This window comes from Streptomyces cacaoi, from assembly GCF_006539165.1.
Classification (GTDB): Bacteria; Actinomycetota; Actinomycetes; order Streptomycetales; family Streptomycetaceae; genus Streptomyces; species Streptomyces cacaoi.
The window spans coordinates 55,815-99,628 of record NZ_BJMM01000028.1 but is presented as its reverse complement, the minus strand read 5'-3'; the positions used below and the strand labels follow the sequence as shown (position 1 = coordinate 99,628).

Below are 43,814 nucleotides of genomic sequence, written 5' to 3'. Positions count from 1 at the left end.
GGTGACCTTCGACGGTCACCGCGGCCGCCCGCCCGTGCGGGGAAGGGCTAGCTGCCCGAACCCCCCTTGTTCTTGCCGCCCTTGTTCTCGGCCTCGGACGCCTCCTTCAGCGCGTCCTCCAGCTCCTTCTGCTGCTTGCCGTACTCCTGCCAGTCGCCCTTCTCCAGGGCCTTCTGGCCGTCGTCGTAGGCCTTCTGGGCGTCCTTGAGCGCCTGCTCCACCGTGGCGTTCTCGGGCTCGCCGCCCTGGTCGCCCTCGTCCCGGTCGCCGCCCGGGCCGGTGGTGTCCTCGCCCTCGTCGGTTCTGCCCTCCGTGTCGAAGACCTTGTCGAGGGCCTGCTCCAAGGTGTCCTCGAACGCGATCTGTTCGCCGTAGGTCACCAGAACCTTGCGCATCCGCGGGTAGTTCGTCCCGGCACCGCGCACATAGACGGGCTCCGCGTACAGCAGACCGCCTTCCAGGGGGACGGTCATCAGGTTGCCGTACTCGACCTCCGAGTCCCCGCGCTTGAGCAGGTTGATCTTCTCGGCGATGTCCGGATCCGAGTTGAACTTGCTCTGCACCTGCGAGGGGCCGGACACGGTGGTGTTCGGTGGCAGTCTCAGGATTCTGATCTTGCCGTAGTCGTTGCTGCGCGCGTCCGCCTCGACCGCCATGAAGGCGCCCAGGGTCTCGCGTTTGTTCGGGTTGAACGTCGTCGTCAGCTGGAACTGCTGCGACTTCTGGTCGGGCATCTTCATGCTCAGGTAGTACGGCGGTACCGCGTTGCCCTTGTGCGTCGGGTCGTCGGGCACCTGCCAGCGCTCACTGCCGCTGTAGAACTGCGACGGCGAGGTCACGTGGTACGTCTGCAACAGATCACGCTGCACCTTGAACAGGTCCTGCGGATAGCGCAGATGATCCATCAGCTCGCTGCCGATGGCGCTCTTCGGCTTGACGGTGCCGGGGAACGCCTTCATCCACGTCTTCAGCACCGGGTCCTTCTTGTCCCACTGGTACATCTGCACATCGCCGGTGTAGGCGTCGACGGTCGCCTTGACCGAGTTGCGGATGTAGTTGACCCGGTTCTGCTGTGCCACCACGGAGCGCTGCCCGTCGGTGAGGGAGTCCGCCGTGGTGTCCCCCAGCGTCGTACGCGACGAGTAGGGGTAGCCGTTGGAGGTCGTGTAGGCGTCGACGATCCACTTGATGCGGCCGTCGACCACCGCCGGGTACGGGTCGCCGTCGATGGTCAGCCAGGGCGCCACCGCCTCGACGCGCTCCTTGGGCGTGCGGTTGTACAGAATGCGCGAGCCGTCGCCGATGGCGCCCGAGTACAGGATCTGCGGCTCGCTGAACGTCACGGCGTAGGCGGCGCGGTTGACCGGGTTGGACAGGTCGACGCCGCTCTTGCCCTTGTAGGAGTACGTCTTCTCGCCGTTGTCGTCGGCGTAGTCGAGCTCCTTCTGGGGCCCGCCGACGATCGAGTACTGCGTGGTCTTCTCGCCGTAGTAGACGCGCCCCTCGTACTTGCCCTTGTCGCCCTTGGGCGGCAGGTCCTTCTCCGTGAAGGCCGGCGCGCCGTCCTTGTCGACCTCGGTGCCCTTGGCCGCGACCATGCCGTAGCCGTGGGTGTACTTGAAGTGTTCGTTGATCCAGTTCTTCTCCGGGATCCCGTCGGTGTTGATCTCCCGGAGGCCGACGACGGTGTCCTGCTCCTTGCCGTCGTGCTTGTAGCGGTCCACGTCCAGCGTCTGCGGGAACTGGTAGTAGCCGCGTACCTGCTGCTTCTGCTGGAAGGTCGGCGAGACGACGCTCGGGTCCAGCAGACGCATGCTCGCGGTGGTGTCCGCGGCGTCCCGCAGCGTCTCGTTGCCGGCCTTGCTGGTGCCCTTGTAGTCCCGCACCTGCGAGTCGTCGATGTCGTACGCCTTACGCGTCGCATCGATGTTCTTCTTGATGTACGGGGCTTCCTTGGACTGCTCGTTCGGCGAGACCTGGAACTTCTGCACGATCGCCGGGTAGAGCCCGCCGATGAGGATGGCGGAGAGCACCATCAGACCGAAGCCGATCACGGGCAGCTGCCAGGTGCGCCGCCAGATGGTCGCGAAGAACAGCAGCGCACAGATGATGGCGATGATGAACAGGATCGTCTTCGCCGGCAGGTAGGCGTTGGCGTCGACGTACTTCAGGCCCGTCCAGTTGTCCGTGGACTTGAAGTCCCCCGATTTGACGGCCAGTCCGTAGCGGTCGAGCCAGTAGGCGACGGCCTTCAGCGCGACGAACAGCCCCAGCAGCACCGACAGATGACCGGTGGCCTGCGCGGTGGCGCGCGCCCCCGGCGTGGTGACGCGCAGCCCGCCGTAGAGGTAGTGCACGAGGGCGGCGGCGATCAGCGAGAGGATCGCCGCTGCGAATCCGAAGCTCAGCAGAAAGCGGTAGAACGGCAGATCGAAGGCGAAGAAGGAGACGTCCTTGTGGAACTGCGGGTCCTTCGTGCCGAAGGTGACGCCGTTGACCCACATCAGCCAGGTGCGCCACTGACCGGCCGCGGAGGCGCCCGAGATCAGCCCGACGAGCGCCATGATCCCCAGCAGGATCCACTTCTTGTACGGCGCGAGCCCCATGCGGTACCGGTCGAGGCTCTGTTGCTCCAGCGACATCGCGCTGAGCGGCGGACGCAGCCGGTGGGCCAGCCAGATGTTGAATCCGATGGCGGCGGCCATCAGCAGACCGAAGACGGCGAACATGCCGATCTTGGTCCACAGGGTCTTGGTGAAGACCGAGCTGTAGTCGACCGAGCGGTACCACAGCCAGTCCGTCCAGAACCCGGCGAACATGACAAACAGCATCGCCAGGACGGCCAGCACGCCCGCTGTCAGCAACAGCGTCCGGGCGCGCCGGGAAGGCCGGCCCACTCTGATCCGTGGCCCGGAGGGGCCCCCTGAGCCCCGCTCCGGCATCTGGAAAGCCAAGGTGCGCACCTCGAAGATTCGCAGTTTGTGTAGCGCTGAACCGGGCCCGCATCGTAAGGCCCACTACGGCAACTTACTCAAGCTTTACTCAGTTCCCGTTTCCGGGGTCTCAGACGGCACGATATGGACATGGACAACCTCCCCCTTGACGGCACACCTCTCGCCTCCGGTCCGCTGACCCGTGCCGTCCTCGAAATCGACGAGTACACCGCCGGGCTCGGCTGGGACCAGCCCGCACGCCTCTTCGCCCTGGTGGACACCGCGCGGCTGCGCACCCAGGAGCCGGAACTGGCGCAGCAGCTGGGCCTCGGCGAACCGGACGCCTCCGCCGGGGAACAGCCCGGCAGTTCCTCCTCCGCCGCTTCTCTCACCCCCGTCGAACAGGACGAGATCCCCGCGAGCGTCCCGCTGGACGAGTTCCTCGGCACGATCGCCTGGCCGGACAGCGTCGACGGCTGTGCCCTGACCGTGGAGCGCCTCATGCTGCCGCCGTCGGCCGAGGCGTCGGTCCCCTCGGGCCTGGACGACGCCGAGCTGTCCCGCTGGGTGGCCGAGCACCCCGAACGCAAGGAGGTGCGGATGACGGTGGCGGTGCTGCGGGACGGCGAACGGGAATCGGCGCTGCGGCTGCGTGAGAAGGACGCCACGACGGAGGTGCTGACGGGCTCCGGCCTGGTGCCGGGCCTGGCCGAGGCGCTGTCCGCGACGTTCGAGGAGTAGGGCCTGCCGCCCGGGCCCCGCCGCACACACCGGCGGGGCCGGCGGGCTCCCCGGCCCGCCGCCCGGCTCAGCCCTTGGCGGGCTTGCACTCGGTGAGCTGCTCCGGGTGGCCCTCGCGGATCTTCTTCAGCGACGTCATCGCCTCGTGCATGGTGGAGGTCTTCACCAGCGTCAGCCCGTCGGGCTTGTTCTTGGCCGCCGAGGGGCAGTTGCCGGCGGGGGTGAGGAAGTAGCGCGCGCCCTTCTCCCGGGCTGCGACGGTCTTCATCTGGATGCCGCCGATCTCGCCGACCTTGCCGTCGTCGTCGATGGTGCCGGTGCCGGCGACGAACTGGCCGCCGGTCAGCTTCTGGGGGGTGAGCTTGTCGACGATGCCCAGCGCGAACATCAGTCCGGCGCTCGGCCCGCCGACGTCGGCCAGCTTGATGTCGATCTCGAACGGGAAGGTGTGGCCGAGCGCGGGCTGGATGCCGACGACGGCGCGGCCGTCCTGCTCGTCCTCGGTCGTCCGCACCGTGACCTTCCGGCCGTCCAGCTCCGTCGGCTCCTTGCCCTTCTTCTGCGCCGCCTTGGCCTTCTTGACCGGGACGACGGTGAAGGTGACGTCCTCGCCGGGCTTGCGCTGGGTGACAACCTGCCCGACGCTCTCCGGCCGGCCGACCGGCTTGCCGTCGACGGCGGTGATCACGTCCCCGGGGCGCAGCTTGCCCTGCGCGGGCTTGCCCTTGGTGACGGCCCCGACGATCACATGCGAACCGACGGGCTTGTGCAGCTCCTTGAGCGCGGCGACCTTGGCGCTCTCCTGCGAGGCCGTGAACTCCTCGGCGTTCTCCTGGTCGACCTCCTCGGCCGACTTGTCGTCCGGGTAGAGCGTCGCGTGCGGGACGATGGCGCGCTCGCCGCGCAGCCAGCCGGACAGCGCCTCGACGAGGTTCATGCGGTACTCGGAGCCGGTGACGCGGACCGTCGTCATGTTGAGGTGGCCCGAGGTGCCGTACTGCTTCGGCTCGTTCTTCTTGCCCGGCTCGTCCTTGATGTTGAGCACGGGTTCACCGTCGTGCTTGCCCAGGGTGTTCACCGTCGGTCCGGGCGACATCTCGGCGTAGGGCACCTTGATGAGCACACCGGCGCACAGCAGCGCTATGAGCAGCAGTGTGGAGGCGAGCAGGGTCGCGGTGCGGCGAGGCATGGCACGACAGTACGGGACGGCTCGGTCAGTCGCCTGCCCGGGCCGGTCCGTCCGGGGCCGCGTGCGCGACGGCCCGTGCGGGCGCCGCCGCCGCGCGCGGGGAACGGGCGGGCCCCTCGGTTCCGGGGCCTTCCGGACCGCTGAGGGAGGGGCCGGTGCGTTCCATGGCGGCGCGGAAGCGTTCGTAGCCGGCGACCCCGACGACATCGGGGGTGGTGGTTCGGCGGCGGCCGGCCCAGCTTCCCCAGATGCTCGCGGCGACCACGGCGACGACCGGAATCAGCAACCAGGCAAGAGCCGCCATCGAGTCCTCCCGACCCCTCGATAGTGTGCCTTTGGCCGGGTGACCGGCCGATGAGCAGATTAACCGTCGGAGACACAACGGTCCGACTCGGGGCACGGTTACGCAACCGGAGTGATCACCGACCTTTTGCCCACACAGTGCCCACGAACGAGCACACCGCCGAGTTCCCGGTCCACCGCTCCGCCTGCTGGCCGAGGGCACGGCGGAACGGGCCGGGGATGAGCAGAGGCACGCGAGGGCGCTCGCGCCGACGGAGGCGCCCCCGGGAGCCGCAGGGGTTGCGGGGTGTGGCCGGCCGCCTTCCGGCGCACGGGGCGCGCGGAACGGAGCGGACGCCCGGCACGGGGCCGGGGAGCCGCGGGTCGCGGTTCCCCGCTCTTCGCGGTTCCCGCCCCTCGGCTCCCGGCCTTCAGCCCTGGGCGCCCACCCACTCCTCGGTGCCGTCGGAGAAGGTCTGGTGCTTCCAGATGGGGACCTCGTGCTTGAGGTCGTCGATGAACCGCCGGCAGGCGTCGAACGCCTCGGCGCGGTGCGGGCAGGAGACCGCCACCACCACGGCCAGATCACCGATGCGTAGGTCACCGACCCGGTGGACGGCGGCCATGGCCCGCACCGGGTGGTCGGCCGCGACCTTCTCGGCGACCCTGCGCAGCTCGGCCTGTGCCGTGGGATGTGCCGAGTACCCCAGCTGTGCGACGTCGGCGCCGCCGTCGTGGTCGCGGACGGTGCCGACGAACAGCGCGGTACCGCCGGCCGCCCGGTCGCCGACGGCGGCGAAGACCTCGTCGACGGAGAGGGGCGTCTCCCGGATCTCCGCGAGCCGGATCGGATCGGCGGCGGCCCGCTCACCGGGGTGGTCGGGGCGCTCCGCCGCGTCGTACGTCTGTGCCATGCCGGTCATGCTGCCCTACGGCCCGGGTTTCCGGAACACCTCACAGGCCGCGCCGCCTGCGGGCCCGGCGCACCAGCGCAGCTGTGCCCAGCAGCGCGACGGTGGCTCCCGCCGCACCGGCCGCCGTCGCCGCCTCCGTCCGGCCGAGCCGGCGGCCGGCGACGGTGTGCCTGCCCGCCACCTCTTCCAGCAGCGCGGCGAGCACCTCCTCGTTCGTCCAGCGCGGCCGCCACCCGGCCTCGTGCAGCCGGCTGCCGCTGACGACCCACGGGTACATCGTGTACGCCAGGTCCCCGGCCGGGGACGGCGTCAGCCCCAGCCGGTGCAGCCGGGACGCGGCGCCCAGCGCGACGCTGGAGGGCAGCTCCATGCGGCGGATGCCGGTCAGTTCCTCGACGTCCTCCTGCTCCAGCCAGCCGTCGCAGCCGACGGCCAGCTCGCCGTCGACCTTCTCCAGCGCCGCGAACTCCAGGGCGGTCACCAGGTCCTCGACATGGCAGAACTGCCAGCAGGGCCGGGAGTCGGCGACCACCAGCAGACGCGGCGACTCGAAATAGCGCGTCAGCGCGGTGTCCATACCGGCGCCGACGAGAACGGCCGGGCGCAGCACCGTCACGTTCAGGCCGGGGTGCGCGCGGGGCGCCCGGCGTGCCAGCTGTTCGATCTCCAGCAGATCCCCGACAGCGGTGGCATCAGCTGTGGCCCGCAGCTCGGCGTCCTCGGCCAGCGGCACGTCGTTGTCCTGGAGCGCGCCGTAGACCATCGCGGAGGTGCACAGCACCACCCGGTGCACGCCCGCGGCAGCTGCGGCTGTCAGCACGGTCTGGGTGCCGCGCACGTTGTAGGCGGTGCGGGCCGCCGGATCGGTCTCCAGATCGAGATCGGTGGCGAGATGGACGACGACGTCCACGGGGTCGCCGTCACCGCGCAGCCGGTCGGCCAGCGCCGGATCCCGGATGTCGAGCGTGTGCCACTGGGCCTCGCTCACGTCGCCGCGGCGCTCGTCGAGGGCGATGACGTGCTTGACGGCGTCCGAGGCCGCGAGCCGCTCGGTGAGCAGCGCGCCGACCCCCGAGGCGGCACCTGTGACGGCGACGGTAGGGGTTCGCGCTGCGCGAACGTGGGACTCGGAGGAACTCACCGGGCGTCTCCAGTGGTTGTTTCTGGTACGAGGTGCGCAGGCTCCATCCTGCCTGACAGGTGTCTAGGCTGGAGGAAGAGCCCACCAGTTCACCCCGGGACATTCGCAGCGTCCGGGAACGATTCCAGACCGTCCGACGACACAGAGCCGAGGAAACCCGTGAGTGACACCCCATTCGGATTCGGCCAGCCTCCCGAGGAACCCGAGGACGGGGACGACGGCAACAAGAACCAGGGCGGTGACCGGCCCCATCCGTTCGGTTTCGGCGGCCAGGGCTCGGGCGGCCCCGCCGACAACCCGCTGGCGGCGATGTTCGGCTCGCTGGGCGGCCAGGGCCAGCTGAACCCGGGCGACCTGGGCGCCGCCTTCCAGAAGCTGGGCCAGATGCTCTCCTACGAGGGCGGCCCGGTGAACTGGGACATGGCCAAGGACATCGCCCGCCAGACCGTCGCCGCCGGAGCGCAGGACGGCTCCAAGGACGCCTCGGTCGGCGCGCACGAGCGGGCCGAGGTGGAGGAGGCCGTCCGCCTCGCGGATCTGTGGCTGGACGGCGTCACCTCACTGCCGTCCGGATCCGGCACCGCCGTCGCCTGGAGCCGCGCCGAGTGGGTCGAGTCGACGCTGCCGGTCTGGAAGGAGCTCGTCGACCCGGTCGCCGAGCGGGTCGGCGCGGCCATGGGCAGCGTGCTGCCGGAGGAGATGCAGGCCATGGCGGGCCCGCTGCTCGGCATGATGCGCTCGATGGGCGGCGCCATGTTCGGCACCCAGATCGGCCAGGCCCTCGGTGTCCTCGCCGGTGAGGTCGTCGGCTCCACCGACATCGGCCTGCCGCTCGGCCCGGAGGGCAGGTCCGCGCTGCTGCCGCGCAACATCGAGGCGCTCGGCAAGGGCCTGGGCGTGCCGCTGGAGGAGGTCCGCCTCTACCTCGCGCTGCGGGAGGCCGCACATCAGCGGCTGTTCGCCCACGTCCCGTGGCTGCGTTCGCATCTGTTCGGCGCCGTCGAGGGCTACGCGCGCGGGATCAAGGTCGACACCGCCAAGCTGGAGGACGTCGTCGGCCAGCTCGACCCGCAGCGCCCCGAGGAGCTCCAGGAGGCGCTCCAGCAGGGCATGTTCCAGCCCGAGGACACCCCCGAGCAGAAGGCGGCGCTGGCCCGGCTGGAGACGGCGCTCGCGCTCGTCGAGGGCTGGGTGGACGCCGTGGTCCACGCCGCGGCCGAACCGCACCTGCCGTCCGCGTCGGCGCTGCGCGAGACGCTGCGGCGCAGGCGCGCCACCGGCGGTCCCGCCGAGCAGACCTTCGCGACCCTGATCGGCCTGGAGCTGCGCCCCCGGCGGCTGCGCGACGCCTCCCGGCTGTGGGCGACGCTGGCGGACGCCCGCGGCGCCGAGGGCCGCGACGGCCTGTGGGAGCACCCGGACATGCTGCCGACCGCGGCCGACCTCGACGACCCGGACGGCTTCGTGCACCGCGAGCAGCCGGACTTCTCCGAGCTGGACAAGATGCTCGGCGACGCCGCCGCGGGCGGCCCCTCCCAGAGCACGCAGGGCCCCCGCCTGGACAAGCCGTCGGACACGTCCGGCGACACCGGCCAGGACCGCACCGACGGCGACGAGGGCGAAGGGAACAAGTGACCGCTCCCGAGGAGGTACCGGCCCCCAGGGACGGCTCACCGGACGCGACGCGGCTCCACCGGGACGCCCGGCGGGTGCTGGACGACTGGCGCCCGCCGGGAGACGAACCGGAGCAGGAACGTCTGCGCACGTCCTACCTGCGGCATCTGGCCGGCCACCCGGACGGCATGTGGAAGGCGTGCTCGGCCGGCCACCTCACGGCGAGCGCCCTGGTCGTCGACCCCGCGCGGGAACGGGTCCTGCTGACGCTCCACCGCAAGCTGCGCATGTGGCTCCAGATGGGCGGCCACTGCGAGCCGCAGGACGCGACGCTGGCTGCCGCGGCGCTGCGCGAGGCCCGGGAGGAGTCCGGTGTCGAGGGGCTGACGCTCCTGACCCGGGAGCCGGTCAGGCTCGACCGCCATCAGACGCCGTGCGCCTGGCATCTGGACGTCCAGTACGCGGCACTGGCCCCGGCGGGCGCGGCGGAACGGGTCAGCGAGGAGTCGCTGGAGCTGGGCTGGTTCGCCTACGACGAGGTCTCCGAGGTCGCGGACGCGTCGGTCGTGCGCCTGGTGGAGCGCACCCGCGCGCTGCTCTCCCACCCGGCCTGACGGCGGCACCTTCCCCTGGCCACCGGAGCCGGGGCCTTACGCTGTCAGTCCTCCGGCTGCCCCGAGTCGGCCGACCGGTGCGGCAGCCGCTCGGCCGCCACCACCCCTTCGAGGAAGCCACGCGCCCGCTCCGTACGCGGATACGCCTCCAGCAGTCGCCAGAACCGCGGCCCGTGCCCCGGCACGAGCAGATGCGCCAACTCGTGCAGCAGCACGTAGTCGATCACGTACTCGGGCATGCCCTGGAGACGGTGGGAGAGCCGGATGCTTCCCTCGGCCGGGGTGCACGAGCCCCACCGGGTGTTCTGGTTGGTGACCCAGCGCACCGAGGCCGGACAAGCGTGCCCGTCGAGATACTGCTCGGACAGCTGCGCGGCCCGCTCGGCGAGATCCTCGTCCCCCAGCCGGCGCCTGCTCTCCTGCGCGGCGAGCTTCTCCAGCATGACGCGGACCCACCGGGCCTCCTCCTCGGCGGACATCCGCGCGGGGATCAGCACGATCGTGCGGTCGCCCTCGCGGTAGGCGGAGACCGTGCGGCGTCGTCGCGCACTGCGACGCACTTCGACCGCGCTTCGGCCTGTGCTGTTCAGCGGGTCGGCGGTCACGCATCGACGTTACCCGCTGCCGCCGGAGGAAGTCCCGCCCGCGGACACAGCCCACACAGCCGACGCACACGACTCAACTGGTGCAGTCGACCCGGCCGAAGCACCCGCCACCCCGGAAACAGCCGATCCGGCCGCCGCAGCGGACCCGCCGGCGGCCCGACCGTCCCCCGGCACGCCTCACTTCGATCCGCCGCCCCCGTGGGCCAAGGGCACCGGTCCCTCCCCGGCAGGCGAAAGGGAAGGCAGAAACGCCCTCCCCGACCCCGCTCCGCCAACCCGCTAATACGACTTATCCCACTCCCTGTGGACAACCCTCCGCATCCCACCGCCCCCACCCCCCAAGCTGTCCCCACCAGCCCGAACCACCCCAAGGGGACCGCATGCACCCGATGATCAAGCCCGCCCTGCGCCGCGGCTGGCGCGACCGGCAGACGCTGCAATACGGCATGGCACCCGCCCACGCGGTACTGCTCGGCCCCGTCACCGACCACACCGCCGCCCTCATGGACCTCATGGACGGCACCCGCAACATGGACCAACTCCAAGAAGAAGCCCGCCGCCTCGGACTCGGCCCCCACATCCCCCAACAACTCACCGAACGCCTCGCCACCGCCGGCCTCCTGGACGACGCCACCGCCGACCGCGAAGCATCCGCCGCCATCAGCGACCGACTGCGCCCCGACCTCGCCTCCCTCTCCGTCGTCCACCACGCACCCGGATCGGCCGTACAACGGCTCGCCACCCGCCGCTCCGCCAGAATCCAGGTACGCGGCGCCGGCCGCGTCGGCACCACCGTCGCCGCCACCCTCGCCGCAGCCGGCGTCGGACAGGTCGACGTGATCGACGGCGGAGACGTCGAACCCTGGGACACCGCACCCGGCGGACTCCCCCCGCACTCCGTCGGCTCCCGCCGCGACGCCGCCGCCCGTACCGCGGTCGGACAGTGGCGCGACGGACGCAACGGCAACCGCGCCCGCGTCGGCCTCGTCCTCATCACCCCACGGGACGGCGCCGACGCCTACGCCCCCGACCCCCGCACCGCCGAACCGTTCATGGAAACCGGAACCCCGCACCTCTACGGCGGCGTCGCCGAAGCCACCGGCATCGTCGGCCCCCTCGTCCTGCCCGGCATCACCCCCTGCGCCGACTGCCTGATGCGCGGCCGCACCGAACGGGAACCCAGCTGGCCCCTGCTCGTCGGCCAGTGGCGCACCGCCAACCGGCGCCGCACCGGCACCCCCGCCTGCGACATCGCCCTCGCCACCACAACCGCCGGCATCCTCGCCTCCTACGCCCTCAGCTACATCGACGGCGACGGCGGCTGCACCAGCGGATACCGGCTACGGCTCGCACTCCCCCACCTGCTGCCCAGCACCGAACAGTTCACGGCGCACGACGAGTGCCCCTGCGGTGCCGCTTCCGTGCACGCCGCCCGAACCGGCTCGGAGACAGCCGAGCCGCACGCCACAATGACCGGGTAGCCGCCGTTCTCGGTGCTGTGTCCGGTGGAGAGTCTGCGAGTTGGAGGGACGCATGTCTGACCTACCCCGCAAGGCGGTCGCCCGCACGGCCAAGCTGGCCGCCCTCCCGCTCGGCTTCGCGGGCCGCTCCGCCTGGGGCCTGGGCAAGCGCCTCGGCGGCTACTCCGCCGACCTCGTGGGCCACGAACTCCAGCAGCGCACCGCCGAACAGCTCTTCGAAATCCTCGGCGAACTCAAAGGCGGCGCCATGAAGTTCGGCCAGGCCCTGTCCGTCTTCGAATCCGCCCTCCCCGACGAGGTCGCCGGCCCCTACCGGGCGACACTCACCAAACTCCAGGAAGCCGCGCCCCCGATGCCCGCCGCGACAGTGCACGCCGTGCTCCGCGACGGCCTCGGTGCGGACTGGCACACCCTCTTCGACACCTTCGACGACCATCCCGCAGCCGCCGCCTCCATCGGCCAGGTGCACCGCGCCGTCTGGCACGACGGACGGACCGTCGCCGTGAAGGTCCAATACCCCGGCGCGGGAGACGCCCTCATCTCCGACCTCACCCAACTCGGCCGCTTCGCCCGCCTGCTGGGGCCGCTCATCCCCGGCATGGACATCAAACCGCTCCTGACCGAACTACGCGAACGCGTCACCGAGGAACTCGACTACGCCCTGGAGGCCGAAGCCCAGCACACCTACGCCGAGGAATTCGCCGGCGATCCCGACGTGCTCATACCCGCCGTGGTCCACCACGTCGACAACATCCTCATCACCGAATGGCTCCCCGGACGCCCCCTCTCAGAGGTGATCAGCGACGGAACACCCGCCGAACGCCACCGCGCAGGCCAACTCCTCGCCCGCTTCCTCTTCTCCGGCACCGCCCGCACCGGCCTGCTACACGCCGACCCGCACCCGGGCAACTTCCGCCTCGTCCCCGACGACGAAACAGACCCCGCCGGCTGGCAGCTGGGCGTCATGGACTTCGGCACCGTCGACCGGCTGCCCGAGGGCCTGCCACCGACCATAGGCACCGTGCTCCGCAACATGCTCGACGGAGAAGCCGACAGCGCCTACGCGCTCCTCCGCGAAGAAGACTTCATCAAGGAGAACATCGACCTCGACCCCGACGCCGTACGCGACTACCTGCTGCCGATCATCGAACCCGCCTCCGTCGACGAGTTCACCTTCAGCCGGGAATGGATGCGCACACAGGCCGGCCGCATAGCCGACCCCCGTTCACCCGCTCACCAGTTGGGCCGGCAGCTCAACCTTCCGCCGGCCTACCTGCTGATCCACCGGGTGACACTCAGCACCATCGGAGTGCTCTGCCAGCTGGGAGCAACCGTGCGGATGCGGGAAGAAATGGAGACCTGGGTCCCCGGCTTCGCCACGGGACCGGAGGAGGACGAGGACGCCTGCGCACGGAAGACCACGGTGACGACCGACAAGCGAAAAACACCCTGCCCGGACGCGGCCACCGAGCCCGCCAGGCAGGAAACCTCGGCCTGACTGGCCGATGGTAATGGGGGTGGGGACGGGTGGGGGTGGGGGGAGGCCCCCGGGGGGAAGAAGAAAAGCAAACACCGCTCCCCCACCCCCTCCCGCCCCCTCCCATCGTCTCCCCCACACGGCGAAGAGCCGGAGCAAGCGTTGCTCCGGCTCTTCTTGGGTTCACTGCATGACGGCCATGGCCAGTGCGCGCCGTGCTCGTAGGGTGGCGCGTTCGGCTCGGCGTTGGAGTCGCCGGGCGGACAGGACGTGCAGTGCCCTTCGTTGGGATTCGGCTTCGGTCAGCCTGTTCTGTATCTGCGCTCGTGCCAGGCTTTCTGGCATGAGTTGCATGTCGCGGGTCCTGTTCTGACGGACGGCGGTCGCGTCGTTGTGGGTGTGGACAGTGGTGTCGTGGGTGGGCGTCATGGTCGGGTCCTGCTTCGTGAGGTGGCGCCTTCGCGGGTCGAGCGCCGACGGCCGGTCGATCGTGCCTGCCGCCGGGCGGCGGGCTGCCGATCCGGTGCTGCGGGTTCTCATGCCGTCACCGGGTTCTTGCGGGGACGTCCACGGGGGCGCTTGCGCGGTACGACGACGCCCTGGACGAACAGTTCGCCGCCCCAGACGCCCCAGGGCTCCCGGCGGTCCTTGGCTCCGGCGAGGCAGGCTTCGCGCAGGGGGCAGGTCTGGCAGAGCGATTTGGCGTATTCGACGTCTGCCGGGGATTCGGCGAAGAAGACCTCGGGGTCGTAGGAGCGGCAGGGTACGTCGACGCCGAGACGCTCGATGGCGTCGTCGAGTTCGGTGAGGGTGAGCTGCGGGGCGGTCAAGGAGTCCTCCGTGGTGGGATCAGGCGGCAGTGAAGGCGCGGTGCGCGACGTGTGCGGCTGCGTCTCGGTGTGCACTGTCGGTTCTTCCTTGTCTGTCGGTATCTGTTGTCTTGTCGGTCCGGCTGGTGGCCGGTCGGGGCAAACAGAAGGGCCGCGGATCCCGGTGTGGGTTCCGCGGCCCTGGAAGGTGCCGACCTGATCTCGCCGATCAGGCTGGATCTCTCCAGGGTTTGAGCCCACGGAAGGCCCACATCGTGTAGCGCTGCGTCTTCTGGCGTCCCTCGCCGGCACCGTCGGCCGCGGCGGTGAAGGCAAAGGCGGGTGCCTGTGCCTGTGCAGCTGCTACCTCGGGTGCCTTGGTCGGTCGCTCGTTGCCGCCGAGAACGACGCCGGACAGACCGGTGCCGTGGAGGGGGGAGGCGAGCAGGCAGGCGGGAACGACCGAGCGATCGGTCATTTTGATCGTGGTGTTGATCGTGCTCATGGGGCTCGCCTCCTCTCGGCGTCTCGGGGACCGGGATGAACCGGTCCGTATGTTCAGGTCTCAGTACAGCATGGAACGGGCGGAGCCAAAAGGGCCGCCCCCTTCCATGCCCGGAAGGCTATGGGGCTCTCGACAGCGGGCGCAAACTATTTTTCGCGGCTTTGTGTCACAGCTTCTGTGACAGGGGTGTTGGCCGTTGGCCACCGCGACGACGCGCGTGCGCAGGGTCACCGGGCTAGGAAGCGGCGGGGTCCTCTTCCGCCGGCTCGGGGAGCTCCTTCCCGGCGCACAACGCCAGGACATCCGCCCCGAATTGTTGGAGTTTGCGTGCTCGCACGCCGGCGATGCGGGAGAGTTCGGCCTCGTCGCCGGGGACGTTCTCCGCGATGGCGAGAAGTGTCCGGTCGGTGAACACACAGTAGTCGGGCTGTCCGAGGAGGGCGGCCTGTTGCGCTCGCCACTCGTGCAGCCGCTCGTAGAGCGCCTCGTCCAGTTGGGAGGGGCAGTCCTCGCAGCGCATGAGCTTGATCTCGCCCGGGTCGGTGAGGGAGCGCCCGCAGACGCGGCAGCGGGCGGGGGCGCGGCGCACCGGGGTGCGGGCCTGGGGGACGCCGCGCGCCGGGCGGCCTCCGGTCACGCTGCCCGTGCCTCCGTGCGCCTGGGGCGCTGCGCCGGTGGAGCCGGGGCGCAGTCCCTGGAGGAAGCGGCTCGGCCGGCGGCTGCCGCGGCCGCCCGGGGAGCGGGCGAGGGCCCAGGAGAGGTGCAGATGCCGGCGGGCGCGGGTGATGCCGACGTACAGGAGGCGGCGTTCCTCCTCCAGTTGTTCGTCGGTCTTGGCGTAGGTGATGGGCAGCATGCCGTCGGTGAGGCCGGTCAGGAAGACGGCGTCCCATTCCAGGCCCTTGGCGGCGTGGAGGGAGGCGAGGGTGACGCCTTCGACGGGTGGGGCGTGCTGGGCCTTGGCGCGTTCGTCGAGTTCGGCGACGAGGTCGGCGAGGGTGGCCCGGGGGTGTGCGGAGGCGTAGTCGCCGGCGAGGCGGACGAGTGCGGCCAGGGATTCCCAGCGGTCGCGGGCGACGCCGGCGCCGGGGGGCGGCTCGGGGGTCCAGCCCTTGGTGGTGAGGACGGCGCGTACCTGGGAGGGGAGGTCGACGGCGTCGTCGAGGAGGGCGTCGTTGGCGCCGGCGCGGGCGGCTCCGCGCAGGGCGACGCCGGCTTCCTTGACCTCGGGGCGTTCGAAGAAGCGCTCGGCGCCGCGGAGCCGGCAGGGGATTCCGGCGTCGGCGAGGGCTTGTTCGTAGAGCTCGGACTGGGCGTTGACGCGGTAGAGGACGGCGATCTGGGCGGCGGGGACGCCGGAGGCGAGCAGGGCGCGGATGCGTCGGACGAGTCCTTCGGCTTCGGCGGGTTCGTCGGCGTATTCGGTGAAGACGGGGTCGGGGCCGGTGTCGCGTTGGGAGACGAGTTCGAGGCGGTGTTCGGCGGCGCGGCCGCGGGCGTGGCCGAGCAGGGAGTTGGCGAGGTGGACGACTTGGGGGGTGGAGCGGTAGTCGCGGACGAGTTTGACGACGGTGGCGTCGGGGTGGCGGGTGCGGAAGTCGAGGAGGTGGTCGGGGGTGGCGCCGGTGAAGGAGTAGATGGTCTGGCTGGCGTCGCCGACGACGCAGAGGCTGTCGCGGTCGCCGACCCACAGTTCGAGGAGGCGTTGCTGGAGGGGGCTGACGTCCTGGTATTCGTCGACGACGAAGTGCTGGTACTGGGTGCGGACGGTTTCGGCGATGTCGGGGCGGTCCTGGAGGACGCCGACGGTGAGGAGGAGGACGTCCTCGAAGTCGATCACCGAGCGTTCGCGTTTGAGTTGTTCGTAGAGGGTGTAGAGGCGGGCGATCTCGGCGGGGTCGCGGGGGGCTTCGCGGGCGGCGGCGGCGATGGCTGCCGGGTAGTCGTCGGGGACGGTGCGGGTGACCTTGGCCCATTCGATCTCGGCTGTGGCGTCGCGCAGTTCGCCGCGGTCGAGCCGGAGGCGGCAGCGTGCGGCGGCTTCGGCGACGAAGGGGGCCTTGGATTCGAGGAGCGGGGGGAGTTCGCCGCCGATGGCGCGGGGCCAGAAGAACTGGAGTTGGCGGAGTGCGGCGGAGTGGAAGGTGCGGGCCTGGACGCCGGTGGCTCCGAGCTGGCGCAGGCGGCCGCGCATTTCGCCGGCGGCGCGCTGGGTGAAGGTGACGGCCAGGACGCTGGCCGGCTGGAGGATGCCGGCCCGGACTCCGTAGGCGATGCGGTGGGTGATGGCGCGGGTTTTGCCTGTTCCCGCGCCGGCGAGGACGCACACCGGTCCGTGCAGGGCCGTGGCCACCTCGCGCTGCTCGGGGTCGAGACCTTCGAGCACGGCGTCGGGGGTGTCGGGGACCTGTGGGAAGAGGGTGGAGTCCGTTGCTGGTGTCACCCCGCCATGCTGCCAGGTCCGGTGGGCGGGCCGAGCGGGTCGTCCACAGCCGTGAGGGGTTTGTCGTACGAATACGGGTGGGGTGTGGATGGTGGTGTGGGGCCGGGAATGGTGGGGGCCGGCCGCGCGTTGAGGGGGTGCACCGATCGAGACGAAGGAGCGCTGAACCGATGGCCGGCACTGTGACGATGTACAGCACCACGTGGTGTGGCTACTGCCGACGGCTCAAGGGCCAGATGGAGCGGGAGGGCATCGCGTACACCGAGGTCAACATCGAGCACGACCCGGAGTCGGCGGCGTTCGTCGAGAAGGCGAACGACGGCAACCAGACGGTGCCGACCGTGCTGTTCCCGGACGGGTCGACGTTGACGAACCCTTCGCTGGCGCAGGTCAAGGAGAAGATCGGCGCCTGAGTGGTGCCGCGGCGCGGCCCGGGGCGGGGTGTCGCAGCGGTGGCTGCGGCGCCCCGCCTTTTTCTGTGCGGGTCCGGGTGCGGGCGCTGCCGGGCCCCGGTCAGGGGGTGTGGCGGGGCCGTGGCAGGGGGGCGCCGTACCAGCGTTCGACGAGGCGGGCGGCGATGGAGATGCCGGCGGGTGGCAGCACCTCGCCGGCCTCTATGGCGGCGCGCAGGTCCTCGCGGGAGAACCAGCGGGCCTCTTCGATCTCGTCGCCGTCGACCTGGATGTCCGGGGAGGTGGCGCGGGCCATGAAGCCGAGCATGAGGCTGGAGGGGAAGGGCCAGGGCTGGCTGGCGACGTATTCGACGGAGCCGACGCGTACGCCGGACTCCTCCCCGACCTCGCGGACGACGGCGGCCTCGATGCTCTCGCCGGGCTCGACGAAGCCGGCGAGGGTGGAGAAGCGGCCTTCGGGCCAGTGCACCTGGCGGCCGAGCAGGGCGCGGTCCTGGTCGTCGGTGACGAGCATGATCACGGCGGGGTCGGTGCGCGGGTAGTGCTCGGCGCCGCAGGCGGGGCAGCGGCGGACGTGGCCGGCGGCGGCGATGACGGTGCGTTCGCCGCAGCGGGAGCAGAAGCGGTGGGTGCGCTGCCAGTTCTCCAGGCCGATGGCGTGCACCATCAGTTCGCTGTCGCGTTCGGAGAGCAGGACGCCTGCTTCGCGGAGTCCGGCGGGCCGTGCGATGTCGTCGAGGCGGCCGGGGAGGGTGTCCTTCTGGAGGGCGAAGTAGCGCACGCCGTCCTCGTCGATGCCCAGGAAGTAGCGGTGGGCCTCGGTGAAGGGCGCGTCGAAGGACGGCATGGTGACGAGTTCGGTGGTGCCGTCCTCCTTGTCCTCGATGAGGGCCTGGCCGCCGGAGACCACGAAGACGCGGGTGGTGGGGTGGCTCCAGGCGGCGGCGAGCCAGGCCTCGTCCATGCGGTGGTGGGAGGCGCGGTCGATGCCTCCGGTGGAGGTGAGGGCGAGGGTCCGGCCGGATGCGGCGGCGCCGGTGCGCTCCGGCTGGGGGGTGCCGGGGCGCTGCGCCGCCGATGAGGGACGGTGGTCGGGTGTCACTGGGGCTTCCTACTCCTCCTGCTGTCGGAGTTCTCCCGGCCGTGCCGGGTGGGGGTGGCGGGTGCGGGGGCCGCTGGGGCCGTCAGGCCGTGCGCGGGTGCCAGTGTGCGGCGAGGTCGTCCCACAGGTAGGCGCTGGTTTCGACGCCTTTGAGGAGGAGGTCGAGTTCGACCTTCTCGTTGGGGGCGTGCCAGCCGTCGGAGGGGACGGAGATGCCGAGGAAGAGCACGGGCACGTCGAGGACGTCCTGGAGGTCGGCGGCGGGTCCTGAGCCGCCTTCGCGGGTGTAGCGGACGGGCTGTCCGAAGGCGCGGCCCATGGCGCGGGTGAGGGACCGGAGTGCGGGGTGGCCGAGCGGGGTGAGGCAGGGGCGGGTGGCGCCCCAGAAGGTGATCTCGTGGCGGATGCCGGCGGGGAGCCGTTCGGCGACCCAGTCGCGCAGGCTGTGCTGGATCTTTTCGGCGTCCTGTCCGGCGACGAGCCGGAAGGAGAGCTTGAGCTGGGCTTTGGCCGGGACGATGGTCTTGCCGCCGGGGCCCTGGTAGCCGCCGCTGATGCCGTTGATCTCGGCGGTGGGGCGGGCCCAGAGGCGTTCGAGCGTGGTGTGGCCGCTCTCGCCGAGGGTGGCGTGGGAGTGGGCGGTGTGCAGCCAGTCGGCTTCGTCGAAGGGGAGTTCGGCGAAGAGGGCGCGTTCCTCGTCGGTGAGTTCGACGATGCCGTCGTAGAAGCCGGGCAGGGTGACGCGGCGGTCGTCGTCGTGGAGGGCGGCGGCGAGGCGGGCGGCTTCGGTGGCGGGGTTGGGCACGGCGCCGCCGAAGGAGCCGGAGTGGATGTCCTGGTCGGGCCCGTACAGGTCGATCTGGCAGTCGGTGAGGCCGCGCATGCCGGTGCAGACGGTGGGGGTGTCCGGGGCCCACATGCCGGTGTCGGAGACGATCACGGCGTCGCAGCCGAGCCGGGAGGCGCGCTGGGCGAGGAGGGCGGGGAAGTGCGGTGAGCCGGACTCCTCCTCGCCTTCGATGAGCAGCTTGAGGTTGACGGCGGGCGCGGTGCGGCCGGTGGCGGCCAGGTGGGCGCGGACGCCGAGGGTGTGGAAGAAGACCTGGCCCTTGTCGTCGGCGGCGCCGCGGGCGTGGAGGCGTCCGTCGCGTTCGACGGGTTCGAAGGGGTCGGTGTGCCAGCCGTCGGCGAGGGTGGCGGGCTGGACGTCGTGGTGCCCGTAGACGAGGACGGTGGGCGCGTCCGGGTCGCCGGAGGGCCATTCGGCGAAGACGGCGGGGGCGCCGGCGGTCTCCCAGATCTCGGCGACGGGGAAGCCGGTCTCGCGCAGCGTGTCGGCGAGCCAGCGGGCGCTGCGGTGGACGTCCTCGGCGTGGCCGGGGTCGGCGGAGACGGAGGGGATGCGCAGCCAGTCGCACAGGTCGGACAGGAAAGCGGAACGCTGGGCTTCGATGTATGTCCGGACGGCGTTGTCCGGTGCGGCGGGAGTGGTGCGCATACCTTGAGCCTATCGGGCGATAGCACCGTTCCTCGAAGCCGAGGCCCGCTGGGTGGTCACCGGGGGCGGTGGTGCGGTCACGCGTGGCGAGGGGTGGTGCCGGGCGGCGCGGGGCGCGGGTCGGCGGCGCCGGAGGGCCGGACGGGGCTGCCGGGTCCGCCTCAGGCGTCGGGGTCGAGGAGGCGTTCGAGTTCGGCGCGGCCCGGGAGGGCTTCCGGGCGCTCCACCTCGCCGCTGCGGATGTGGACGAAGGCCGCGCCGACCGCGTCGGGCGGCGTGCCGGTCTGCTCCGCCCAGGCCAGCCGGTAGACGGCGAGCTGGAGGGGGTCGGTCTCGCGGGTGCGGCCCGTCTTCCAGTCGACGATGTCGAATGTCACACCGCCGTCGGCGTCCACGTCCCGGTAGACGGCGTCGATCCGGCCGCGGACGATGCGGCCGGCGAGGTGCAGCTGGAAGGGGGCCTCCACGCGGTAGGGGGTGCGGTGGGCGTACGGGGTGCGTTCGAAGGCGGCCTTGAGGGCGGCGAGGTCCCGCTCGTCCTCGATCCGGGGCGGTTCGCTGCCGTCGGGGCCCTCGCCGTCCAGGCCGGGCAGCTCGTCCGGGCCGAGCATCGGCAGGGTGAGTTCCTCGAAGCGGGATTCGATCCAGGCGTGGAAGCGGGTGCCGCGGCGGGCGGCGGCCGGCCGCGGCGGGCGCGGCATGGGCCGGGCGAGCTCCCGTGCGAAGCCCTCCGGGTCGGCGGCCAGGCGCAGCAGCTGGGTCGCGCTGAGCGAGCGCGGCAGCCGGACGTCGCGGACGGCAGCGCGGGAGCGACGCAGTTCGCCGGTGAGGGCGTCCAGGTCCCGGTCCCAGGCGGCGACGGTGCGGGCCTCCTCGGGGGTGAGGGGGTCCGCGGGCGCGGGGATCCCGGCGGGGGCCGGGGCGTCACCGGCGGGGGCCGGGCCCCTCCCGGCGGGTGATGCGCCCGGCTGGGGCGGGGCGTCGGTGTCGGTGTCCGTGTCCGTGTCCGTGTCGGTAGCGGAATCGGTGTCGGTGCTGGTGCCGATGTCGGCGTCGCCAACGGCATTCGGGTCAGCACCGGCGACGGCACCGGCACCGGCGGTGGCACGTGCGTTCGCACTCGTGTCAGCGTCGGCCGCCGCCGCGTCGGCGTCGGCGTCGGCCCGCTCGTCCTTCTCGGCGGGCGTGCCCGGCTCAAGTGCCGACTTCCGCCAGGACTCCGGCCCCGGTCCGGTCTCCTGGTCCGGCCCCGGCGCCGGTTCGGGCTCCAGGTTCGGCCCGGGCTCCGGATCCGGCTCGGGCTCCGGCGGCACCTCTTCCTCGGCGGGTGGCTCCGACTCCAGCTCAGGCCACAGCTCAGATTCAGGCCACAGCTCCGGCCCGGACTCCGGCTCCAGCTCGGGCCCCGGCACGGACTCCGACCCGGGCCACAACTCAGACTCCGGCCCGGACCCCGCCCCAGGCCCCAGCTCAGGCCACAACTCAGGCTCGGAGTCAGGCTCCGGCTCCGGCTCCGGCGGCTCGTCCCCCCGGCCGGGCACCCCCATGTGCGGAACACGGGGAACGGCGGATGCGGTGTGGGGAACGGCGGATGCCGTGCGGGGTCCGTCGGGAGTGTGGCCGGTGAGGTGGTCGAGGTGGGTGAGGACCTGGCGGGCGGCGGTGCGGCGGAGGGCGAGGGCGTCCGGGTCGAGGGGCAGGGGCCAGGTGGTGTGTGCGGTGGGGGCGTCCAGGGCGGGGTTGGTTGCGCCGTCCTCGGGCGGATCGGCCCAGCATTCGACCTCACCGTGTGCGGGGTCGGCCTCGCAGTGGGCGCGCAGGGCTTCCAGGAACGCGGAGGGGCCGCGGGGCCGTTTCTGGGCGGGGCCCCACCAGTGGCCGGAGCCGAGCAGGAGGCTGCGGGGCCGGGTGAAGGTGACGTAGCCGAGGCGGAGTTCCTCGGTGGCCTGGTGTTCGCGCAGGGCCTTCTCGTGTGCCTTGAGTCCCTTGGCGGTCCACTCGGGCGCCGCGGGGAGGGTGTCGGCGTCGCCGCGCAGCGCGTACGGAAGGACCTTCGGGCGGGTGAGCCAGGTCTCGCGGGCCTGTTCGCTGGGGAACTGCTTGGCGACCAGGCCGGGGACGGCGACGACGTCCCACTCCAGCCCCTTGGCCTTGTGCGCGGTCATGATCTTGATGGTGTCCTCGCCGCCGGGCAGTGAGCTGTCGAGGCCCTTCTCGTACTGGGCGGCGGTGCGCAGGAAGCCGAGGAAGGCCAGGAGGGTGGCCTCGCCGTCGAGGGAGGCGAAGCCGGCGGCGATGTCCAGGAACCGGTCGAGGGTCTCGCGGCGGCGGGCGGCGACGGCGTGCGGGGAGGCGGCCAGTTCGACCTCCAGCCCGGTGGTGGCCAGGACGCGGTGCAGGACGTCCATGAGGGGGTCGCCCAGTGAGCGGCGCAGGTCGCGGAGTTCGGCGGCGAGGCGGGCGAAGCGGACCCGGGCCTCGGCGGAGAAGGGGAGGCCGTCCTCGGGTCCGTCGGGGTCGAGGAAGGTGTCGAGCGCGTCGGCGAGGGAGCGCTGTTCGGCGGGGTCGGTGCCTTCGACGGCGGCGGCGAGCCGCGCGTCGGCGTCGTCGTCGCCGCCGGGACGGGCGCGGCCGGCCAGGCGGGCGGCGCGGCGGCCGAGGAGGGCGAGGTCGCGGTGGCCGATGCGCCAGCGGGGGCCGGTCAGGAGCCGGACGAGGGCGGCGTTGGCCGTGGGGTCCTGGAGGACTTCGCAGGTGGCGACGAGGTCGGCGATCTCGGGGAGGTGCAGCAGCCCGGACAGGCCGACGACCTCGACGGGCAGTTCGCGTTCCACGAGGGCCTGCTGGAGGTGGGCGAAGCCTCCGCCGGAGCGGCACAGCACGGCGATCTCGCCGGGCGGGGTGCCGGTGTGCACGAGGTGGGCGAGGCTGTCGGCGAGCCAGCGGGTCTCCTCGTCGCGGGTGGGCAGCAGGGCGACGCGGACGCGTCCGTCGGTTTCGGCGCCGGGCGCGGGGCGCAGTGCTTCGACGCCCGCGTGCCGTTCGCGCAGGGGCCGGGCCAGGTCGTTGGCGAGGGCGAGCAGCCGGCCGCCGCTGCGCCGGTTCTCGCTGAGGGAGCGGCGGCGGGCGGGGCTGCCGTCGCGGTGCGGGAAGTGGCGGGGGAAGTCGTCGAGGTTGGCGACGGAGGCGCCGCGCCAGCCGTAGATGGCCTGGCAGGGGTCGCCGACGGCGGTGACGGCGTGGCCGGTGCCGCCGCCGAACAGCCCGGCGAGCAGTACCCGCTGGGCCACGGAGGTGTCCTGGTACTCGTCGAGGAGGACGACGGTGTGCTGGGCGCGCAGGCTGCGGCCGACCTCCGGTATGTGGGCGAGGCGGGCGGCGAGGGCGATCTGGTCGCCGAAGTCGATGCGTTCGTGGGCGCGTTTGCGGGCGCGGTACCGCTCGACGAGTCCGAGGAGTTCGGCGCGGGCCCGGGCGGCGCGGGGCACCTGGCGGAGGGTGTCGTTGGTGAGCGGGGCGTCCTGGAGTTCGGCGAGGAGCGCGGCGGTGTGGGCGCGCAGCGCGTCGGGCTCGACGAGGTGTTCGGACAGTTCGGCGTCGAGGGCGAGCAGGTCCTCGACGAGGGCGCTGACGGAGCTGGTGAGCGCCTCGTAGGGGCCTTCGGCGGAGCGCAGGACGCCGGCGGCGAGCTGGTAGCGGGTGGCGTCGGCGAGGAGCTGGGTGGTGGGTTCGATGCCGAGCCGCAGCCCGTGCTCGGTCAGCAGGCGGCCGGCGAAGGCGTGGTAGGTGGAGATGCGGGGTTCGCCGGGGGCGTCGTCGGGGTCGGCCGGGTCGGGGTCGGTGACGCCGGCGCGGACGAGGGCCTTGCGGACGCGTTCGGCGAGTTCACCGGCGGCCTTGTTGGTGAAGGTGAGGCCGAGGACCTGGTCGGGGGCGACCTGGCCGGTGCCGACGAGCCAGACGACGCGGGCCGCCATGACCGTCGTCTTGCCGGAGCCCGCGCCGGCGACGATCACCTGGGGTTCGGGCGGTGCGGTGATGCACGCCGTCTGCTCCGGGGTGAAGGGGATGCCGAGCAGCTCGTTGAGCTGTTCGGGGTCGGTGAGGTGGGCGGGCACTCGTCCGACGGTATCGCCCGCGGCCGACAGCCCGGCCGGGGTCCCGGATGGGCGCCCGCGCGCGGAAGACCGCCCGGGGCGGCGGCGCGGCCCGGGTCATTCGACGATGTGCCGGCCCTCGGGGCGGGCGGAGCAGGCCGAGCGGAAGGCGCAGTGCGTGCAGTGCCTGCCGGGTGCGGGCGTGAACCGCTCGTCGAGGACCCGGCCGGCGGCGGTGGCCAGCAGGGCACCCACCCAGTCGCCGTCACCGCCGTCACCGCCGTCACCGCCGTCACCGCCGGCGTCGCCGGCGTGGCCTGCGTCGCCTGCGCCCCCGTCGGCCCCGCCCGCGCCGGTGCCTGCGCCGTCGCTGCCGCCGCTGCCACTGCCGTCGCTGCCACTGCCACTGCTGTCTTTGCCGCCGCTGTCGCCGTCGCCGTCCGGGCCGGGCGGCGGGTCCTGGCGCTGGACGACGGGCAGCGTCTCGCCGCCGTCCCGGCGGGACGCGCCGAGCCGCAGGTGTACGAGTTCGGCCCCGCCGGGCTGCGGGCGTTCCCCGTCGAACAGCGGGTCGGCGGCGCCCTCCCGGACGGCCAGCTGGTAGACGGCGAGCTGCGGATGGTGGGCGACCTCGGCGCCGGTGGGGCGGGTACGCCCGGTCTTGAAGTCGACGACGTAGGCGCGGCCCTGCGCGTCCCGCTCGACGCGGTCCATGCTGCCGCGGATACGGATGGTGTGGCCGCCGGCCTCCAGCGTCACGTCGAAGGGGTGTTCGCTGCCGACGGGTTCCCGGCCGGTGCCGCGCTCGCTCACATGCCAGCGCAGAAAGCGTTCCAGCGCGGCGCGGGCGTTCTCCTTCTCCTGCCGGGACTTGAACGGGGCGTCGAAGGCGAGCCCGTCCCAGACCGTCTCCAGCCGCTCCAGCAGGACGGACAGATCGGCGGGGGTCCGGCCGGAGGCGACCTCGTCGGCCAGCACGTGCACCACGTTCCCGAAGCCCTGCGCGGCCGTCGCCGGCTCGTCGGCCTTGACCTCGCGGCCGAGGAACCACTGGAGCGCACACACGTTGGTGAGCTGGTCGAGGGCGCTGCCGGACAGGGCGACCGGCTCCCCCGCGTCCCGCAGCGGCACCTCGCTGCGGGTCGGCTCGTGCAGGCCCCACCACCGGGCGGGGTGCGCGGCCGGCACCAGCGGGACGCCCTCGTCGTCGCGCTCGGCGGCCAGACGTGCGAGCCGCCGGGCCGCGGCGTCCCGCAGGGCCGGTGAGGCGTCCGGGTCGACGGTGGTGGCGCGCAGCTCGGCGACCAGCGCGGGCACCGACAGCGGGCGCCGTGGCCTGCTGCTGATGTGCTGCGGTTCGACGCCGAGTTCCGACAGGAAGCGCGAGGGCTGGTCGCCGTCCTCCGCCGGGGCGCGGACCGCGGTCACCACGAGCCGCTCGGCGGCGCGGGTGACCGCGACGTAGAAGAGCCTGCGCTCCTCGGCGAGCAGGGCGCCCGGGCTGAGCGGCTCGGCGATGCCGTCGCGGCCGATCCGGTCGGCCTCCAGCAGGGAACCGCGGCGGCGCAGGTCGGGCCATACGCCTTCCTGGACGCCGGAGACGACGACGAGCCGCCACTGGAGGCCCTTGGCGCGGTGCGCCGTCATCAGCCGCACGGCGTCGGGGCGTACGGCGCGTGCCGCGAGGGTGTCGGCGGCGATGTCCTGCGCCTGGAGCTCCTCCAGGAAGTTGAGGACTCCCCGGCCGCCGGTGCGTTCCTCGGCGCGGGCGGCGGCGGCGAACAGGCTGCACACGGCGTCGAGATCACGGTCGGCGTTCCGGCCGGCGGGGCCGCCGCGGCGGGCGGCCCGCTCCAGCCGCTGCGGCCAGGGCGTGCCGTCCCACAGCGCCCACAGGGCCTCCTCGGCGGTGCCGCCGTCCGCCAGGAGTTCCCGGGTCTTGCGCAGGAGCAGGCCCAGCCGTTGCGCGCCGTGCAGGGAGCCGGCGCCGGGGGTTCCCGGCTTGGGGGTGTGCGCGACGAGCCGTTCGGGCTCTGCGAGCGCCTCGGCGATCAGCTCGTCGGAGGGGCGGGGCACGGCCGCACCGGCGGCGCGTTCCTCCTCGCGCAGGGAGCGGCCCAGCCGGCGCAGATCGCTGGTGTCCATACCGCCGAGGGGCGAGGTGAGCAGGGACAGCGCCCGCTCGGTGTCCAGCACCGCCCCGGACCGCGTCCCACCACCTGCGGCCCCGGCGTCGGCCGGACCGCCGTCCACCGGGCTGCCGTCCGGGGTGCCGCCGTCCGCGAAGCCATCGGCTGCCGAGCCGCCGCCCACCGGGTCGCCGCCGCGGTCGTCGGGGCCACCGCGGTCGTCGGGGCCACCGCGGCCGCCGGGGGCGCCGCCCAGGGCGCCCTCCGCGGCGATGCGCAGCGCGGTCAGCAGGGGGGCGACGGCCGGCTCGTGCCGCAGCGGGACGTCGTCGCCGTCCACGTCGACGGGGACGCCCGCCGAGGTCAGGGCCCGCCGCACCACCGGCAGGGAGCGGCCGCCGGCCCGGACGAGTACGGCCATCTCCTGCCAGGGCACGCCGTCCTCCAGGTGGGCGCGGCGCAGCACATCGGCGATGTTGTCCAGCTCGGCGCCCGCCGTGGGGAAGGTGCGGACCTCGACGGTGCCGCCGTCGCGCTGCGGTACCGGCGCGCGGTGTGCGCGCACGGCGTCGGAGGGCAGCCGGCCCAGCGGCATCCGGGCGGTGAGTTCGCGGGTGGCGGCCAGCAGACGGGCGCCGCTGCGCCGGGCCGTGCGCAGCACCCGTACCGGCGCGGGGGCGCCCGAGCGGGTGCGGAAGGCGTCGGGGAAGCCGAGGATGCCGTTCACGTCGGCGCCGCGGAAGGCGTAGACGGACTGGTCGGGGTCGCCGAAGGCGACGAGGGTGCGCGCCCCGCCGCGGGCCAGGGTGTGCAGCAGGCGCACCTGGGCGGGGTCGGTGTCCTGGTACTCGTCGATGTAGACGGCGTCGTAGGCGTCGTCCAGCCAGGCGCCGACGTCGTCGCTCTCGGCGAGGAGGACGGCGCGGTGCACCAGCTCGGCGTAGTCGAGGACGCCCTGTGCGTCGAGGACGTCGAGGTATTCGGCGAGGAACTGGGCGGCGGCGGCCCAGTCGGGGCGTCCGGCGCGCCGGGCGAAGTCGCCGAGCGCGCCGGGGCCCAGGCCCAGTTCGCGGCTGCGGGCCAGCACGGCGCGTACCTCGTCGGCGAAGCCGCGGGTGGTGAGGCACTGGCGCAGTTCGTCGGGCCAGCGCACCCCGGCGCGCCCGTGCGCGGCCAGAGCGAGCTGTCCTTCGAGCAGTTCCCGGATGTGCAGGTCCTGCTCGGGCCCGGTCAGCAGCCGCACGGGCTCGGTGTACAGGCCGCGGTCCTGGTGGGCGCGGACGAGGGCGTAGCACCAGGAGTGCACGGTCGTCACCTGCGGGGCGGCGGGCGGAGCGGTGCCGTGGGGCGGGCGGGCGAGCCGGGCGGCCGTGCGGTCGCGCAGGTCGACGGCGGCCTTGCGGCTGAAGGTGAGGACGAGAACGCGTTCGGGCGGGACGCCTTCGTGCAGGCGCGCGACGACGGATTCGACGAGCGTGGTCGTCTTGCCGGTGCCCGGTCCGGCCAGGACGAGCAGCGGGCCGCCCGTGTGGTCAACCACAGCCCGCTGCGCTGCGTCACAGGCAGGGACATCGACCGGTCCTTCGGCGGCACGCACCAGCCGGTAGGCGCCGGGCTCGCGGGGCCGCTGTCGCGCTTCGGCAAAGAGGGAGGAACTCACGTGCATCGCCTAGGGGGAAGGTCTGTGCGGGGTGGTGCAGACGCTACGCCGGTGGTTCCCCGTGCCGCAGCGCGCCTGGGCTGTACTCCGTACGGGCTGCGGGGTGCATGGGGCCGTGCGGCATGGCGGAAGCTGGGAGGTGTGAGCAGCCGCCGCGCGGTTTCACCCGCCCGTCCCGTCCCACCGCGCCCGGCGCATGTCGAGACGCGGGGTGTGCCCGGAGCGGGCGGAGTGGCCGGGCTCACGCAGCGGGGTGCCCTCGGCGTGGTAGTGCGCGAGGGCCTGCTGTTCCTGCCCGGCCAGCAGCACGCCGTCGGCCCGGACGACGCGCCACCAGGGGACGGCGCCGCCGTACAGCGCCATGGCGCGGCCGACCTGCCGGGGGCCGCCCTCCTCCAGCCACTCGGCGACGTCCCCGTACGTCATCACCCGGCCGGGCGGAATGAGGTCGGCGACGTCCAGTACGCGCTCGGCGAAATCGGGCAGCTCGGGAACGCCCTCGACGCCCGGCGAGGGGGCGTCCTCGCCGGGCGGTGTCGCAGGGCTGGGGTGACCACGCATGCCGCACATGGTGCCGCACGGGGCCGACAGGCAGGGCGAGTTGTCCGCGCCGGCGGCTGTCCGGGCTCCCCGCCGGGGGCGTGCCGGACGGTCCGCGCTGTGATCTTCCCGGTATCCGGGGAATGCCCCCTCGTGCCCACGGGCGCCGCCGTCTCGTGCCACCATCTTCCGGGCGGTGACGCGTGATACGGGATCAGGACGAGACGACAGCAGGACAGCGGCAGGGTGACGAGCAGCCGAACACGGGCTCCCCTGCCGCCGGCGGTCCTGCCCCGAAGGGCGGGAAGGACCCGCGGAGCGGACGGGACGAGCGGACGCTCGCGCCGGGGGATCCGCTGGAGACCGTGGCCGGGGCCGACCGCATCGAGATCGAGAGCGACGAGCCGCTGCTGTCGGCGCGGGTGCACCGCCCCTCGGATCTGCTGCGGCTGGTGCTGGGCGTGCTCGGCATCGCCCTGGTGCTGATCATCGCGAACTATGCGCACGGCACCACGGCGGGGCTCCAGGAGGACATCAACAAGGGCACGTCCGAGGCGCCGGATCTGCTGATCAGCCTGACGGGGCTGGCCTCCAGCATCGCGGTCCTGCTGGTCCCGGTGGCCTTCGCGATCGAACGGCTGATCAAACGGGACGGGCTGCGCATCGCGGACGGGGTGCTGGCCGCGGTACTCGCGCACGGCGCCTCGCTCGCGGTGGACCTGTGGGTGGCGCAGGCGGCGCCGGACTCCATCCGCAGCGCGCTGACCAAGTCGCTCCCGCCGGACGGCGCGTCCACGCCCGTGCACAGCTATCTGGCGCCGGTCATCGCCTATATGACGGCGGTCGGCATGGCCCGCAGGCCCCGCTGGCGGGTGGTGCTGTGGTGCGTGCTGCTGCTGAACGCGTTCGCGGTGCTGGTGCCCGGCTACACCACGGCGTTCTCCATCGTCATCACGATCCTCATCGGCTGGACGATCGCCTACGGCACGCTGTACGCCGTCGGCACGCCCAATGTGCGGCCCACCGGGCAGACGCTGCTGGCGGGGCTGCGCCGGGTCGGTTTCAAGCCGGTCAGCGCGCTGCGGATGCAGGATCCGGGCGAGGCGGACCGGCGCGACCACAACGACCGGGGCCGGCGCTACCGCGTCACCCTGGAGGACGGCCCGTCGCTCGATGTGACGGTCGTGGACCGCGAGCAGCAGGCGCAGGGCTTCTTCTACCGCGTGTGGCGGCGTCTCGCGCTGCGCGGCATCACCCAGCGGCGCAGCCTCCAGTCGCTGCGGCAGGCGCTGGAGCAGGAGGCGCTGCTGGCGTATGCGGCGATCTCGGCGGGCGCCAACGCGCCGCGGCTGATCGCCACCTCGGAGCTGGGCCCGGACGCGGTGATGCTCGTCTACGAGCACATCGGGGGCCGCAATCTGGACGCGCTGCCCGACGACGCGATCACCGATGAGCTGATGCGTACGACGTGGCGGCAGGTCAAGGCGCTCCAGTCGCGCCGTATCGCGCACCGGAGGCTGGTCGGGGACGCGCTGCTGGTGGATCCGACGGGCGCGGTGTATCTGACGGATCTGCGCGGCGGCGAGATCGCGGCCGGTGATCTGGTGCTGCGGATGGATGTCGCGCAGCTGCTGACGACGCTGGGGCTGCGGGTGGGCGCCGAGCGGGCCGTGGCCTCCGGTGTGGAGGTGCTGGGCCCGGACGCGATCGCGGACAGTCTGCCGCTGCTCCAGCCGATCGCGCTCAGCCGCAGTACGCGCACGACGCTGCGGCGGCTCGCCAAGGAGCGCGCGCAGCGGGAGCGGGAGGCCGTCATCGAGGCGTCCCGCGCCAACAAGGAGGCGAAGGAGACCAAGGAGGCGCGGGCCGCCCGGGAGGCGAAGGAGCTCCAGGGGGAGGGTTCGCGGGCGCACCGCAAGTCGCTGCGGGCGCAGAAGAGCGCCGAGAAGAAGGCCATAGACGAGGCGCTGGAGGAGGCCCGCGAGGAGGACCTGCTGGCGCAGATCCGTCAGCAGGTGCTGCTGATCCGGCCGCAGGCGCCGATAGAGCCCGCCCGGCTGGAGCGGATCCGGCCGCGCACCCTGGTCAGTTTCATCGCGGGCACGCTGGCGGCGTACTTCCTGCTGACACAGCTGAGCCAGGTTCCGCTGGACCGGGTGACGGGCGCGGACTGGAAGTGGGTCGGCGGCGCCGTCCTGTTCTCCGGGCTCACCTATGTGTGCGCCTCGATGCAGCTGCTGGGTTTCGTCCCGGAGAAGGTGCCGTTCGTGCGGACGGTGCAGGCGCAGGTGGCGGGCTCGTTCGTGAAGCTGGTGGCGCCGGCCGCGGTCGGCGGGGTCGCGCTCAACGCCCGTTTTCTCCAGCGGGCGGGGGTGCGGCCGGGGCACGCGGTGGCGAGCGTCGGCGCCTCGCAGCTGTTCGGGCTCGGCAGCCACATCACGCTGCTGCTGCTGTTCGGCTACATCACCGGCACCGAGCACACGCCGACGCTGTCGCCGTCCCGCGCGGTGATCGCGGGTCTGCTGACGGCGGCCGTGCTGGTGCTGATCGTGACGGCGGTGCCGGCGCTGCGCCGCTTCGTCTCCGAGCGGGTGCGTTCGCTGTTCGCGGGGGTGGTGCCGCGGATGCTGGACGTCGTGCAGCGGCCGCAGAAGCTGCTGACGGGCGTGCTGGGGATGCTGCTGCTGACGCTGGCGTTCGTGATGTGTCTGGACTCGTGCATCCGTGCGTTCGGGCACGAGACGAGCTACGCGAATCTCGCCGTCGTCTTCCTCACAGCCAACGCGCTCGGTTCGGCGGCGCCCACACCGGGCGGGCTGGGCGCGGTGGAGGCGGCGCTGATCGCCGCGCTGATCGCCTTCGGTGTGCCGAAGGAGGTCGCCACTCCGGCGGTGCTGCTGTTCCGGCTGATGACGCTGTGGCTGCCGGTGCTGCCCGGCTGGCTGACCTTCACCCAACTCACCCGCAAGGGCGCGCTGTAGCCCGCGGGCGGCTCTAGCAGCACCTGCCGGGCGGGCGGCGGCGGACACGCGCCGTGCGGGCCGGTCGCCACCCGTACGCATCACACAGCGCGCCGCGGTGCTCGGCCGAACGCACGATGAACGTCCCAGCCCCGCTCGGGAGGACGTCCCATGCGCAGTGCCCGATCCGCCCGGTGTTCCCCCTCGTCCGCCGGTCCGGCCCGTGCCGGTTCCGCCCGGCCGGCCCGGATAGGCACGGCGCTCGCCGCGGTGCTGGCGCTGGCGGCGGGCGCCGGCTGCGGTGACGGGGGCGGCGACGGCGGGCAGGGCGCCCGGCCGCACGGCGGGGAGTCGTCGACGCCGGTGTCGTCGTCGAGGAGCACGGACGGCGCGTCCTCGGCGGGCCCGTCGGCGTCCTCGGCCTCGGCATCCCCGGCGTCCCGTACGGGCTCCCCGCCGCCCGCGCCGTCGCTGCCCGCCTCGCTGACCCGGCAGCGGCCCGACTGGTCGCCGTGTCCCGCGCCGAACGCCGCGCAGGGCTCGGACACCGACGCTCCCTCGCCGCTGCCGGGCGGCACCCGCTGGGAGTGCGCCAAGATCAAGGTGCCGCTCGACTACAGCAAGCCGAAGGGCCGGACGATCGGTATCGAGACGATCCGCGCCAAGAAGCGCAAGGGGGGCGCGAAGCGCATCGGTTCGCTGCTGTTCAACTTCGGCGGCCCGGGCGGCTCCGGCGTCGGTTCGCTGCCGTCCTTCGCCAAGGACTACGAGAAGCTGCGGTCGCGCTACGACCTGGTCAGTTTCGATCCGCGGGGCGTCGGCCGCAGCGAGGGCGTGCGGTGTCTGAGCGGCAAGCAGATGGACGCCTACTTCGCCGCGGACGGCACGCCGGACACCTCGGCCGAGGAGAAGCGGCTCTTCGCCCGCCAGGAGGCGTTCGCGAAGGGCTGCCAGAAGCGGTCGGGCGATCTGCTGCCGCATCTGACGACGGAGAACACGGCGCGGGACATGGATCTGATGCGCCAGGTGCTGGGCGACCGGAAACTGCACTACTTCGGCATCTCCTACGGCACCGAACTGGGCGGCGTCTACGCACATCTGTATCCGCAGAAGGTCGGCCGGGCCGTGTTCGACGCCGTCGTCGACCCGACCGCTTCGCCGGAGCGGGGCTCGCTCAGCCAGACCAGCGGGTTCCAGCTGGCGCTGGACAACTTCCTCAAGACCTGCACGGCGCAGAGCAACTGCCCGGTCGGTGAGGACCCGGCCGAGGGCAGGCGCCGCATCACGGATCTGCTCACGGACCTCGACGCCGAGCCGATGCCGACGGACAGCGGGCGCAAGCTCACCGAGTCGCTCGCCGAGGGCGGTATCTCGCAGGCCCTGTACTCCAAGGAGACGTGGCAGCTGCTCGCCCAGGGCCTGGACGAGGCGCTGACCGACGGCAACGGCAGCACGCTGCTGCTGCTCGCCGACGCCCTCAACGGCCGCAACCAGGACGGCAGCTACAGCACGCTCCAGTCCGCGCTCACGGCCATCAGCTGTGCGGACACCCGGCAGCACTTCACCGCGCGGGACATCAAGTCGATGCTTCCGGACTTCACGCACGCCTCACCGGTGTTCGGCCCGATGTCGGCCTGGGGCCTGGTGCAGTGCCACGGCTGGCCCGTGCAGGGCTCCGGCAGCTCGACGGACGTCCGCGCCACCGGCTCGGCGCCGATCCTGCTGGTGGGCACGACCGGCGACCCGGCCACCCCGTACGGCGGCACCCGGCGGATGAAGGAGCGGCTCGGCGAGGGCGTCGGGGTGGAGCTGACCCACCGCGGCGAGGGGCACGGCGCCTACGACAGCCGCAACAAGTGCGTGCGCTCCAAGGTCGACGGCTATCTGCTGCGCGGCCACGTCCCCCGGGACGGCACGTCCTGCACCTGACCGGCACCCGGCGCACGCGGGCGGGCGGCACCGCGGACGCACGGGGTGCGCGCACGCGCCGGGCCCGTACGCACACGCGTGCGTACGGGCCCGTGTCACCCCGCGGGGCGGGAACTCAGTAGACCGGCTTGTCCGGTTCGATCTGGTTGACCCAGCCGATGACGCCGCCGCCGACGTGCACCGCGTCGGAGAAGCCGGCGTTCTTCAGCACGGCCAGCACCTCGGCGGAGCGCGCGCCCGTCTTGCAGTGCAGGACGATCTTCTTGTCCTGCGGGAGGCTCTGGAGGGCGTCGCCCATCAGGAACTCGTTCTTGGGGATCAGCCGGGCGCCGGGAATCGAGACGATCTCGTACTCGTTCTGCTCGCGCACGTCGATGATGTCGACGTTCTCGCCGTCGTCCAGCCATTCCTTCAGCTGCTTGGGCGTGATCGTCGAACCGGCCGCGGCCTCCTGGGCCTCGTCGGAGACGACGCCGCAGAACGCCTCGTAGTCGATCAGTTCGGTGACCGTCGCGTTGGGGCCGCACACCGCGCAGTCGGGGTCCTTGCGGACCTTGACCTGGCGGTAGGTCATCTCCAGCGCGTCGTAGATCATCAGGCGGCCGACGAGCGGGTCGCCGATGCCGGCGAGCAGCTTGATGGCCTCGTTGACCTGGATCGAGCCGACGGAGGCGCACAGCACACCGAGGACGCCGCCCTCGGCGCAGCTGGGCACCATGCCGGGCGGCGGGGGCTCCGGGTACAGGCAGCGGTAGCAGGGGCCGTGCTCGCTCCAGAAGACGGACGCCTGGCCGTCGAAGCGGTAGATGGAGCCCCACACGTAGGGCTTGCCCAGCAGCACGCACGCGTCGTTGACCAGGTAGCGGGTGGCGAAGTTGTCCGTGCCGTCCAGGATGAGGTCGTAGTCCGCGAAGATGTCCATCACGTTCGAGGAGTCCAGGCGGCCCTCGTGGATGTTGACGGTGGTGTGCGGGTTGATCCCGAGCACCGTCTCCTTCGCCGACTCGGACTTGGGACGCCCGATGTCGGCCTGGCTGTGGATGACCTGCCGCTGGAGGTTCGACTCGTCGACCTCGTCGAACTCCACGATGCCGAGCGTCCCGACACCGGCGGCCGCGAGATACATCAGCGCCGGCGAGCCGAGACCGCCCGCGCCCACACACAGCACCTTTGCGTTCTTCAGCCGCTTCTGCCCCGCCATCCCGACATCCGGGATGATCAGGTGGCGCGAGTACCTGCGGACCTCGTCGACGGTGAGCTCGTCGGCTGGCTCGACCAGGGGTGGCAGTGACACGGGGACTCCGTTGGTCGGTGGGACGTACCGGACGACCGCCCCGCGCGAGGGCGGTATTCCTCTCGTAACACTGCCACGGCCTATCTCATTCCGAGACACCTGGTCCGAGGCGCGAGACGATCTCGTCCCAGTACCCGGGAAGCGTCTCCCAGGGGTCCTGACCCGGGCTCTCCCTGCGGTCGGTGAAGCACACGGTGCCGGCGCCCTGCCAGCGGGCGACGCGCAGCGCCTCTTCCAGGTGGGTGCGCGGCAGCGCGTGCACCTGGTGGCAGAAGCGCCCGGCCGGCAGGTCGGCCGTCCACGGCTCGGCCTGCGACCAGCGGTAGTCGGCCCAGCTGCCGGCGAAGGTGACCAGCTGCGCCGGGCACTCGGCGAAGCCCGGGTGCGGATGCCGCGTGTGCGCGAGCACCAGCTGGCCGCCCCCGGTGAGCGCGTGCAGCGTGGCCGTCACCCGGTGCGCGTGCGGCAGACTCCCGGGCCCCGAGGGGCAGTTGGCGAGGTAGAAGCCGTCCACCCGGTACCAGTCGAGATACCGGCGCGCCTCACCCACCAGCTCGCCGAATGTCCGCACACCGTCCCGCATGTCGAGACGGCCGAGCAGGGTGACGCCCGCGCCGCGCAGCGCGGTGGCGGCGGGCGCGCAGTACGGGTCCGGCCGCGCGCCCGGCCCGCCCGCCACGTTCAGCACCGTCCAGTGCAGCGGGGACGGCGGCCCGCAGCCGTCCCCCACCGGGCCGGTGCGGGCCAGCGCCGCCCACTCGCGCGGCGCCAGCAGGGGGTGCGCGCAGTCGGGGACGCCCAGCCCGAGGCGCTCCCCCACTCCGGGCGCGGCGCCGTCCGTGCGGACGGCGCCCCCCGTCGTCACAGGCGGCATGCTGCCTCCATCCAGATGTCGGCGAGCGACTCCTCCATGCCGATCCGCGGCCGCCAGCCCAGCCGGTCCCGCGCGGTGCGCACATCGGCCTGCTGCCAGGCGCCGCAGCCGTCCGGGTACGGGGCGGCGGGCGGCTGGCCGGGAGCGGCGTGACCGGTCTGGCCGCCCTGCCCCGGTCCGCCGTGCACGGCGTGCACGGAACCGCCCGGGTGACCGGGGTGACCGGGGTGACCGGGGTGCCCGTGGTGTCCGGCGAGGCCGTGCGCGCCCTGCGCCTGGGCCGGGATGCCGGGGCCCGCGCCGGGGCCGCCGCCCGGCGCCTCCCCCGGGCCGCCCGCCTCGTGCACGGCGCCCGCGTACCCGGCGGCCCGGGCCAGCAGGGAGGCCACCTCGCGCAGCCGCACCGCCCGCCCCGTGCCGATGTTGACGACGCCCTGCGCCGCCGACAGCGAGGCGGCGTGCACGGCGCGCGCCACGTCCCGTACATCCACGAAGTCCCGCTGCACGCCCAGGCCGCCCAGCTTCAGTTCGTGCTCGCCCTGCTGCATCGTGCGCCGCATCGCCTCGGCGAGCCGCCCCACGGGCGAACCGGCGGGCGTGCCGGGCCCGATGGGCGAGAACACGCGCAGCACGACGGCGTCCAGACCGGAGGCGAGCACCAGCTCCGTCGCGGCCAGCTTGCTCACCCCGTAGGGGCCGCCGGGCCGCGGCACGGCGTCCTCCCCGGTGGACGAACCGGCGGGCGAGGGCCCGTACTCGGCGGCGCAGCCCACATGCACCAGCCGGGCGCCGCAGCCGCTGCGCCGCAGCGACTCGCACACCGTCGCGGTGGACACCACGTTGTGCCGGATCAGGTCCCGGCCGCCGCCCCGGGTCGCGCCGGCGCAGTTGATGACGACGCCCGGGTGGACGGCGTCCAGGAACCGGGTGAGCGCGCCGGGGCTGCCCGTCGACAGATCGAAGCGCACATCGGCGTCGTCGCCGCGGCCGAGGGCGGTCAGCTGTACGGCGGGATCGGCCAGCAGCCGGTCGGCGACGAAACGGCCCAGGTAACCGGTGGCGCCCAGCAGCAGCACTCTCATCGCTCGCCCTCCCCGCTGCTCAGCGGCGTGTGGTGCGGGGAGGGTGCGGGCCACAGCGGTGGCTCTCCCGACTGCGGGAAGATCATGCGACGTGCTCCTTGTCGGTATCGCGCGGGCGGCTCGGGGTGCTCGTGGAACGCCGGTTCGGCCCCGGCCCGCGCACAAACGGTGGACGGACGGCGGGCCGCGCCTATGTCGGCGCCGCCGCCCGGTGGTGCGCCCAGACCCCGGTCAGCGCCCCGGCGGCGTACGCCAGCAGCGCGAGAGCGGCGCCGGTACAGGCGAGGAGCCCGACGGCGCCGGCCCCCAGGGCCGTCACCGTCCACTCCACGGGCCGGGCCACGACGGACAGTCCGGGCAGCCGGGCCGCCAGGACGCTCAGCAGTGCCACCGCCTCGGCGGCGCAGGCGGCGCCGAGACCCGCCGGGACGACGGCCCCGCGCCCGTGCGCGGTCAGCAGGGTGGCGGCGAAGAACAGCAGGCACAGCGCGGCGGTCGCCCAGAGCCGGACGGGCCCGGGCTCGCCCTGGCCCCCTGCGACGGCGTGCGCGAGGGGCGCGCGGTCCAGCGCCCACGCCGCGGCACGCTGGAGGAGCGGCACACAGCCGGCGAACACCAGCACGGCCACGGCCAGCACGGGGCGCACCCCGGCCGCGAACTCCGCCAGGCTGCGGCTGCGCACCAGTCTGCGCCGGGCGACGCGGGCGAACCCCCCGGCGCACCACACGGCGGGCGCGACCGCCAGGGCGAGGCTCAGCACCGTGTGCGCCGGTACGCCCGGCGGGACGCTGCCGGGGATGTCGGGCCCGCCGCCGAGCAGTTCCCGCAGCAGCCAGTCGCCGAAGAGCGCGTATGCGATCAGCCAGCAGGCCCACACGGCGAGGGACGCCGGGACCCGCGCCGTGTGTGCGCCGGCGCTGACCACCCCGGCGGGCCGGGTGAACAGCACGGCGCGCACCGCCCGCACCGCGCCGGCGGGCACCAGGACCGCGCCGGCCGCCGCCACCGCGCCGAGCACCAGCGGCGGCCTCCCCGCCAGCGCCGACAGGGCGGCGAGCACGGCCGCGCACAGCGCACCGGGCAGCAGCGGAAGCAGCAGCACCGCGGCGGCGCCGGGCCCGCCCGGGCCGCCCTCGGTGACGGCGTGCGGCGCGTCGCCGGGCCGGCCGGGACCGGTGCGTCCGGTGTGCCCGGCATGCCCGCCGTGTTCGGTGCGTCCGGTGCGTCCGGCGCGTCCGGCGTTCTCGGTGCGTCCGGCCTCCGTCAGGGCGGTGCCGGCCGCACCGGGGTGCGGGGCGCGGGCGTACAGCTCCTCGGCGAGCGAGAAGACGTCGCGGTGCCGGAACCGGGCAGCGGTGCGGTCGGTGACGCCGTGCGCCTCCAGCCCCGCGGCGATCTCCAGCGGGTGCACGGCCCGTTCGCACAGTTCGCGGTGGGCCCGCAGCAGCCCGCGTACCGGATCGGCGGGCCGGCCGGGCCGGGGCTGTGCGCTCACCCTGCCTTCGCCTCCTTCCCGGCGCCGGCGCGCGGACCGGCGGAACCCGGGCCCGGCCCGTCCGGCCGTGCCCAGCCGGGGCGGCGCGGCGGTCCGGCGGAGGCGCGCGCCGGGGCGGCCGTCCGCACACCGCCGCCCGGACGGCCCGGAGCGCGGGACTCCGCGGACCGGACGAGGGGCGAGCCCGGCTCCGGGGCCCGGCGCGGGCGGGCGGCGGCCAGCTCCCGGTAGATGCCGCGGAACGTCTCGGTGTTCTGCCGCACGCTGAACAGCTCCAGCGCACGCGCGCGGGCCGCCGCGCCCAGCCGGGCCGCGCGCGCCGGGTCGGCCAGCAGCGCGGCGCAGGCGTCGGCGAGAGCACGGGGATTGCGCGGCGGGACGACGAGCCCGGTGCCGCCGACGACCTCGCACACCGCGCCGACGTCGGTGGAGACCGTCGCACGGGCGCACAGCATCGCCTCGACCAGACAGCCGGGAAACCCCTCGGCCGCGCTGGAGAGCACCACCACGTCCCCGGCCGCGTACGCGTGCGCACGCGCGTCCGGCAGCGGTCCGCGCACCTCCTCGAAGACGACCGGCGACCGGCGGCCCGCGCGGCCGGGGAACAGCCGTGCGGCCAGCGCCCGGCACCGCTCCCCGTACTCCCCCGCGTCGTCCGGGGTGCCGCAGCGGGCCGCACCGGGCGCCGGCGGCAGCTCGACGAGGCGCAGCACCGCGTCCGGCAGCGCCTCCCGGACGAGGGAGAACGCCTGCAACAACCCGGTGAGGTCCTTGCCGGGCGCCGGCCTGCCGACCCACACCAGGGTGGGCGGCCCGGCGTCCGCGGCCCGGCGTGGCACGGCCCGCCCGCCGGCCTGCTCCCCGACGGCGTCGAACGGCGCGGGGTCGATCCCCGGGTGCACGGTGCGCAGTTGGGCCGGGCGCGCGCCGCAGCGCTCCTGCCATCGCCGTGCGTGCGCGGTGCCGGGGGTGACGACCTGCGCCTGCGCGTAGGTCTCCCGCACCAGCAGGGCCTGGAAGGAGGCGAGCAGTGCGCGGACGGGAGCGCCCACGGCGCCGGGCGCCAGCGCGGCGGCGCCCGCGGGTCCCGCCGCGTCCCCCGTGCTCCCCGCACCGGCCGCGCTGCGCAGATAGTGCTCGCGCAGCCGTACCCCGTGCTCCGCGTACTCGGTGATCAGCAGCGGGACGCCGAACGCACGGCGGGCCACCAGGGCGGGCAGCGCGGCCGGCCCGGCGCCCACGGCGTGGCACAGGTCGGCGGCGGCGAGGCCCGGGTCCGTGCCGCGTGTGCCGTACCAGTCGAGGGAGAGCGGACGCAGCGCGCGCTCCAGCCGTTCGGTGACGGCGAGCAGATCGAGGGCGCCGGCGGCGTGCGCGGCGCGCAGCGCACCGGGCGCGCGGCAGGCGGACTCCAGGAGGCGCACGGCCGTCTCCGAGCGCAGCTCCGGGGCCAGTCCGCCGCGTTCGGCCGCGAGGTCGGCGAGCCCGTACAGCCCGGCGGCGAAACGGTCCGTCAGCCTCTCACCGCCCTCGCTCGTCCCGTCGCCGGTGCCGTTCCCGGCGGCGCAGACCGCCTCGGCGAGCGCCGCGAAGTACTCCCGGAACCGGGCGCGTTCGCGCCGCCCGTAGCCGGGGGTGCGGCGGGCGGAGGTCTGCGCGGGCGGCGGGCCGAACAGCGGCGCGGTGCGCACCCGCCGGACGGTGGGTGGCAGCGGCTGCCAGCGGGCCCGGTCCTCCTGCCGTGCGCTGCGGCTGAGCGCGTAGACCTCGAACTCGTGCCCGGGCAGGCCGCGCAGCAGACGGTCGCACCACAGCGCCGATGCACCTCGTGCGCTGGGGTAGCCACCCTCCGTGAGCAGTGCGACGCGCATGTGCGTACCCCGATCGCTCTCGTGGTGTGCCGCGTCGGCCGGAAGGGCTCAGCGGCGGGACGCGAAAGACGCTATGCGTGCGCCCCGCTCGCGTGATGGACGGTTGTCCGCCGCGCCACCGGAAGGGGTGAAGACCCGTGACCTTCCGGGAGTTCACGCGTTGTCGGGCGCCCGGAGCAGGAAATGTGCGCCCCCACAGGCCCCGGAACGCCCGCGGCGCCGGGAACGGTGGCCGGAACACCGACCGGAACAGTGACGGGAATCCGAACAATGACGGGAATCGACGACAGGCGATGAAGGGCGGTGCCGGGCGCTGAAGGGTACTGAGGGCGCTGGAGGGCGATGCCGGAAGCACCGGGCGGTGCCGGGGACACGGACGCCCCCGGCACCGCGGGGCGACAGCGGCAGCCGGGGGCGTGCCCGGGACGGAAGGGGTGGGCCGGTGCGTCGGGCCCGCGGCCTCAACCCTTCGGATACGGCCAGGCGTTGGGCCGACAGGTGGACCTGCCCGTCGTCAGGTACTTGGTCTGCTGCATCATCACGGGCGCGAGCTTGCCGTCGCCGGGGCAGCCCACATGGCCGTGCCCGAGCCGGTGGCCCACCTCGTGGTTGATGAGCATCTGCCGGTAGGCGTGCATCTGCCCGGAGCCGTAGGTCTGCGCGCCGCGCGCCCACCGATAGGCGTTGATCATGACGCGCTCGGTGGCGGCCGAGTCGCAGGAGACCTTCTCCTCGCTGGTGTCCAGGCCGGACTTGGCACACCACACATCCGTGGTGTGCGGGCTCGCCAGGGTGATGACGAAGTCGGGCTTGCCGGAGGAGACGCGCTCGAAGCCGCGCTCCCCGCCGTGCGCCCAACTGCGCTTGTCGTTCAGCGTCTTGTGCACGGCCTGCGCGAACAGCCCGCCGTCCAGCGACAGTCCCTTCTCGACGTCGACCCGGTAGCGCAGCGTGCGCGCCGCGTCCCGCGGCCCCGCCTCGTGCCCCGGTACGGCCGTGAACCGGCCCGTGCCCCGGGAGTCGGCCGACAGCGGGTACTGCCGCGCCATCTTCGCGTTGTACGACTGCGGGGCCGTGGGCTTCTCCGGCACCTTGCCGTCGCCCGCGTCCGCGCCCCGGCCGGCGACCTGCCGGCTCTCCGTACCGGCACCGGCCTGGTCACCGGCGGAGCCGTCCTCGCCCCCCGCGACCTGCCCGGCGACGACCACGGCGAGCGCCGTGGTGACCGCGGCGGCGGCCAGCCCCGTGTAGGTGCGGCCCCGGTTCCGGCGGGGAGGCGGCGGCGCGATCGGTGCGAGCGGGGCCGGCGGCTCACCCCCGGGCGGCCCGGCCGGACCGGCGGGGACGGCGTCGGACGGACCGGGGTCCGCGGCGGGCGGTGCCGGGGGGCCGCCCCGCTGCCCGGGCATGCCCGAGGCGGCGGAATCCGGCGCTCCGGGCCCGCCCGGCCGCCGGGCCCCCGGCGCGCCCGCGGCGAACACGTCGTCGTCACCGGCCGCCGCCCCGGCGGCCCCGGCGCTCTGCGGCCCGTCCTCGAAAGCGTCCAGATACTCCTGCCGGGGCCCGCGCCGGCGACGGCCGGGACCGGCCTGGCCCACGGGCGGCCCCGCGGCGAACGGCGGCGCCCCCACGGCCTCCGGCGGCTCGGGGTGCCCGCCGCGCACCGGGGCCCCGTGCGGGGGCGCACCGGCGGGCGCACCGGCGGAGTGCGGCGGGACGCCCTGACCGGGCGGGGGCACGGGAGCCCCGTGCCCGGCGCCGGTGTCCGGCCCTGCGGCGCCGTCACGCGGACGGGCCGCGGGACGCTGCCGCGTCCTTTCACGGCCCGTGGGCTGCGTGCCGGGTATTCCGGGGTCCTCCCGGGTTTCTGCGCTGCCGGTGGCCGGCTTGCCTCTGCGGCTGTGGCGTCCCACTAGTCACCTTTCCGGGTCGCCGGGGCGGATGATGCTGCGGCTGCGACGTCCTCCGCGGCTGTGCGGGCGCCGGCACGCCGGGCTGCCCGGTCCGTGTCGTCGAGCAGTTCGCGGACGGCGTCCGCCACGATCCCGGGGTATTCCATCATCGCGACGTGCCCCGCGTCCGGCAGTGCGAGCAACCGGGACTCCCGGAAGGCGGCCGACGCGCGGCGGGCCATCCGGAACGAGACCAGCTGGTCGCGTCCGCCGTAGATCAGGAGGGTCGGGGCGAGCACCCGCTCGGCCTGCCGCCACAGCGCGTGCTGCCCGCCGAGGGTGTAGGCGTCCACCAGACCCCGCACGGAGCGCACCATGGCGTCCCAGAAGTAGGGGAGCGTGAGCCGGCGCCGGTACTCCTCGGCGGCGACGGCGAAGTCCTCGGGCGCGACCCGCCCCGGGTCGCCGTAGCACAGGCCCAGCACACCGCCGGTGCGCTGCTCCGGCGTCCAGTCGCGGGTGAGCCGGCCGAACAGCCCGGCCACTCCGGGCACGGCGAGCATCACGGTGGGCCACGCGGTGCGCTGCGGGGGTATCTCGGGCAGCGCGGGCGAGACGAGCGTCAGCGTCCGCACGAGGTCGGGCCGGACGGCGGCCACGCGCGTCACCACGGTGCCGCCCAGCGAGTTGCCCACCAGGTGCACGGGGCCGCGCCCGGCGGCGTCCAGGTACCGGATGACGGCGCGGGCGTGTCCGGAGACGGAGTAGTCGCCGTCGTCGGGCGGCGGGGAGTCGCCGAACCCGGGAAGGTCGAGGGCCTCGCCGTCCACCTCGTCGGCGAGTTCGGCCATCAGCGGCGTGAAGTTGAGGGAGGAGCCGCCGAGCCCGTGAACATGGAGCGCGGGCGGCAGAGCGGCGGATCCGGGCTCGCGCCGCACGCCGCGCACGGCGAGCGTCAGGCCGGGCAGCGGGACCGTCCGGAGCGTCTCGTGAGCGGCGACCCGGGAGCGGGAGTGCCGCACCGGCCCGGCCGGGGACGGGCCGTCGAAGGTATCCGGTGACCCTGTGGCGGGCACTGCGATACGGGCTCCCGGCTGCTCGGTGGACGACATGGGGCCAATGTTACGAGACGATCACATGCCCCCTCACGTGTTCACCATCACAGCCGGAAGCGCACAGTCGCACACGGTCGCACACCCGGGATCACCGGGGCGCACACGTCCTCCCGCCTCGTACGACGCCCGCGGGCCCGCTCCGCGCGCACCGCCCGAACGCCCCCCGCCCCCGGAACGCCGCCGCAAGCCGCCGAACGCCGGACCGCCGCGGAAGACAGCGGAACACCCGCCGGTCCGGCACGTTCGGGACGGGCGGTCGCGGGGAACCCGCAGGGATCCACGGCCGCTCCCGGGGCGCCCGCGCGGCAGCGCCCGGCGCCCGGGCGTGGAATGCACGCCGTCCGCGGCGAACCTAGGCTCGACGAAGGGCCTGTGCCCAGGAAAGGCCCAGGAAAGGCCCAGAAAAGCAGGAAAGGGGGAGCCGGAATGTCCGTCGACCCGACCGACCCGGACACCTTCGAGGACGTCCAGGAGAACGCCGGCCGCGGAGCCGAGCCGGAGGAGACCGCCGACCCGGAGGCCCCCGAGGCGGACGCGGCCGAGCAGCAGGCCGAGGTGGAGCACCAACGGGACGAGCTGCCGGCCGAGCACGGATCGGCGGAGGTCGATCCCGCGGACGCGGCCGAGCAGAGCCGCGTGGTGGAGCTGAACGAGGACGAGTACCGATAAAGCACCACGTCCGGCGCCGGGTCCGGGGAAAATCTCGGCCCGCGGAGCACACACTCCTGTTACTCAAAAGTACGATGGCGGGCGCAGCGCAGTGAGCGCTCGGAACACCAAGGAGGCGGCGTGGCAGCCATCGAGCAGACCGAAGCCCGCCCGCGTGGCACGCGTCTGCCCCGCCGGGCCCGGCGCAATCAGCTCCTGGGAGCAGCCCAGGAGGTCTTCGTCGCGCAGGGGTACCACGCGGCGGCGATGGACGACATCGCCGACCGCGCGGGCGTCAGCAAACCGGTGCTCTACCAGCACTTCCCGGGCAAGCTCGACCTCTATCTCGCACTGCTCGACCAGCACTGCGACGCCCTGCTCCAGGCCGTCCGCTCGGCCCTGGGCTCGACGACGGACAACAAGCAGCGCGTCGCGGCCACCATGGACGCCTACTTCGCCTTCGTCGA

General features: G+C 73.6%; 32 protein-coding genes (1 of these 32 only partly in view). 10 read left to right on the top strand and 22 right to left on the bottom strand.

What is annotated here, in order from left to right:
- Window positions 1–47 precede the first annotated feature (47 nt).
- Complete coding sequence (locus SCA03_RS23520; RefSeq protein WP_086817731.1) at window positions 48–2,942, bottom strand: UPF0182 family membrane protein; 2,895 nt, start codon at window positions 2,940–2,942, stop codon at window positions 48–50.
- A 141-nt stretch (window positions 2,943–3,083) separates the two neighbouring features.
- Between SCA03_RS23520 and SCA03_RS23515 the strand changes: the two genes are divergently transcribed.
- Window positions 3,084–3,674: a PPA1309 family protein gene (locus tag SCA03_RS23515; RefSeq protein WP_170297953.1), complete on the top strand. Its 591-nt coding sequence runs from the start codon at window positions 3,084–3,086 to the stop codon at window positions 3,672–3,674.
- A gap of 67 nt (window positions 3,675–3,741) precedes the next feature.
- On the opposite strand, the gene SCA03_RS23510 is transcribed toward SCA03_RS23515, so the two are convergent.
- From SCA03_RS23510 to SCA03_RS23495, 4 genes are all read right to left on the bottom strand, one after another.
- A complete protein-coding gene (locus SCA03_RS23510) occupies window positions 3,742–4,863 on the bottom strand; it encodes a YlbL family protein (protein WP_030876445.1) in 1,122 nt (373 codons plus the stop codon).
- A 25-nt stretch (window positions 4,864–4,888) separates the two neighbouring features.
- Complete coding sequence (locus tag SCA03_RS23505) at window positions 4,889–5,167, bottom strand: hypothetical protein (protein ID WP_037851258.1); 279 nt, start codon at window positions 5,165–5,167, stop codon at window positions 4,889–4,891.
- A gap of 409 nt (window positions 5,168–5,576) precedes the next feature.
- Window positions 5,577–6,059, bottom strand: coding sequence for a molybdenum cofactor biosynthesis protein MoaE (locus SCA03_RS23500; protein WP_030876448.1), 483 nt, complete (start codon window positions 6,057–6,059; stop codon window positions 5,577–5,579).
- 40 nt (window positions 6,060–6,099) lie between these two features.
- Window positions 6,100–7,200, bottom strand: coding sequence for an SDR family oxidoreductase (locus SCA03_RS23495; RefSeq protein WP_030892120.1), 1,101 nt, complete (start codon window positions 7,198–7,200; stop codon window positions 6,100–6,102).
- Between the two features lie 159 nt (window positions 7,201–7,359).
- Here SCA03_RS23495 and SCA03_RS23490 point away from each other — a divergent pair, with 159 nt between their 5' ends.
- Both SCA03_RS23490 and SCA03_RS23485 read left to right on the top strand, forming a co-directional pair.
- A complete protein-coding gene (locus tag SCA03_RS23490; RefSeq protein WP_086817729.1) occupies window positions 7,360–8,835 on the top strand; it encodes a zinc-dependent metalloprotease in 1,476 nt (491 codons plus the stop codon).
- Window positions 8,832–9,428, top strand: a complete 597-nt coding sequence (locus SCA03_RS23485) for an NUDIX domain-containing protein (RefSeq protein WP_170297954.1) — start codon at window positions 8,832–8,834, stop codon at window positions 9,426–9,428. Before SCA03_RS23490 ends, SCA03_RS23485 begins: the two co-directional genes overlap by 4 nt.
- A 44-nt stretch (window positions 9,429–9,472) precedes the next feature.
- Here SCA03_RS23485 and SCA03_RS23480 read toward each other — a convergent pair whose 3' ends face one another.
- On the bottom strand, window positions 9,473–10,033 hold the full coding sequence (locus SCA03_RS23480; protein WP_030876459.1) for a M48 metallopeptidase family protein: 561 nt from the start codon (window positions 10,031–10,033) through the stop codon (window positions 9,473–9,475).
- A gap of 380 nt (window positions 10,034–10,413) precedes the next feature.
- Between SCA03_RS23480 and SCA03_RS23475 the strand changes: the two genes are divergently transcribed.
- Both SCA03_RS23475 and SCA03_RS23470 read left to right on the top strand, forming a co-directional pair.
- Window positions 10,414–11,514, top strand: coding sequence for a ThiF family adenylyltransferase (locus tag SCA03_RS23475; protein WP_030876463.1), 1,101 nt, complete (start codon window positions 10,414–10,416; stop codon window positions 11,512–11,514).
- A 52-nt stretch (window positions 11,515–11,566) separates the two neighbouring features.
- Entirely contained in the window at window positions 11,567–13,012 is a 1,446-nt protein-coding gene (locus SCA03_RS23470; protein WP_086818356.1) for an ABC1 kinase family protein, read from the top strand.
- 162 nt (window positions 13,013–13,174) lie between these two features.
- Here the strand turns inward: SCA03_RS23470 and SCA03_RS23465 are convergent, their stop codons facing one another.
- From SCA03_RS23465 to SCA03_RS23450, 4 genes are all read right to left on the bottom strand, one after another.
- Window positions 13,175–13,531 carry a putative WhiB-interacting protein gene (locus tag SCA03_RS23465; RefSeq protein ID WP_169729716.1) on the bottom strand — a complete coding sequence of 119 codons (357 nt, stop codon included), beginning with the start codon at window positions 13,529–13,531 and terminating at the stop codon, window positions 13,175–13,177.
- Window positions 13,528–13,896 carry a WhiB family transcriptional regulator gene (locus tag SCA03_RS23460; protein ID WP_051846606.1) on the bottom strand — a complete coding sequence of 123 codons (369 nt, stop codon included), beginning with the start codon at window positions 13,894–13,896 and terminating at the stop codon, window positions 13,528–13,530. The genes SCA03_RS23465 and SCA03_RS23460 overlap by 4 nt, the downstream gene beginning before the upstream one ends.
- Window positions 13,897–14,029: 133 nt before the next feature.
- The gene (locus SCA03_RS35250; protein WP_030883335.1) at window positions 14,030–14,305 is read right to left on the bottom strand and encodes a hypothetical protein; all 276 of its coding nucleotides are present in this window, start codon (window positions 14,303–14,305) and stop codon (window positions 14,030–14,032) included.
- 235 nt (window positions 14,306–14,540) lie between these two features.
- Window positions 14,541–16,748: an ATP-dependent DNA helicase UvrD2 gene (locus tag SCA03_RS23450; protein ID WP_170298097.1), complete on the bottom strand. Its 2,208-nt coding sequence runs from the start codon at window positions 16,746–16,748 to the stop codon at window positions 14,541–14,543.
- Between the two features lie 170 nt (window positions 16,749–16,918).
- Between SCA03_RS23450 and SCA03_RS23445 the strand changes: the two genes are divergently transcribed.
- The gene (locus tag SCA03_RS23445) at window positions 16,919–17,161 is read left to right on the top strand and encodes a mycoredoxin (RefSeq protein WP_030883338.1); all 243 of its coding nucleotides are present in this window, start codon (window positions 16,919–16,921) and stop codon (window positions 17,159–17,161) included.
- A 100-nt stretch (window positions 17,162–17,261) separates the two neighbouring features.
- On the opposite strand, the gene nudC is transcribed toward SCA03_RS23445, so the two are convergent.
- The 5 genes from nudC to SCA03_RS23420 all read right to left on the bottom strand — a co-directional run bounded on the left by nudC (window position 17,262) and on the right by SCA03_RS23420 (window position 28,208).
- A complete protein-coding gene (gene nudC, locus SCA03_RS23440; protein WP_141275635.1) occupies window positions 17,262–18,149 on the bottom strand; it encodes an NAD(+) diphosphatase in 888 nt (295 codons plus the stop codon).
- A 196-nt stretch (window positions 18,150–18,345) separates the two neighbouring features.
- Window positions 18,346–19,761, bottom strand: coding sequence for a dipeptidase (locus tag SCA03_RS23435; protein WP_030892140.1), 1,416 nt, complete (start codon window positions 19,759–19,761; stop codon window positions 18,346–18,348).
- A 161-nt stretch (window positions 19,762–19,922) separates the two neighbouring features.
- Window positions 19,923–23,879 carry a UvrD-helicase domain-containing protein gene (locus SCA03_RS23430; RefSeq protein ID WP_141275633.1) on the bottom strand — a complete coding sequence of 1,319 codons (3,957 nt, stop codon included), beginning with the start codon at window positions 23,877–23,879 and terminating at the stop codon, window positions 19,923–19,925.
- Between the two features lie 96 nt (window positions 23,880–23,975).
- On the bottom strand, window positions 23,976–27,653 hold the full coding sequence (locus tag SCA03_RS23425) for an ATP-dependent helicase (protein WP_141275632.1): 3,678 nt from the start codon (window positions 27,651–27,653) through the stop codon (window positions 23,976–23,978).
- 156 nt (window positions 27,654–27,809) lie between these two features.
- Entirely contained in the window at window positions 27,810–28,208 is a 399-nt protein-coding gene (locus tag SCA03_RS23420) for an MGMT family protein (protein WP_086817966.1), read from the bottom strand.
- A 182-nt stretch (window positions 28,209–28,390) separates the two neighbouring features.
- On the opposite strand from SCA03_RS23420, the gene SCA03_RS23415 reads away from it, so the two are divergent.
- Together SCA03_RS23415 and SCA03_RS23410 are read left to right on the top strand one after the other, a co-directional pair.
- On the top strand, window positions 28,391–31,168 hold the full coding sequence (locus tag SCA03_RS23415; RefSeq protein WP_030883351.1) for a flippase-like domain-containing protein: 2,778 nt from the start codon (window positions 28,391–28,393) through the stop codon (window positions 31,166–31,168).
- A 150-nt stretch (window positions 31,169–31,318) separates the two neighbouring features.
- A complete protein-coding gene (locus SCA03_RS23410; RefSeq protein ID WP_078873409.1) occupies window positions 31,319–33,076 on the top strand; it encodes an alpha/beta hydrolase in 1,758 nt (585 codons plus the stop codon).
- 115 nt (window positions 33,077–33,191) lie between these two features.
- Here SCA03_RS23410 and moeZ read toward each other — a convergent pair whose 3' ends face one another.
- From moeZ to SCA03_RS23375, 7 genes are all read right to left on the bottom strand, one after another.
- A complete protein-coding gene (moeZ, locus tag SCA03_RS23405; RefSeq protein WP_030883356.1) occupies window positions 33,192–34,370 on the bottom strand; it encodes an adenylyltransferase/sulfurtransferase MoeZ in 1,179 nt (392 codons plus the stop codon).
- An 85-nt stretch (window positions 34,371–34,455) separates the two neighbouring features.
- Window positions 34,456–35,244 (bottom strand): spherulation-specific family 4 protein, encoded by a 789-nt coding sequence (locus SCA03_RS23400; RefSeq protein ID WP_086817957.1) that lies wholly within the window; start codon window positions 35,242–35,244, stop codon window positions 34,456–34,458.
- On the bottom strand, window positions 35,232–36,326 hold the full coding sequence (locus SCA03_RS23395) for an SDR family oxidoreductase (protein WP_086817958.1): 1,095 nt from the start codon (window positions 36,324–36,326) through the stop codon (window positions 35,232–35,234). The genes SCA03_RS23400 and SCA03_RS23395 overlap by 13 nt, the downstream gene beginning before the upstream one ends.
- Window positions 36,327–36,516: 190 nt before the next feature.
- Window positions 36,517–37,821 carry a hypothetical protein gene (locus tag SCA03_RS23390; protein ID WP_086817959.1) on the bottom strand — a complete coding sequence of 435 codons (1,305 nt, stop codon included), beginning with the start codon at window positions 37,819–37,821 and terminating at the stop codon, window positions 36,517–36,519.
- Entirely contained in the window at window positions 37,818–39,692 is a 1,875-nt protein-coding gene (locus tag SCA03_RS23385; RefSeq protein WP_086817960.1) for a DUF3492 domain-containing protein, read from the bottom strand. Before SCA03_RS23385 ends, SCA03_RS23390 begins: the two co-directional genes overlap by 4 nt.
- Window positions 39,693–40,153: 461 nt before the next feature.
- Window positions 40,154–41,431, bottom strand: coding sequence for a DUF3152 domain-containing protein (locus SCA03_RS23380; RefSeq protein ID WP_308698164.1), 1,278 nt, complete (start codon window positions 41,429–41,431; stop codon window positions 40,154–40,156).
- 173 nt (window positions 41,432–41,604) lie between these two features.
- Entirely contained in the window at window positions 41,605–42,696 is a 1,092-nt protein-coding gene (locus SCA03_RS23375) for an alpha/beta fold hydrolase (RefSeq protein WP_086817962.1), read from the bottom strand.
- Window positions 42,697–43,125: 429 nt separating this feature from the next.
- Here SCA03_RS23375 and SCA03_RS23370 point away from each other — a divergent pair, with 429 nt between their 5' ends.
- Complete coding sequence (locus SCA03_RS23370; protein WP_030883371.1) at window positions 43,126–43,368, top strand: hypothetical protein; 243 nt, start codon at window positions 43,126–43,128, stop codon at window positions 43,366–43,368.
- 120 nt (window positions 43,369–43,488) lie between these two features.
- On the top strand, window positions 43,489–43,814 hold the 5' portion of the coding sequence (locus SCA03_RS23365) for a TetR/AcrR family transcriptional regulator (RefSeq protein ID WP_030883373.1). 298 nt of this gene lie beyond the right edge of the window; the window shows 326 of its 624 coding nt (coding positions 1–326); its start codon is at window positions 43,489–43,491; its stop codon lies beyond the right edge, outside the window.

What these genes read in the sequence shown, in the direction of transcription:
- SCA03_RS23470 (WP_086818356.1), top strand. Translation starts at nt 11,567, where the DNA reads ATGTCTGACCTACCCCGCAAGGCGGTCGCCCGCACGGCCAAGCTGGCC.
- SCA03_RS23515 (WP_170297953.1), top strand. Translation starts at nt 3,084, where the DNA reads ATGGACAACCTCCCCCTTGACGGCACACCTCTCGCCTCCGGTCCGCTG.
- SCA03_RS23475 (WP_030876463.1), top strand. Translation starts at nt 10,414, where the DNA reads ATGCACCCGATGATCAAGCCCGCCCTGCGCCGCGGCTGGCGCGACCGG.
- SCA03_RS23420 (WP_086817966.1), bottom strand. Translation starts at nt 28,208, where the DNA reads ATGCGTGGTCACCCCAGCCCTGCGACACCGCCCGGCGAGGACGCCCCC.
- SCA03_RS23370 (WP_030883371.1), top strand. Translation starts at nt 43,126, where the DNA reads ATGTCCGTCGACCCGACCGACCCGGACACCTTCGAGGACGTCCAGGAG.
- SCA03_RS23425 (WP_141275632.1), bottom strand. Translation starts at nt 27,653, where the DNA reads ATGCACGTGAGTTCCTCCCTCTTTGCCGAAGCGCGACAGCGGCCCCGC.
- SCA03_RS23510 (WP_030876445.1), bottom strand. Translation starts at nt 4,863, where the DNA reads ATGCCTCGCCGCACCGCGACCCTGCTCGCCTCCACACTGCTGCTCATA.
- SCA03_RS23520 (WP_086817731.1), bottom strand. Translation starts at nt 2,942, where the DNA reads ATGCCGGAGCGGGGCTCAGGGGGCCCCTCCGGGCCACGGATCAGAGTG.
- SCA03_RS23505 (WP_037851258.1), bottom strand. Translation starts at nt 5,167, where the DNA reads ATGGCGGCTCTTGCCTGGTTGCTGATTCCGGTCGTCGCCGTGGTCGCC.
- SCA03_RS23500 (WP_030876448.1), bottom strand. Translation starts at nt 6,059, where the DNA reads ATGGCACAGACGTACGACGCGGCGGAGCGCCCCGACCACCCCGGTGAG.
- SCA03_RS23410 (WP_078873409.1), top strand. Translation starts at nt 31,319, where the DNA reads ATGCGCAGTGCCCGATCCGCCCGGTGTTCCCCCTCGTCCGCCGGTCCG.
- SCA03_RS23465 (WP_169729716.1), bottom strand. Translation starts at nt 13,531, where the DNA reads ATGAGAACCCGCAGCACCGGATCGGCAGCCCGCCGCCCGGCGGCAGGC.
- SCA03_RS23375 (WP_086817962.1), bottom strand. Translation starts at nt 42,696, where the DNA reads ATGTCGTCCACCGAGCAGCCGGGAGCCCGTATCGCAGTGCCCGCCACA.
- SCA03_RS35250 (WP_030883335.1), bottom strand. Translation starts at nt 14,305, where the DNA reads ATGAGCACGATCAACACCACGATCAAAATGACCGATCGCTCGGTCGTT.
- SCA03_RS23445 (WP_030883338.1), top strand. Translation starts at nt 16,919, where the DNA reads ATGGCCGGCACTGTGACGATGTACAGCACCACGTGGTGTGGCTACTGC.
- SCA03_RS23435 (WP_030892140.1), bottom strand. Translation starts at nt 19,761, where the DNA reads ATGCGCACCACTCCCGCCGCACCGGACAACGCCGTCCGGACATACATC.
- SCA03_RS23385 (WP_086817960.1), bottom strand. Translation starts at nt 39,692, where the DNA reads ATGCGCGTCGCACTGCTCACGGAGGGTGGCTACCCCAGCGCACGAGGT.
- SCA03_RS23395 (WP_086817958.1), bottom strand. Translation starts at nt 36,326, where the DNA reads ATGAGAGTGCTGCTGCTGGGCGCCACCGGTTACCTGGGCCGTTTCGTC.
- SCA03_RS23400 (WP_086817957.1), bottom strand. Translation starts at nt 35,244, where the DNA reads ATGCCGCCTGTGACGACGGGGGGCGCCGTCCGCACGGACGGCGCCGCG.